Source organism: Micromonospora sp. NPDC047740 (assembly GCF_043204735.1).
Lineage (GTDB): Bacteria > Actinomycetota > Actinomycetes > Mycobacteriales > Micromonosporaceae > Micromonospora.
In genome coordinates this window covers 227,079-284,749 of the sequence record NZ_JBIDCT010000011.1, presented here as the reverse complement: position 1 = coordinate 284,749, position 57,671 = coordinate 227,079, and the positions used below count along the sequence as shown (strand labels likewise).

42 protein-coding genes and 2 pseudogenes (2 of these 44 cut by a window edge) are annotated in these 57,671 nt (G+C 72.2%); 31 read left to right on the top strand and 13 right to left on the bottom strand.

Going from position 1 to position 57,671, the window contains the following annotated elements:
* Nucleotides 1-305, bottom strand: a pseudogene (locus ACGF4F_RS22200) (DNA-processing protein DprA) (its annotated part extends 193 nt beyond the left edge of the window); the annotation flags it as partial.
* A pseudogene (locus tag ACGF4F_RS22195) lies at nt 303-653 on the bottom strand (YraN family protein); the annotation flags it as partial. The pseudogenes ACGF4F_RS22200 and ACGF4F_RS22195, both read right to left, overlap by 3 nt.
* Nucleotides 654-952: 299 nt before the next feature.
* Here ACGF4F_RS22195 and ACGF4F_RS22190 point away from each other — a divergent pair.
* The 8 genes from ACGF4F_RS22190 to ACGF4F_RS22155 all read left to right on the top strand — a co-directional run bounded on the left by ACGF4F_RS22190 (nt 953) and on the right by ACGF4F_RS22155 (nt 9,807).
* Nucleotides 953-1,948 carry a hypothetical protein gene (locus ACGF4F_RS22190; RefSeq protein ID WP_393079814.1) on the top strand — a complete coding sequence of 332 codons (996 nt, stop codon included), beginning with the start codon at nt 953-955 and terminating at the stop codon, nt 1,946-1,948.
* 345 nt (nt 1,949-2,293) lie between these two features.
* Nucleotides 2,294-3,121 (top strand): 30S ribosomal protein S2, encoded by an 828-nt coding sequence (gene rpsB / locus ACGF4F_RS22185; RefSeq protein ID WP_073832538.1) that lies wholly within the window; start codon nt 2,294-2,296, stop codon nt 3,119-3,121.
* A gap of 135 nt (nt 3,122-3,256) precedes the next feature.
* Nucleotides 3,257-4,084 carry a translation elongation factor Ts gene (gene tsf, locus ACGF4F_RS22180; protein WP_357433666.1) on the top strand — a complete coding sequence of 276 codons (828 nt, stop codon included), beginning with the start codon at nt 3,257-3,259 and terminating at the stop codon, nt 4,082-4,084.
* A 164-nt stretch (nt 4,085-4,248) separates the two neighbouring features.
* Nucleotides 4,249-5,016, top strand: a complete 768-nt coding sequence (gene pyrH, locus ACGF4F_RS22175; protein WP_073832711.1) for a UMP kinase — start codon at nt 4,249-4,251, stop codon at nt 5,014-5,016.
* A 78-nt stretch (nt 5,017-5,094) separates the two neighbouring features.
* A complete protein-coding gene (gene frr, locus ACGF4F_RS22170) occupies nt 5,095-5,652 on the top strand; it encodes a ribosome recycling factor (RefSeq protein WP_357433664.1) in 558 nt (185 codons plus the stop codon).
* Between the two features lie 261 nt (nt 5,653-5,913).
* Complete coding sequence (locus ACGF4F_RS22165; protein ID WP_393079848.1) at nt 5,914-7,368, top strand: phosphatidate cytidylyltransferase; 1,455 nt, start codon at nt 5,914-5,916, stop codon at nt 7,366-7,368.
* 104 nt (nt 7,369-7,472) lie between these two features.
* Nucleotides 7,473-8,621: a 23S rRNA (adenine(2503)-C(2))-methyltransferase RlmN gene (gene rlmN, locus ACGF4F_RS22160; RefSeq protein ID WP_357433662.1), complete on the top strand. Its 1,149-nt coding sequence runs from the start codon at nt 7,473-7,475 to the stop codon at nt 8,619-8,621.
* 31 nt (nt 8,622-8,652) lie between these two features.
* Nucleotides 8,653-9,807 (top strand): DivIVA domain-containing protein, encoded by a 1,155-nt coding sequence (locus ACGF4F_RS22155; protein ID WP_357433660.1) that lies wholly within the window; start codon nt 8,653-8,655, stop codon nt 9,805-9,807.
* 72 nt (nt 9,808-9,879) lie between these two features.
* Here the strand turns inward: ACGF4F_RS22155 and ACGF4F_RS22150 are convergent, their stop codons facing one another.
* Nucleotides 9,880-10,104: a DUF2631 domain-containing protein gene (locus ACGF4F_RS22150; protein ID WP_357433658.1), complete on the bottom strand. Its 225-nt coding sequence runs from the start codon at nt 10,102-10,104 to the stop codon at nt 9,880-9,882.
* An 89-nt stretch (nt 10,105-10,193) separates the two neighbouring features.
* Here ACGF4F_RS22150 and ACGF4F_RS22145 point away from each other — a divergent pair, with 89 nt between their 5' ends.
* Nucleotides 10,194-10,418 (top strand): hypothetical protein, encoded by a 225-nt coding sequence (locus ACGF4F_RS22145; protein WP_357433656.1) that lies wholly within the window; start codon nt 10,194-10,196, stop codon nt 10,416-10,418.
* Between the two features lie 22 nt (nt 10,419-10,440).
* Nucleotides 10,441-12,021, top strand: a complete 1,581-nt coding sequence (locus tag ACGF4F_RS22140; RefSeq protein WP_357433654.1) for a Rieske 2Fe-2S domain-containing protein — start codon at nt 10,441-10,443, stop codon at nt 12,019-12,021.
* A 50-nt stretch (nt 12,022-12,071) separates the two neighbouring features.
* Here ACGF4F_RS22140 and ACGF4F_RS22135 read toward each other — a convergent pair whose 3' ends face one another.
* Nucleotides 12,072-13,676: an NAD(P)/FAD-dependent oxidoreductase gene (locus ACGF4F_RS22135; RefSeq protein WP_357433652.1), complete on the bottom strand. Its 1,605-nt coding sequence runs from the start codon at nt 13,674-13,676 to the stop codon at nt 12,072-12,074.
* Nucleotides 13,677-13,767: 91 nt separating this feature from the next.
* A complete protein-coding gene (locus ACGF4F_RS22130; protein ID WP_357433650.1) occupies nt 13,768-14,505 on the bottom strand; it encodes a TetR/AcrR family transcriptional regulator in 738 nt (245 codons plus the stop codon).
* A gap of 94 nt (nt 14,506-14,599) precedes the next feature.
* Here ACGF4F_RS22130 and ACGF4F_RS22125 point away from each other — a divergent pair, with 94 nt between their 5' ends.
* Entirely contained in the window at nt 14,600-16,774 is a 2,175-nt protein-coding gene (locus ACGF4F_RS22125) for an MMPL family transporter (protein WP_357433648.1), read from the top strand.
* A 129-nt stretch (nt 16,775-16,903) separates the two neighbouring features.
* Nucleotides 16,904-17,449 (top strand): GNAT family N-acetyltransferase, encoded by a 546-nt coding sequence (locus ACGF4F_RS22120; RefSeq protein ID WP_357433646.1) that lies wholly within the window; start codon nt 16,904-16,906, stop codon nt 17,447-17,449.
* A gap of 95 nt (nt 17,450-17,544) precedes the next feature.
* On the opposite strand, the gene ACGF4F_RS22115 is transcribed toward ACGF4F_RS22120, so the two are convergent.
* Nucleotides 17,545-20,637 (bottom strand): hypothetical protein, encoded by a 3,093-nt coding sequence (locus tag ACGF4F_RS22115; protein WP_393079802.1) that lies wholly within the window; start codon nt 20,635-20,637, stop codon nt 17,545-17,547.
* Between the two features lie 132 nt (nt 20,638-20,769).
* Nucleotides 20,770-21,063 carry a hypothetical protein gene (locus ACGF4F_RS22110; RefSeq protein WP_357433642.1) on the bottom strand — a complete coding sequence of 98 codons (294 nt, stop codon included), beginning with the start codon at nt 21,061-21,063 and terminating at the stop codon, nt 20,770-20,772.
* A 19-nt stretch (nt 21,064-21,082) separates the two neighbouring features.
* Here ACGF4F_RS22110 and ACGF4F_RS22105 point away from each other — a divergent pair, with 19 nt between their 5' ends.
* From ACGF4F_RS22105 to ispG, 6 genes are all read left to right on the top strand, one after another.
* Nucleotides 21,083-28,882 carry a ricin-type beta-trefoil lectin domain protein gene (locus ACGF4F_RS22105; protein ID WP_393079798.1) on the top strand — a complete coding sequence of 2,600 codons (7,800 nt, stop codon included), beginning with the start codon at nt 21,083-21,085 and terminating at the stop codon, nt 28,880-28,882.
* A 22-nt stretch (nt 28,883-28,904) separates the two neighbouring features.
* Nucleotides 28,905-29,411 (top strand): Imm21 family immunity protein, encoded by a 507-nt coding sequence (locus ACGF4F_RS22100; RefSeq protein ID WP_393079795.1) that lies wholly within the window; start codon nt 28,905-28,907, stop codon nt 29,409-29,411.
* A gap of 219 nt (nt 29,412-29,630) precedes the next feature.
* Entirely contained in the window at nt 29,631-30,077 is a 447-nt protein-coding gene (locus ACGF4F_RS22095; protein WP_393079792.1) for a Uma2 family endonuclease, read from the top strand.
* Nucleotides 30,078-30,120: 43 nt separating this feature from the next.
* A complete protein-coding gene (gene dxr, locus ACGF4F_RS22090) occupies nt 30,121-31,332 on the top strand; it encodes a 1-deoxy-D-xylulose-5-phosphate reductoisomerase (RefSeq protein ID WP_393079789.1) in 1,212 nt (403 codons plus the stop codon).
* On the top strand, nt 31,332-32,579 hold the full coding sequence (locus ACGF4F_RS22085; RefSeq protein WP_357433632.1) for a site-2 protease family protein: 1,248 nt from the start codon (nt 31,332-31,334) through the stop codon (nt 32,577-32,579). The genes dxr and ACGF4F_RS22085 overlap by 1 nt, the downstream gene beginning before the upstream one ends.
* A 9-nt stretch (nt 32,580-32,588) precedes the next feature.
* The gene (gene ispG / locus ACGF4F_RS22080) at nt 32,589-33,761 is read left to right on the top strand and encodes a flavodoxin-dependent (E)-4-hydroxy-3-methylbut-2-enyl-diphosphate synthase (RefSeq protein WP_393079785.1); all 1,173 of its coding nucleotides are present in this window, start codon (nt 32,589-32,591) and stop codon (nt 33,759-33,761) included.
* A 73-nt stretch (nt 33,762-33,834) separates the two neighbouring features.
* Here ispG and ACGF4F_RS22075 read toward each other — a convergent pair whose 3' ends face one another.
* Nucleotides 33,835-34,521 carry a winged helix-turn-helix transcriptional regulator gene (locus ACGF4F_RS22075; RefSeq protein WP_393079782.1) on the bottom strand — a complete coding sequence of 229 codons (687 nt, stop codon included), beginning with the start codon at nt 34,519-34,521 and terminating at the stop codon, nt 33,835-33,837.
* Nucleotides 34,522-34,650: 129 nt separating this feature from the next.
* Between ACGF4F_RS22075 and ACGF4F_RS22070 the strand changes: the two genes are divergently transcribed.
* A complete protein-coding gene (locus tag ACGF4F_RS22070; RefSeq protein ID WP_393079779.1) occupies nt 34,651-35,472 on the top strand; it encodes a class I SAM-dependent methyltransferase in 822 nt (273 codons plus the stop codon).
* Nucleotides 35,473-35,536: 64 nt separating this feature from the next.
* On the opposite strand, the gene ACGF4F_RS22065 is transcribed toward ACGF4F_RS22070, so the two are convergent.
* Entirely contained in the window at nt 35,537-36,121 is a 585-nt protein-coding gene (locus tag ACGF4F_RS22065; protein ID WP_073832556.1) for a PadR family transcriptional regulator, read from the bottom strand.
* A 121-nt stretch (nt 36,122-36,242) separates the two neighbouring features.
* On the opposite strand from ACGF4F_RS22065, the gene ACGF4F_RS22060 reads away from it, so the two are divergent.
* From ACGF4F_RS22060 to ACGF4F_RS22035, 6 genes are all read left to right on the top strand, one after another.
* Nucleotides 36,243-37,469 carry an MFS transporter gene (locus ACGF4F_RS22060; protein ID WP_393079774.1) on the top strand — a complete coding sequence of 409 codons (1,227 nt, stop codon included), beginning with the start codon at nt 36,243-36,245 and terminating at the stop codon, nt 37,467-37,469.
* A 279-nt stretch (nt 37,470-37,748) separates the two neighbouring features.
* Complete coding sequence (locus ACGF4F_RS22055) at nt 37,749-38,588, top strand: GNAT family N-acetyltransferase (RefSeq protein ID WP_357433623.1); 840 nt, start codon at nt 37,749-37,751, stop codon at nt 38,586-38,588.
* A gap of 152 nt (nt 38,589-38,740) precedes the next feature.
* Nucleotides 38,741-39,466, top strand: a complete 726-nt coding sequence (locus tag ACGF4F_RS22050) for an ATP-binding cassette domain-containing protein (protein ID WP_393079770.1) — start codon at nt 38,741-38,743, stop codon at nt 39,464-39,466.
* Nucleotides 39,467-39,622: 156 nt separating this feature from the next.
* The gene (locus tag ACGF4F_RS22045) at nt 39,623-41,773 is read left to right on the top strand and encodes a YhgE/Pip family protein (protein ID WP_393079767.1); all 2,151 of its coding nucleotides are present in this window, start codon (nt 39,623-39,625) and stop codon (nt 41,771-41,773) included.
* A gap of 89 nt (nt 41,774-41,862) precedes the next feature.
* Complete coding sequence (locus tag ACGF4F_RS22040; protein ID WP_393079764.1) at nt 41,863-42,456, top strand: TetR/AcrR family transcriptional regulator; 594 nt, start codon at nt 41,863-41,865, stop codon at nt 42,454-42,456.
* A gap of 86 nt (nt 42,457-42,542) precedes the next feature.
* Nucleotides 42,543-46,079, top strand: a complete 3,537-nt coding sequence (locus tag ACGF4F_RS22035) for an ATP-binding cassette domain-containing protein (RefSeq protein WP_393079761.1) — start codon at nt 42,543-42,545, stop codon at nt 46,077-46,079.
* A 127-nt stretch (nt 46,080-46,206) separates the two neighbouring features.
* Here ACGF4F_RS22035 and ACGF4F_RS22030 read toward each other — a convergent pair whose 3' ends face one another.
* From ACGF4F_RS22030 to ACGF4F_RS22015, 4 genes are all read right to left on the bottom strand, one after another.
* On the bottom strand, nt 46,207-47,274 hold the full coding sequence (locus ACGF4F_RS22030; RefSeq protein WP_393079758.1) for an NADH:flavin oxidoreductase/NADH oxidase: 1,068 nt from the start codon (nt 47,272-47,274) through the stop codon (nt 46,207-46,209).
* Nucleotides 47,275-47,335: 61 nt separating this feature from the next.
* Nucleotides 47,336-48,628 carry a dicarboxylate/amino acid:cation symporter gene (locus ACGF4F_RS22025; protein WP_393079845.1) on the bottom strand — a complete coding sequence of 431 codons (1,293 nt, stop codon included), beginning with the start codon at nt 48,626-48,628 and terminating at the stop codon, nt 47,336-47,338.
* 230 nt (nt 48,629-48,858) lie between these two features.
* A complete protein-coding gene (locus tag ACGF4F_RS22020; RefSeq protein ID WP_393079755.1) occupies nt 48,859-49,479 on the bottom strand; it encodes a DUF998 domain-containing protein in 621 nt (206 codons plus the stop codon).
* Nucleotides 49,472-50,437 carry a glutathione S-transferase family protein gene (locus ACGF4F_RS22015; protein ID WP_393079752.1) on the bottom strand — a complete coding sequence of 322 codons (966 nt, stop codon included), beginning with the start codon at nt 50,435-50,437 and terminating at the stop codon, nt 49,472-49,474. The genes ACGF4F_RS22020 and ACGF4F_RS22015 overlap by 8 nt, the downstream gene beginning before the upstream one ends.
* A 105-nt stretch (nt 50,438-50,542) precedes the next feature.
* Here ACGF4F_RS22015 and pcaF point away from each other — a divergent pair, with 105 nt between their 5' ends.
* The 6 genes from pcaF to ACGF4F_RS21985 all read left to right on the top strand — a co-directional run.
* On the top strand, nt 50,543-51,748 hold the full coding sequence (pcaF, locus tag ACGF4F_RS22010; RefSeq protein WP_387274444.1) for a 3-oxoadipyl-CoA thiolase: 1,206 nt from the start codon (nt 50,543-50,545) through the stop codon (nt 51,746-51,748).
* Nucleotides 51,749-51,964: 216 nt separating this feature from the next.
* On the top strand, nt 51,965-52,783 hold the full coding sequence (locus ACGF4F_RS22005; RefSeq protein WP_393079748.1) for an SAM-dependent methyltransferase: 819 nt from the start codon (nt 51,965-51,967) through the stop codon (nt 52,781-52,783).
* 6 nt (nt 52,784-52,789) lie between these two features.
* A complete protein-coding gene (locus ACGF4F_RS22000; RefSeq protein WP_393079745.1) occupies nt 52,790-54,949 on the top strand; it encodes a putative bifunctional diguanylate cyclase/phosphodiesterase in 2,160 nt (719 codons plus the stop codon).
* Between the two features lie 46 nt (nt 54,950-54,995).
* The gene (locus ACGF4F_RS21995; RefSeq protein ID WP_393079742.1) at nt 54,996-55,496 is read left to right on the top strand and encodes a DUF456 domain-containing protein; all 501 of its coding nucleotides are present in this window, start codon (nt 54,996-54,998) and stop codon (nt 55,494-55,496) included.
* Between the two features lie 382 nt (nt 55,497-55,878).
* The gene (locus tag ACGF4F_RS21990) at nt 55,879-57,456 is read left to right on the top strand and encodes an amino acid permease (RefSeq protein WP_393079739.1); all 1,578 of its coding nucleotides are present in this window, start codon (nt 55,879-55,881) and stop codon (nt 57,454-57,456) included.
* A 62-nt stretch (nt 57,457-57,518) separates the two neighbouring features.
* Nucleotides 57,519-57,671, top strand: the 5' portion of a protein-coding gene (locus ACGF4F_RS21985) for a FadR/GntR family transcriptional regulator (RefSeq protein WP_393079736.1). The gene runs 651 nt beyond the window's last position; 153 of the gene's 804 nt are visible here — the first part of the coding sequence; its start codon is at nt 57,519-57,521; its stop codon lies beyond the right edge, outside the window.

Sequence of the window (57,671 nt, the reverse complement as noted above, 5' to 3'; positions counted from 1 at the left end):
TGCGCGCCCACGGACATCGCCGAGGTGACCGGGCCCGGCACCACCATTCCCGGTCGACCGACCCCGATCGCACGGTTGAGAGTCTGGGTGGCGCCCCTGCGCGCCGCAGCCTCCACCAGCACCGTCCCCAGCGTGCCGGCCGCGATCACCCGGTTGCGGATGAGGAACCGGGGCCGCAGCGGGTCCGTGCCCGGCATCCACTCGCTGACCAGCAGGCCGGTCTCCGCGATCCGGTCGAAGAGCGCCGCGTTGCCCATCGGGTACGGGCGGTCCACCCCGCAGGCCAGCAGGGCGACGGTCCGGCCCTTCAGGTGCTCGACCCGGGCCGGGCCGGCGGCGGGAAGCCGGACTTCGAGGACGTCGAAGCGGACCTCCTCGGCGCTGGTGCCGGTCTCGGCCAGCCACCGGGCGGCCAGGCCGCGCAGCCGGCGCGCCTTCGCCGGCACCACCGCCTCGGCCGGGCTGCCGAAGTCGTCGCTCCGGCGGGTCTTCACCTCGCAGAACGCGAGCACCTCGCCCTCCCAGGCGATGACGTCGATCTCCCCGTCGGGGCACCGCCAGTTCCGGGCGACCGGGCGCAGCCCCGCCGCGATCAGGTGCCGGACCGCGTACCGCTCGCCGTACGCGCCGACGGCCTGGTTCCGCTTCGTCATGCCGCCCACGGTGCGCCCACCTCGGGTCGGGAGGCGGGTCCCGGCCGGCCCCCTGTGGACGGGGCGCCCTGTGGACGGGCGGACGATCATGCCCGTGCTGTGCTAGCGACCTCACCAGCAGGCCACCGCCAGGCCGCCGGGGAATGGCCGTGGACGGATCAGTCGGCACGATCCACGACATTTCGGAGCAGTCGCCGATCACTCACCGTGTGCCCCGTTATGAGGCGGTATTAACCGCGCTGACCTGCGGCAATGTCGGGCTGAAGGGCGGTTGGCGGGCGGGATGGCGGTCGCATACCGTGCCGGTCGTGGACGGACGACGGAGCTTTCCTGAAGATCAGCAGGGGCCGCGCTGGAGCGATCCCGGGTACGCCGACCCGGACTGGCGGGCGGCTGGTGAGGCGCGCTACCGCGACGACGACTTCCGGGCCCCCGAGCAGCGTGCCGGCGGCGAGGGCCGGTACGCCGACCCGGCCCGGTTCGGTGCGGCCGAACCGCTGGACGACGACACCGAGAGCTACCGGCGGTCGCGCCGGCTGGACGACTCCGGGGAGATCTCCGGCGAGTTGCCGGGCGGTCGCAGCGGCCGACGGGCGGCCCGCGAGGTCGGCGATCCGCTCGGCGGCGCGTCGCGGGAGAGCGCCGGCGATCCGTTCGGCGGGGTCTCGCGGGAGAGCGGCGGCGAGCCGTTCGGCGGGGTCTCGCGGGAGAGCGGCGGCGAGCCGTTCGGCGGCGACCCACGGCCCGGCCCGCTGGCCGGCTACCCGGTCGTCGAGCCGGCCCGTCCGGCCGAGCCGGCGCACGTGGGCCCGGCCCCGATCACCGTCGGGGACCGGCCGGCGCACGGCGCGCCCACGCCGCTGATCGTGGGGGAGCGGCCCGCCGTGCCGGCGCCGGAGGTGGTGACCACTCCGATGCCGCACCCGCTGGAGATGCCGACCGGGCCGATGCCCTCGGTGGCGCCCCGGCTGGACGGGCCACCACCCGGCGACGGGGTCTACCGGACCCGCCGGCCGGCGCTCGCGGTGCTGCTGGCGCTGCTGGTGCTCGCGCTGGAGGTCCCGGCGCTGCGGGTGCTCCTCCGGGGCGTGGTGGGTGACCCGATCTCCACCTCGCACGTCGTGGTCGGCACGTTCCTGGTGGTCGGGCTGCCGATCTTCGGTGCCGGTCTGTACGGGTTGCGGACCGGCGGCCTGGCGCTGGCCGACGGCAGCCGGGGCTGGCTGCGGCCGCCGACGGCGTATCTGACCGTCGGGCTGGTGCTCTTCGTCGCCGCGGCGCTCGCCGCCCGCTGACCTCCGCTGCCGTACCCCAGGACCCGGGCATTTCCGGACGGTGGGTGCCTGACGGCAGTCGGCGGCCCACACACTCCCGGAACGTGCGTGGATCATGGATCACCCACCGGGTTCCGCACCCGTGTCCCGCACCCCGGGACCGGTGCACAGGGGGAGGGCGTACACTGGTCGACTGGCGACCGCCTCGCGCGGTCGACCTCGCGTGCCCTCTCCACGGACAGCTTCGTGGGGCGCCGGCCTCCCTGGTCCCGATCTTGGTCGGGCCCGTCACGGCCGACGACCGGGCGCCAGGACGCCCGGCCGCCGGCCGGGCGAGACAACCAGGGATCGCAAGGAGTACCCACCATGGCCGTCGTGACCATGCGCCAGCTGCTGGAGAGCGGTGTCCACTTCGGGCACCAGACCCGGCGGTGGAACCCGAAGATGAAGCGCTTCATCTTCACCGAGCGCAACGGCATCTACATCATCGACCTGCGCCAGACCCTCGACTACATCGAGAAGGCGTACGACTTCGTGCGCAACACCGTCGCCGGTGGCGGCAGCATCCTCTTCGTCGGCACCAAGAAGCAGGCCCAGGAGGCCATCGCCGAGCAGGCGACCCGGGTGGGCCAGCCGTACGTGAACCACCGCTGGCTCGGCGGCATGCTGACCAACTTCCAGACGGTGTACAAGCGGCTCCAGCGGATGAAGGAGCTGGAGGCCCTGGGTGACCTGAGCGGCACTGCCGCCGGTTACACCAAGAAGGAGACCCTGCAGCTCTCCCGCGAGAAGGACAAGCTGACCAAGACCCTCGGTGGTCTGCGGGACATGCAGAAGCTCCCGGCCGCGGTCTGGGTGGTCGACACCAAGAAGGAGCACATCGCCGTCGACGAGGCCCGCAAGCTGGGCATCCCGGTGATCGCCGTGCTCGACACCAACTGCGACCCGGACGAGGTCGACTTCCCGATCCCGGGCAACGACGACGCCATCCGCTCGGCCGAGCTGCTGACCAAGGTCGTCGCCGCCGCCGTCGCCGACGGCCTGATCGCCCGCTCCGGCCGGGGCCGCGGCACCGACGAGAAGCCCGAGCCGGGCCAGGTCGGCGCCGACGAGCCGCTGGCCGAGTGGGAGCGCGAGCTGCTCGAGGAGCCGAAGAAGGGCGACGAGCAGCCGGCGACCGCCGCCGCGGAGTGATCGCGCCGTCGCGTCCCCACCGTCCGATTTCCCGGCCGGTGGGGCGCGGCGGGTACGCCGGGCACATCCGGCCCGGATCCGGGTAACCGGGACCCAGACCATCCCACCGCAGTCTCAAGACCCGAAGAGAGAGTCATGTCCAACTTCACCGCCGCGGACGTCAAGAAGCTCCGCGACCTCACCGGCGCCGGCATGATGGACTGCAAGAAGGCGCTGACCGAGGCGGAGGGCGACTTCGACAAGGCCGTCGAGATCCTGCGCGTCAAGGGCGCCAAGGACGTCGGCAAGCGGGCCGGCCGCACGGCCGCCAACGGCCTCATCGCCCACGCCGGCCAGGCGCTGCTCGAGCTCAACTGCGAGACCGACTTCGTCGCCAAGAACGACGCCTTCATCGCGCTGGCCCAGCAGCTGGTCGAGCACGGTGTCGCCAGCGGCGTCTCCACCGCCGAGGAGCTGCTCGCCAGCACCCTCGACGGCAAGAGCGTCGCCGACCTGGTCCAGGAGCAGTCCGCCAAGATCGGCGAGAAGCTGGTGCTCAACCGCTTCGCCAAGCTCGACGGCACCACCGCGGTCTACCTGCACCGCAAGAGCCAGGACCTGCCGCCGGCCGTGGGTGTGCTGGTGCAGTACGCCGGCAAGACCGACGAGGCCGCCGACGCGGACGCCCGCGGCGTGGCCATGCAGATCGCCGCCATGCGGCCGAGGTACCTGACCCGGGACGAGGTCCCGGCCGACGTCGTCGAGTCCGAGCGGCGGATCGCCGAGCAGACCGCCCGCGAGGAGAACAAGCCCGAGGCGGCGCTGCCGAAGATCGTCGAGGGTCGGGTCAACGCCTTCTTCAAGGACTTCGTCCTGCTGGAGCAGGCGTCGGTCGCCGACAACAAGAAGACGGTGAAGCAGCTGCTGGCCGAGGCCGGCATCGAGGTGACCCGCTTCGTCCGGTTCGAGGTCGGCCAGGCCTGAGCCGCCGCATCGGGCGTATGACGCGCCCGTGCGCAGGGAAACGTCGACGAGGAGGCCGCTGGTGTACGTGACAGGCACCGCGGCCTCCTCGTCGCATAGGGTCGGCAGCGGCAGGTACGCGGGACGCGGCGCACGTGCGGTGCGCGACGGAAGGGGCGGTGCGGATGACGCAGGTTGTGAGTGACCGGAGCCTGGCGGCGGATGATCCGACCGCCCCACCGCCGGGCCGGGCCCGCCGGGTGGTGCTGAAGCTCTCCGGCGAGGTCTTCGGCGGCGGCGCGATCGGTGTCGACCCGGACGTCGTGCAGGGCATCGCCCGGCAGATCGCCACCGTGGTCCGCCGCGGCGTGCAGGTCTCCGTGGTGGTCGGCGGCGGCAACTTCTTCCGCGGTGCGGAGCTGCAGAAGCGTGGCATGGACCGGGCCCGGGCGGACTACATGGGCATGCTCGGCACGGTGATGAACTGCCTGGCCCTCCAGGACTTCCTGGAGAAGGAGGGCATCGAGACCCGGGTGCAGACCGCGATCACCATGGCCCAGGTCGCCGAGCCGTACATCCCGCTGCGGGCGATCCGGCATCTGGAGAAGGGCCGTGTGGTCATCTTCGGCGCCGGCGCCGGCATGCCGTACTTCTCCACCGACACCGTCGCCGCCCAGCGGGCGTTGGAGATTCGCGCCGACGTGGTGCTGATGAGCAAGAACGGCGTGGACGCGGTCTACACCGCGGACCCCCGGATCGACCCGACGGCGAGCAAGCTCGACTCGATCACCTTCTCGGAGGTGCTGCGCCGCAACCTGCGGGTGGCCGACGCCGCGGCGTTCAGCCTCTGCATGGAGAACGGCCTGCCGATGCTGGTCTTCGGCGCCGAGGGCGACGACACCATCGTCCGTGCCGTCAGCGGCGAGAAGATCGGCACCCTGATCACCGCCTGAACGGCCCCGAGCCGGCAGCGGCCCTCCGAACCACAGCAGCACAGCCACGACGAGCAACAGAAGGAGGCGAGGAGACCGGTGATCGACGACACCCTCCTCGAGGCCGAGGAGAAGATGGAGCGTGCCATCGAGCACGCCAAGGAAGAGTTCGGCGGCATCCGCACCGGTCGCGCCAACGCCGCGATGTTCTCCCGGATCGTCATCGACTACTACGGCAGCCCCACCCCGCTGCCGCAGATGGCGTCCATCGCGGTCCCCGAGCCGCGCATGGTGATCATCAAGCCGTACGACAACTCGCAGCTGGGCGCCATGGAGAAGGCGATCCGCGACTCCGACCTCGGCGTGAACCCGAACAACGAGGGCAACCAGCTGCGCATCGTGCTCCCGCAGATGACCGAGGAGCGGCGGCGCGAGATGATCAAGGTGGCCCGGCACAAGGGCGAAGAGGCCAAGGTCGCCGTCCGCAACATCCGCCGCAAGGCCAAGGAGGAGCTGGACCGCCTGGTCAAGGACGGCGAGGTCGGCGAGGACGAGGGCCGGCGCGCCGAGAAGGAGCTGGACGACCTGACCCAGCGTTTCGTCGCCACCGTCGACGAGTTGGTCAAGCACAAGGAGAACGAGCTGCTCGAGGTCTGAGCGGCCCGAGCACCTGCCACGGCACCGGTGTGCCGCCACCCCTACCGGATGGCGGGCCCGGTGCCGTCGCCGTGGTGGGACCATCGTCCGCCGTGCCGGCTCCCTGGGTGCAGTAGGCTCGGCACGATTCCCACCACCGCTGGGTGAACAGCGGGGATCGGCCGGCCGTCGGGCCGGTCAACCGGAACAGTCGCGCGTGTAGGGGATGGTTTTGATCTTGCGTCATGTGGTGGCTCCCGTACCGCTTCCGCTCGGTACGTGATGTCCCACCCCGACCCCTACAGCGCCGCCGAGCCGCGCGGCTGGGACCGGCCGGCCGCGCTGCCGTGGCCGGAGGCCGACGTCGAGCCGGGGCCGTGGCGACGGCCCGGCGCCCCCGAGGCGTACGCGGAGCCGCACGGGCGGCCCCGCCCCGCCGCCGACCCGTACGCCCGTCCGGGCGACGGGTACGACGCGCCCGGCCGCCGGCCGTACGACGAGCGCCCGGGCCCGGACCGCGACGAGCGCGGCTATCGGGACGATCAGCGCTGGCGCGACGGCCAGGAGTGGCGCGACGGGGGCCGGGGCTACCGCGAGCCCGGCCCGGAGGATCCCCGGTACCGGGACGCGGGCCCGCGCAGCCATGGCGAGGGCGATCCCGGCGACGGTGACCCGCGCGACCGGGGCCCCGGCGGCCCCCGGGGTGGACGCCCCGGCGTGCCCTACGACGAGTACCCCACTGCCCAGATCGCCCCGGTACACGACGACGACTCGACCGCCCAGTTCGCCCCGGTACGCGACGAACCGGCTGCCCACCTCGCCGGCCGGGACGAGCCGGAGCCGGAGTCGTCGGCCGGTCGGCGCCCGCGCGGCCGCCGGCGGGCCAGCGCGGACCGGCCTCCGACGGCCCAGCCGTCGTCGGGCCGGGCCGGCCGTAACCTGCCGGCCGCGATCGCCGTCGGGTTGGCTCTCGGCGCGGCGATCGTGGTGCCGCTCTTCTTCTACCTGCCGGCGTTCCTCGCCGTGATCGCCGCGGCGATCGGGATCGGCATCTGGGAGATGGCCCGGGCGGTGCGCCGCAGCGGGGCCCACCCGCCGCTGGTGCCGTTGATCGCCGGCGGCGTGATCACCGTCGGGCTGGCCTGGTTCGCCGGCCCGGACGCGCTGAGTCTCGGCCTGCTGGTCACCGTGCTCGGCACGATGATCTGGCGGTTGGGCGACGGCCCTGGCAACTATCAGCGGGACCTGACCGCGGCCACCCTGATCGCGGTGTACGTGCCGTTCCTCGGCGGCTTCGCCGCGATGCTGGCGGCCGCCCCCGGTGACGGCCACCTGCGGGTGCTGGTCACCCTGGTCGCCGTGGTGCTCTCCGACACCGGCGGGTACGCCGCCGGGGTCGCCTTCGGCAAGCACCCGATGGCCCCGACGATCAGCCCGAAGAAGTCCTGGGAGGGCTTCGGCGGCTCGGTGACCGCGGCTGCGGCGGGCAGCGCCCTGCTGCTCTGGCTGCTCCTCGACGTGGCGCCCTGGTGGGGCGCGCTGTTCGGGGTGGCGATCTCCGGCGCGGCGGTCCTCGGTGACCTCGCCGAGTCGATGATCAAGCGGGATCTCGGGGTCAAGGACATGAGCAACCTGCTCCCCGGGCACGGCGGCCTGATGGACCGGCTCGACTCGATCCTGTTCGCGGTGCCGACGGCCTACCTGCTGCTGGCGATCTTCGTACCGGTGGTGGGCTGAGGGATGAATCACGTGGGTGGGTGCGCATCCGCCAGCCGGTCGGGGTCGATTCGGCCCCTACGGACGGGTGCGCCCCGCTCCGGGCGTGTCAGACTGGACGCGCCATGACGAGTCTCCCCCTGATCTCCGTAGACCCCGACGCCCGCGGCCGCCGACCGGCGATGCCGCCCCGCCACCTCGCCGACCTGGACCTGCCGGGCCGGCAGGCGCTCGTCGCCGAGCTGGGGGAGCCGAAGTTCCGCGCCAAGCAGGTCTCGAACCACTACTTCGGCCGCCTGGTCCGCGACCCCGCGCAGATGACCGACCTGCCGGCGGCCACCCGGGAGCGGCTGGCCACCACGCTGCTGCCCACGCTGCTCACCCCGGTCCGCGAGCTGGCCTGCGACGACGGCGCGACGCGCAAGGCGCTCTGGCGGCTGCACGACGGTTCGCTGGTGGAGAGCGTGCTGATGGGCTACCCGGACCGGGTCACCGTCTGCATCTCCAGCCAGGCCGGCTGCGGCATGGCCTGCCCGTTCTGCGCCACCGGCCAGGCCGGGCTGACCCGAAACCTCTCCACCGCTGAGATCGTCGACCAGGCGGTCTACCTCGCCGGGGTGGCGGCCTCGGGGGCGGTGGCCGGCTCGCCACCGCGCCTGTCGCACGTTGTCTTCATGGGCATGGGCGAGCCGCTGGCCAACTACTCCCGGGTGGTGGCGGCGATCCGCCGGCTGGTGGCGCCGGCCCCGGAGGGGCTCGGCCTGTCCCAGCGGCACATCACCGTCTCCACGGTCGGGCTGGTCCCGGCCATCCGCCGACTGGCCAGCGAAGACCTCGCGGTGACTCTTGCGTTGTCGCTGCACGCCCCCGATGATGAGCTGCGCGACGAACTCGTCCCGGTCAACCAGCGCTGGAAGGTGTCCGAGGTGCTGGACGCGGCGTGGGAATACGCAGCTACGACAGGGCGTCGCGTGTCGATCGAGTACGCGATGATCAAGGACGTGAACGACCAGCCGTGGAGAGCCGATCTGCTCGGACGGCTACTGGCCGGCAAGCTGGCCCACGTGAACCTCATCCCACTCAACCCGACTCCGGGCAGCCGCTGGGACGCCAGCCCGAAGCCGGTCGAGCGGGAGTTCGTCCGGCGGTTGCGCGAAGCCGGGGTGTCGACCACGGTGCGGGACACCCGGGGGCGCGAGATCGACGGTGCGTGTGGGCAGCTCGCCGCCGCCGAGGACAGGGACACCGACCCACCGCGCAAGGCAACGGTGTGACCGGGCGTAGCGAACGAGACCAGGAGACATAGTGGCGAGTCAGGGTCAGCGTTTCCGGCGTAAGGCGCTCCGCCGGGGATACAAGGTTGACGAGGTGGACGCCTTCCTGGACCGGGTGGAGGCGACGCTCGCCGGTCAGCCGGTCGGCGCGCCCGTGGCCTCCCAGGAGGTCCACGACGTCGTCTTCCGGGTCCGGTTCAACGGCTACGACGAGTGGCAGGTCGACCTGCACCTCGACCGGGTGGAGCGGCAGCTGGCCGAGCTGGAGGAACGCGGCGGCGTTCCGGGCGGGCGCGGCGGCGACCCCCGGATGAGCGACCGGCTGGGCCCGCCGATGCGCGACGACCGGGGCCTGTCCCCGGCGCCGCAGCCGCCGCCCCGGCCGATGCCCGCGCAGCCCGGCCCGCCCGACCGCTACGGCAGCCGCTACGACGAGCCGGCCGGCGCCAGCCGCTACGACGACCCCACCGGCGCTGGCCGCTATGACGATCCCATCGGCGGCGGTCGCTACGACGAGCCCACCGGCGCCTTCGCCGGTGGCTACGACGGCCCGCGCGGGTACGACGCGCCGCGTGGCCCGGCCGGCCCGGGACCGATGGGTCCCAACGCCCCGATGGGGCACGGCGGCCCACCCTCCCGCGGCCTGCCCCCGGGCCCCGGCGGTTACGGCCCGGACGAGCGGTTCGACGGTTTCGAGGCCGGCCGGCGCGGTCGCCCCGACATGACCGCCGAGATCCGGATGCCCGACCGGGACCCGCGTGACCCGCGTGGCCGTGGCCCGGCCGGCCCGCCGCACCTGCCTCAGCAGGGCTTCGGGGGTGGCCCGGGCATGTCCGGCCCGCCGATGGCCGGTCCGCCCGTTGCGGGGCCGCCGATGGCCGGTCCGCCTGTCCCGGGGCCGCCGATGGTCGGCCCGCCGATGGCTGGCCCGCCCGGCAGCGATCTCTACCGGGTGGATCAGATCCGGCGCAGCTTCCAGGTCCGCCGCTTCGGCAGCGGCTACGACCCGGATCAGGTCGACCGGTTCTTCGACAGCCTGCTCGGCGGCATGCAGGGCCGCAACCCGATGCCGGTGAACCCGAACGACCTGGACACCCTGCGCTTCGGGCTGGTGCCGGGCGGCTACTTCGAGGCCGAGGTCGACGCCGCCCTCAAGGACGTGCAGGACATCCTGCTCGGCCGCTGATCCGCAGACGACGAGGGCCCGCCCCGGTTGGGGGCGGGCCCTCGGGCGTACCGGTCGAGCGCGAGCGCCGGATCAGGACCGCAGGCCGTTGCGGCGCAGCACCGCGTCGCCGAGCACGATGGCCAGCAGCAGCGCGGCGATCCCGAGCAGCCAGATGTCCTCGACCTTGCCCTCGTGGTTGCCGCAGAGCGCCATGATCACCAACACCACCGCCGACAGCACCGCCGCGATCCGTCCGGACTTGCGGTGTCCGGGCTTGTGCTGATCTGGCGCGGTTACCGGCTCGCTTCCTGCCACTGTCGGTCCTTCCCTCGCGATCGGATCTCCGGTTAGTCTGGCACGCCCCGTGTCGCGCCCGGCGCAGGGTCCGGCCTGATGGGGGACGCGTGACCCGCGAGGACGATCGGGAGCTGCTCAAGGCGGCGTACGAGGCGTGGGACCTGGAGGACTGGGCGGTCGCCGGCGGAGCCGGCGCGCCGGAGCTGGACGGGATCGGTGCGGGGCTGAGCCGCCCGGGCCGTTGGACCTGCCCGCACCAGGGCGGAAGGGCACTACCGGCGTCGCGGGTCGGGGACCACACTGCCTCCGGTAGCGTCGAGACGTACGCCTGATTGCCTTTTGAGGGGGACTACGGTGCGAGTGACCGGTACGGGACATGCCAGCATGCGGATCGACACGGCCGCGGGCAGCATCCTGTGCGACCCGTGGGTCAATCCCGCCTATTTCGCCTCCTGGTTCCCTTTCCCTGACAATTCGCAGCTCGACTGGGAGTCCCTCGGCCAGGTCGACTACCTCTACGTGTCGCACCTGCACCGGGACCACTTCGACGCGAAGCACCTGCGCGACCACATCTCGAAGGACGCCACTGTCCTGCTGCCCGAGTTCCCCACCTCCGAGATGGAGGACGAGCTGCGGGAACTGGGCTTCACCAAGTTCCTCAAGGCGCCGAACGAGCAGGTCGTCGAGCTGCCCGGCGGCCTGAAGATCATGATCCAGGCGCTCACCAGCCCGACCGACGGCCCGATCGGTGACTCCTCGCTCTGGGTCGAGTACGACGGTGTCCGGCTGCTCAACCAGAACGACGCCCGCCCGGCCGACCTGAGCGTCTTCGCCGAGCTGGGCCACGTGCACGCCCATCTGCTGCAGTTCTCCGGCGCGATCTGGTACCCGATGGTCTACGAGCTGCCGCAGGCGGCGAAGACCGCGTTCGGCAAGCAGAAGCGGGATCGGCAGTTCGACCGCACCTGGCGCTACATCGACGACCTGAAGGCCGACCACGTCTTCCCGATCGCCGGCCCGCCCTGCTTCCTCGACGACACGCTGTGGCAGTTCAACGACATCTTCGGCGACGAGGGCAACATCTTCCCCGACCAGTCGGTCTTCCTGGAGGAGTACGCCAAGGTCGGCGGCACCAACGGCATCGTGCTGCTGCCGGGCAGCGTCGCGGAGATCACCACCGAGGGGGCGAGCACCACCCACCCGGTGCCGGTGGCCGAGTTCTTCGCCAACAAGGTGGCCCACCTGGAGGAGATGCGGGAGCGCAAGCGCCCGATCATCGAGGCCGAGAAGCAGTCCTGGCGGCACCCGGAGCTCGACGTGCTCGGCGAGATGAAGCGCCGGATCGAGCCGCTGCTGGACGAGTCGATCTACCTGGCCAAGGGCGTCGGCGGGCCGGTCCGCTTCGACCTGGTCGGCTACGACGGAGAAAGTGTCGAGTCGATCGTGGTGGACTTCCCGGGCAAGGAGGTCCGGCCGTACGCGGACGAGAAGGTCCGTTACCGGTTCCGTACCGAGCGGGCGCTGATCGAGCACCTGCTGCACATCGGCGAGGTGGACTGGGTCAACTCGCTCTTCCTGTCCTGCCGCTTCTCGGCGGCCCGGATCGGCCAGTACAACGAGTTCGTCTACGCGTTCTTCAAGTGCCTGTCCGAGGAGCGCCTCCAGTACGCGGAGGGCTGGTACGACGAGCACGAGCGGGCCGTCGACGCGGAGGACATCACGCTGGACGGCTGGGTGGTCCAGCGGCGCTGCCCGCACCTCAAGGCCGACCTGAGCCGGTTCGGCGTCGTCGACGGCGACCAGCTCACCTGCCAGCTGCACGGCTGGCGGTTCGACATGGCCAGCGGCCGCTGCCTGACCAGCGTCGGCCACAAGATCCGCGCGCACCGCGCCGACGCCGACACCCCGGCCCCGGCCGGCGAGGCGATCAGCTGACCACCGCCCGGCGTTGAGCAGGGGCCTTCCGTGGAAGGCCCCTGCTCGCCTCAGCGGCCGAGGTCGGCGAGGATGCGCTGGGCGGCGTTGTGGCCGGCCGCGCCGATCACGCTGCCGGCCGGGTGGCAGCCGGCGCTGCCCGCGTACACCCCGTCGACGCCGGTGGCGTACGGCATCCGGTCGGTGAACGAGACGGTGTTGTCGACGTGGTGGATGTGGCCGCCGGTGATGCCGAAGTGCGCCTCGATGCCGGGCGGGGGCAGCGGCACCGCATCGGCGATCAGGTCGCCGGTGCCGGAGGCGTACCGCTCGCAGATCGCCACCAGCTTGTCGACGTAGCCGGGCAGCGCCTCGTCCCAGGTGGTGCCGGAAAGCTCGTACGGGACCGACTGCACGAACAGCGCCGAGGAGTGGTGCCCGGCGTCGTCGGCCAGCGACGGGTCGACCGTGGTGTGCAGGTACCACTCGATGGTCGGCTCCTCCGGCAGCCGCCCGGCCTGCACGTCCGCCCACATGGCGCGCAGCGCGGCCATCGGCGACTCGCCGCCCTGCCCGACCAGCGACGACGAGCCGGGCAGCAGGTGGATGGTGGAGCCGAACGGGCTGGGCGCGTCCGCCGGCAGGCAGGAGAACCGGGGCAGGCCGCGCAGCGCCAGGTTGAGCTTGAGCGTGGTGCCGGGACGGCGGACCGCCGCCATTCGCTCGGCCAGCGGCGCCGGGAGCGCGCCGTCGGGCAGCAGCTCCATCAACCGGTACGGGTCACAGGCCCCGAGCACCACCGAGGCGGCCACCTCCCGCCCGTCGGCGAGCACCACACCGGACGCCGCGCCGCCGGCCAGGGTGATCCCGGTGACCGGCGTACCGGTCAGGATGCGAGCGCCGGCGACGCGGGCGGCCTCGGCGAAGGTCCGGGAGACCGTGCCCATGCCGCCCTGGGCGATCATCCAGGTGCCGCCCGAGCCGGGCAGCCGGCACATGTTGTGCACCAGGAAGTTGTGCCCGGTGCCAGGGTCGTCCGGCCCGGCGTTGAGGCCGGAGAGGCCGTCGGTGACCGCGTACATGCTGACCAGCAGCTCGGAGCGGAAGTCGAAGCGGGCCAGGTAGTCGGCGACCGAGCCGCGGACCAGGTCCGCGAAGACCTGCCGGAGCGCCGGGCGGACGTACCGCTCGGCGGTCTCCGCCACCGGCAGCGGCTCGGCCAGCCAGGCCGGCGCCAGGTCCTCGCGGAGCTGGGCCAGCTCGGCCTGGAGCGCGTCGTCGGCGGCCGCGTCGGCGGGGGAGAACATCTCCGCGAGCTGCTGCCGGCTCGCCGCGGCGTCGCTGCCGAAGAGCAGGTACGGCGCGCCGAGCCCGCCCGGGGTGGGCAGGAAGTAGTGCGGGTCGCGGCGCAGCACCGGGATGCTCACGTCGAGCGTGGCGAGCAGCTCCGGCGGCATCAACCCGAGCAGGTAGGAGCCGGTGGAGTGGCGCAGGCCGGGCACCTTCGGGAACGGGCTCTCGGTCCGGGTCGCCCCGCCGATCACCTCGGCCGCCTCCAGCACCAGCACGTCGAGGCCGGCGCGGGCCAGCAGGATCGCCGAGACCAGACCGTTGTGCCCGGAGCCGACCACGACGACGTCGGCGCGGGACGGCAGCTCACCCAGTTGCTCGCTCATGCGGCCACCTCGCTTCGCTCGGCGATCGCCTGAGGCTCCATTGCACTGTGCCGGATGATTCGCTCGCTGCGCTCGCTCATGTCCGGGCAGCCTAGTGGCGCGCGCCTCCCTCGGGGAGGGTGTCGCCGGGTTCGGCTGGGCGGAACTGGAGGAGCTGGCTGATCAGCTCGGTCTCGAAGAGCGCCTCCGGCTCGTCGACCGCCCAGCCGAGGTGGCCGAAGACCTCCATGGCGACCAGGCCGTAGAGGCGGGTCCAGGCGGAGAGGAAGGCGTACGCGATCTCGATCGGCAGCGGGCCGTGGCTGGTCGCCAGCGGGGCGAGGTGCCCACCGAGCCGTTCCTGGAGCAGCTCCGCCGGTGGGGTCGGCAGCCGGCTGCCGCGGGTGAGTTCGACGAACGGGGTGAGGAAGACCGCCCCGAGGCGCGCCCCAGGGTGGTCGGGGTTGTCGCACTGGTCGGCGAACTCGATCACCCCGGGGACCGGGTTGCCGAAGATCAGGGTGAACTCGGCGGGATGGCCGACGGCCCACCGTCGCAGCGCCCGGCACATCTCAAGGAGCTGGCCGGCCGGGTCCGGGCCGGACGCGTCCCGGGCCGCCTCGACCTCCTGGCGCAGCTCGTCGTAGAGGTCGCCGGCGAGCCCGGCGACCAGCGCCTCCAGGCTGGGGAAGTACCGGTAGATCGCCGGGGCGGTCATGCCCATGTCCCGGGCGATCGCCCGCAGCGAGACCGCCTCGATCCCGCCGGTCACCAGCAGCCGCCGGGCCCCGTCCTTGATCTCGGACAGGGTCGCCGTACGCAGGCGTTCCCGCCGGGTGGGTGCGGTCATCTGTCGACCCCCTTGACCGAAGCGAACGCCGTTGACATAGTAAACGCCGTTCACTCAAATGATTCATGCTTACCGGATACGACCTTAACGGTCGGTGAGGGGGAAGGCGATGTTCGCCTGGTGGGGGCGAGTGGTGGTACGCGCCCGGTGGGCGGTGCTGGCCGCCGCCGTGGCACTCGTGGTGCTCGGGTCCACCTGGGGCGCCGGGGTCTTCGGCGAGCTGACCGGGGGTGGGTTCGAGGACCCGGCCAGCGAGACCAGCCGCACCGCCGCGCGGATCACCAGCGAACTGGGCCGGCAGGGCGCCGACGTGGTCGTGCTCTGGTCCAGCGACACCGCCACGGTCGACCAGCCGGCGTTCCGCGATCCGGTCACCGCCACGGTGGCCGGGCTGCGCGGGCGGTCCGCGGTGGCCAGCGTGACCACCTGGTACGACAGCCCGGCCCCGGCGCTGGTCGCCACCGACCGGCGGGCCACCTACGCCCTCGTCCGCCTCACCGGCGCGGACGACGACGCGCGGGCCGCGCAGTTCGAGGCGCTGCGCCCCGCGCTGGACGCCCCCGGGCTGCGCACCGAGGTCGGCGGCGCGGTCGCCTTCCAGCACTACGCCAACACGCAGACCACCGAGGACATCACCCGCGCCGAGACGCTGTCCCTGCCGGTGCTGCTGGTGCTCCTCGTGCTGATCTTCGGCGGACTGGTCGCCGCCACCACTCCGCTGCTCATCGGCGGGCTCGCCATCCTGGGCGCCTTCGTCGCGGTACGCCTGGTGAACCTGTTCACCGACGTGTCGATCTTCGCGATCAACATCATCACGTTGATCGGCCTCGGCATGGCCGTCGACTACGCCCTCTTCGTGGTCAGCCGGTTCCGCGAGGAACTCGCCGCCGGGCACGACACCGGCGAGGCGATCCGCCGCACCATGGCCACCGCCGGCCGGACCGTGCTGGTCTCCGGGCTGACCGTCGCCCTGGCCCTGGCCAGCCTGCTGATCTTCCCGCAGGCCTTCCTCCGCTCGATGGGGCTCGGTGGCGTGGCCGCCGTCCTGGTCGCCATGCTGGCCGCGTTGACCGTGCTGCCGGCCCTGCTCGCGGTGCTCGGCCACCGGATCGACGCGGTGCGCGTACCCCTGCCGAGGTGGCGCGGGGCGCGGCGGGCCGGGCCGGCGGAGGCCGGCGCGGGCGGCGCCTGGGCCCGGATCGCGCGGAGCGTGATGCGCCGCCCGGTGCGTTACCTGGTCGGGGTCGCGCTGGTGCTCGTCGTGCTGGCCACGCCGTTCCTGCGGATCACCTTCGGCGGCTTCGACGAGCGGGTGCTGCCGGCGGACGCCGCGCCCCGGGTGGTCTCCGAACGGATCGCCGCCGAGTTCCCCGGCGGCCAGGTCGCCCCGATCGACCTGCTGGTCTCCGGGGCGCCGGCCGAGGTGGGGCGCGGCTTCGCCGACCGGATCGCGGCGGTGCCGGGGGTGACCGGGGTGCAGGTCGCCGCCCAGCGTGGGGAGAGCACGCTGCTCTCGGTGAGTTACCCCGGCGAACCGACCGGCGACACCGCGCAGCGGGTGGTCCGCGACCTGCGCGACCTGCCCGGCCCGGCCGGGGCCGAGGTGCTGGTCGGTGGGCGGCCCGGCGCCGACCGGGACCTGCTGGACAGCCTCGGTGACCGGCTGCCCTGGATGGCACTGCTGATGGCCGCCGCCACGCTGGTGCTGCTCTTCCTCGCCTTCGGCTCGGTGGTGCTGCCGGTCAAGGCGGTGCTGATGAACCTGCTCTCGATCGGCGCGTCGTTCGGCGTGGTGGTCTGGATCTTCCAGGACGGCCACCTGGCCGGCCTGCTCGGCTTCACCCCGACCGGCTTCATCGAGCCGAGCAACCCGATCCTCATGCTCGCGGTGCTCTTCGGGCTGGCCACCGACTACGAGGTGTTCCTACTGTCCCGGGTCCGGGAGGAGTGGGACCGCACCGGCGACAACACCGCCGCGGTGGCCGGCGGCCTCCAGCGCACCGGGCGGATCATCACCGCCGCCGCGCTGCTGCTGATCATCGTGGTGGCCGGCTTCACCACCGGCGGCATGTCATACATCAAGCTCATCGGGGTCGGCATGATCGTCGCGATCGTGGTCGACGCGACCCTGGTCCGGGCCCTGCTGGTGCCGGCGACCATGCGCCTGCTCGGCCGCTGGAACTGGTGGGCCCCCGGCCCGCTGGCCCGCGTCCACCGCCGCTACGGCATCCGCGAGTCCGAGCCGGCCCCTCCCGTCCCAGTCCCCTGACCCGCGCGCGTCCGACCGGCCCTCTCGTTGATCAAGAAGTTTGCGTCGGTGAATGCTTCTCACGCGACGCAAACTTCTTGGTCAACTCGCGAGGGCCTGGCGGGGGTGGGGGACGGGCTACGATGCCTCGTGATGATCGCCTCGACCGAGCGGCTGGTGGTCCGCGACTGGACCGACGCGCCCGACGACCTGGCCCGGATCTACGACATCTACTCGCGGGACGAGGTGATGCGCTGGCTGGGCGGGGGCAAGGGGCGGATGACCGACCCGGCCGAGGCGGCGGAGCGGGTACGCGCCTGGCGGGACCGGTACGACCCGTACGCCGGCCGGTGGGGCCTCTGGGCGATCGAGCCGCGCGACGCGGGCCGGGCGGCCGGCAGCGTCCTTTTGAAGCCGCTGCCCGGGCGGGACGGGGTCACGCCGACCGACGACATCGAGGTCGGCTGGCACCTGCACCCCGACTCGCAGGGCCACGGCTACGCCACCGAGGCGGCCCGGGCCGTGCTGGACCGCGAGTTCGCCACCGGCACCCGGCAGGTCTACGCGGTGGTGATGGCGGGCAACGAGCCGTCGATGGCGGTGGCCCGGCGGCTCGGCATGACCTACCTCGGCATCCGCACCGACTGGTACGGCGGCGTCGACCTGGAGACCTTCGTGCTGTCCCGGCCGGCCTGACCAGCTTCCTGGCGCAGGCCGCCCGGCGGCACGGCGTCATCGACGTGACAGCGGGCCTGAGCAGGTGACTGCTCAGGCCCGCTGTCGTACGGGGCTCAGCCGAAGGTTTTGACGCTGCTCCAGTCACTTGCCAGCACGATCTTCACTGGGCCGTTGGTGTTGGTGGTGGACGGGTAGTAGACCCGCACCTGCCCGTCCGACCCGAAGCGGGCCCAGAGGTCGGGCACCCGGTCTCCGTTGACGTCCGGGATGCCGATGACGGCGGTGATGTTGGTGTCCGTCCAGGAGTTCCCGTAGTTGACGTCCCCGCTGCGGGAGTTGGCGCCCAGCTTGATCGAATTCAGATCCACGCTGCCCGCGACCGAGCCCGGCTTGCCGTGCCGGATGTACATGTAGCCGTTGTCCAGGTCACGCCAGAGCAGATCCGGTGTGCCGTCCAGGTCGATGTCCGCCACGTTGACGATCTCCCGGCGGGCCCAGGAAACGCCCTCCATCAGGGTCGCCTCCTGGAAGCTGGCACCGGTGTAGCCGCTCAGCGTCCAGAACGCGGTCCCGGCCCGGAGGACCAGGTCGGGGTGCTTGTCGCCGGTGATGTCACCGACCGCCTTGATCTGGGTCCAGGTGGCCGGGTCGGGCGCGTTGGCCGGCAGCAGGATCCGCAGCCGCTTGTCCACGTTGAAGCTGCCGTAGCCGTCGCCGGGGTAGAGCCAGAACTTGCCGTCCGGGGTGCGGGCGAACAGGTCGGTCGAGCCGTCACCCGGGTACGCGTCGGCGTACTTCGTGATCAGGGCGGCCTTGCCGGTGGCCGAGTCGAACCAGTGACCAGGTGGGTCGAGCTTGCTGTCGTTGGTGTACGAGCCAATGAGCCACGCGTTCAACTCGCCGCCCTCGTCGCCGGCGTAGTTTCGGAGCTTGCCCGACGAGTTCACGAGGAGCAGGTCGGGGATCCCGTCGCCGCCCGTGTCGCCCGGCCCGTCGGCCGCATCGCGGGGCGGCACGTAGAAGCTGTAGTCGGTACGGTCGCTCTGGTTGCCGACCGCGTCGTAGGCGTACACCTGCAGCACGGTGGGACCGGCGTGCCGTGGCTTCAGGTCGGGCACGGTGGCGGTGCCGTTGGAGGCAAGGACCTCCTTCCAGCCGACGCCCTCAATGGAGTAGGTGAACTTGGCCGCGCTGGCGGCGGTGAACGTGACGGCACCGGTCTGGCCGAACTTCACGGTCGCCCAGGTGGCCCCGTCGGGGGTGGCCTCCTTGAACACCGCGCTGGTGACTTCCGGGGCCGGAGGTTTGGTGGCGTCGATGGTGATCTGGCAGGGCTGGGCCCCGGGGTAGTACGCGGACACCTCTCCCGACGTGTCCTCGGCGCGTACGTCCCATGAGTAGGTGACTTTGTCCACCAGGCTGGTGGAGGGGATCAACAGGCTGGCCTCGCCGTTGCTGTTGGGCGTGACCAGGGTGCCGGCGGGCACCGTCCCGCCGGTCTGCCAGAAGCGGAAGCGCAGGCTCTTCAGGTTGCCGTCGGGATCGGTGGCCTTCGCGTACAGGCTGATGTTTGCCTTGGCAACCGCACGACCCGCACCTGGGCCGGGCACACAGTCGCCGCCGGGCGTCGTCTTGCCGTTCGTCGGCACGTTGGGCTTCCGGTTGTAGGTGACGGAGAGCGAGGCGGACTTGGCACTGAACTTGCGCCAGGTCAGCGTGTCGGACTCGCTCGTGGCGCGCATGCCGAGCGTGAGTGTCGACCAGCCGCTGTTGAAGCCCTGTTGGGCCGCGTTCGTCACGTCGAAGCTCACGTAGTCGTCGGCGCAGCTGCTGCCGTAGCCGTGGGCGAAGGACAGTTTCTGCTGCAGCGTCGTCCAGCTCGGCTGCGCGTTCCAGGTGGTGCTGGAGGAGATCGCGCCGGTGAGCCAGAGCTGCATCTCCCGGGCCGTGCAGTTCCAGGAGTGGTTGTTCAGGACCTTGAAGGTGGCCGAGCTGGCCTTCGCGCCCTTCAGGCTGCTGCTGTAGCCCATCCGCCAGAAGGAGCGGGTCCGCAGCGGCGTCGTCTGCTCGTAGCCGACCCGGGCGTCCGTGGTTCCCGTGTTGAAGTTGGTGCCGTTCCAGGTGTTGGTGGTGGGGTGCTGCGAGTAGACCGTCGCCCAGGCCGACTGGCCGCTGTTGAGGGTCGGGTCGAGGAAGACGGGGAAGAGCACGTCTTGGTCGGTGAAGAGCCCGGTCGCGGCGGCGTCCAGGTGCAGCCGGACGTCGCCGGTGCCGTCCCGGTCGAGGCGGGTGGGGATCGGTGCCCGCTTGGCGCCGGGCTCGGCGCCGCTGAGGCCGGAGAGCTTCAGCACGTCGGCGGTGGTGTCCACCGCGGTACGGGGGGTGGCGCCGGGGCCGGCCTCCGGGTCCCGACCGGCGGAGTCCCAGGCGAACGGGGTGGGGATCGAGCTGATCTCCTTGCCGCTGGCCTTCTCCAGGGCCCGCACGCCGCCGGTGTCGGGGTCGTGGCGGAAGACCAGGGTCTTCGAACGCAGCCCGTAGCTGACGGAGCTGACGGCCTTGGCGGCCTCGCGGTTCTTGACGATCAGCAGTTGGGCGAAGCCGCCCGTGTCGCGGGCGACGACGAGCAGGTCGACCCCGGAGCGCACCTCGGGGTAGAGGGCGCGTGCACCGTCGAGCACCGGCTCCGGCAGCTTGCCGGGCCAGGTGTATGCGACGGTGTGGCCCTCCACGTCCAGCTCGGCCAACACTGTTCCGGCCGCGTCCGCCGGTGCGGCCGCGCCGCCGGTGGAGAAGCGCACCGGGGTGGGGGCGTTGACCGGCCGGATGTCGAGGCCGCCGGGGCTCTTCCCGGTACGGGCCAGGGTGTTGTCGAGGTCCACCCACTGCCCGGTGGTGTTCTTCGCCCGCTGCGGCGTGGCGTGGAACTCGCTGCGCAGCTGGCCGTCGGGAAGCGCCCAGGTCCGTGAGTTGGCCGTGGTGGCCGTGTCGACGAGCACCTCCTTGCCGGTGAGACGCGCGTCCACTATGGCGGTCACCTCGTCGCGAGGTGCCGGGGGTGCCGCTTCGGCGCGGATGCCCACGTCGTCGGGCCCGGGCCACCAGGGCGCTAGGGCGACGACAAGGGGGGCCAGCACGAGGCCCAGGGTGAGGGTCAGCCTGGTGCGCGTGCGCACGAAGGGTCTGAGCAGGCGAGGCGCGGTCACGGCGGGTCGCACTCCCGTGGGGCCAGACGGATAGGGAAGGAATGCACAAACGGCCCCGGTCGGCGGGGCCGAAGGGGCAGATTGCGGCCACACGATCGCACATCGCCGCCGAATCCGATGCATCCGTCGATGTTATGAATCCGTTATCTCCGTTTCAGTGATCGCCCTGACGCGCACCGTAATCGGATCTTGTGTCTGGGTTTGGTGGGTCCAAACGGGAGTGGATGTGCGGATCTGCACCTCTGGTGCCGACTCTTGCGATCCGAGGCTCTCTTGGCGCAAAGATGGCGTGACGCGGATCACATCGACCTCCTTGATTTCACTCTTTGTGATGTTGAGCAACTGACTCTCCTGCCGGACAGTGCTCACGCACGCGTCGGTCCGGCGCGTGCTTTCGCGGTTTGCCGCGCCCTTCTTTGTCTTCACGCTGGGTGGGAGTCGACGCGTGCGAGGTATCGGTTTGCTGTCCCGGCCGTGGCGCCGGGGGACCCCGACGAGGCCAGGTCAGCCCCGATGGGGTCGGGCTCGTGCGGCGATGGTGTTGGCGCTGTCCACGACCTTGGTCGCGACGATGCTGCCCGCCGAGGCGTGGGCGGTGCCCGGTGCCGGTATGGCGCGCGAGGAGATGAACGTCGACCTGCCGGACATCCCGCAGACCGAGCGGGCCGATGAGGACGACCAGGCCGAGAAGAACCTGGTCACCGCGCCCGAGGTGCCGGTGGAGCCGTACGCGCCGGTCGCCGTCACCCCCTGGGCGCAGGACTCCGGTGTGGTGGATCTGACCGGTGTGGAGCCGGGCGCGACGGTGCCGGTGGATGATCTGCCAGTCGCGCTGGGTGTGCCGTCCGGTGGTGACCCGGCCGCGTTGGCCGGCGCCTGGACCGTGGACCTGGCGGCGCCGGAGGCGTCGCAGGACGCGAGCGTGTCGGGTCTGATCATGAAGATCACGCCGCCGGCGACCGCAGACCCGGCGGCCGAGGTCGCGCTCGCGGTGGACTACACGCCGTTCGCGGACCTGTACGGCCCGCAGGCGGCCGACCGGTTCGGTGCGGTACTGCTGCCGGCCTGTGTGTACGACTCTCCGGACGCCGGCGACTGCGCCCCGGACACCGGCACGTTGTCGGCTCAGCGGCTGTCCAGCGAGGTGGAGTTGGTGCCCGGGGCTGCGGCGCCCGCTCGCCTGACGGCCGACGGCGACGAGTCGGTGCGTCGGGTCATGACCAGCAACATCCCGGTGGGCGAGCTGCTCGGCGAGCAGCCGGCGAGTCGCGGTGCGTCGGTCGCCGAGTCGACCGGGTCGAACGTGGTCGGCGTGCTGGACACGGGCGCTTCGGCGGCCGGCGACTATACGGCGACTCCGTTGCTGTCGTCGGGCTCCTGGGCCGCTGGTGCCTCGTCCGGTGCGTTCACCTACTCGTACCAGGTGCAGGTGCCGGAAACCGCCGGTGGGCTGATGCCAAAGGTGGCGCTGTCCTACTCGTCACAGACGGTGGATGGACGGACCTCGGCGACAAACAACCAGGCGTCGTGGATCGGTGACGGATGGGACTACAGCGCCGGGGCGATCACCCGCAGTTACGCCAGTTGCCGGGAGGACTCGAAGAAGGCCGGGGCGAACAACAAGGACCACAAGACCAGCGACCTGTGCTGGGGGTCCAAGAACGCCACCCTGTCGCTGGCCGGCATGACCACCGAGTTGGTCTGGGACGCGGGCAAGAACGCCTGGTTCACCGCCAACGGCGACGGCTCCAAGGTCGAGTTGCGCAAGGACACCGGCCTGGCCAACGGCGACAACGACGGCGAGTACTGGGTCGTCACGACCCGTGACGGCACCAGGTACCACTTCGGCCTCAACCGCCTGCCGGGCTGGACCGCGGGTAAGGCGGAGACCAACTCCGTGCTCACCGTGCCGGTCTACGGCAACCACCTGAGCGACGGCGAACCGGCGGAAACCTGCTACAAGGCGGGCGGGGTCGACGCGTGGAAGGCGTCCGCCTGCACCCAGGCCTGGCGGTGGTCTCTCGACTACATCGAGGACGTCCACGGCAACGCCATGAGCCTGTGGTGGGCGAAGGAGACGAACTACTACGCCCAGAACTTCAACTTCAAGGCTCCGGTCGTGTACGACCGGGGCGGCTACCTGACCCGCATCGACTACGGGCAGCGCCGGGACACCATCTTTTCGGCCGAAGCCCCGGCCCGGGTGCGGTTCATCGTGGCCGAACGGTGCTTTGACGAGGGCACCCTCACCTGCAGCGACGCCAACTTCGCGGACAAGAACCCCAGCAAGTACCGGATCTGGTACGACACGCCGGCGGACCTGCGCTGCTCCGCGGGTGTGAAGTGCTGGAACGCGTCGCCGTCCTTCTTCACCCGTAAGCGCCTGGACATGATCAGCACGTCGGCGCAGCGGCGGACGGACACCACCGCCCGCCAGGTGGTCGACGAGTACCAGCTCAAGCAGTCCTTCCCGATCCTCAAGACCGGCCCGAACACCGCGCTGTGGCTGGAGTCGATCACCCGTACCGGGTACGGCCGTAACGGCACCACCGACGCGAGCATCAAGCTCAACGCGGTGCGGTTCGAGTCCAACGCCGAGGACATGCCGAACCGCGTCAAGAAGGACAACCGCCCCGGCTTCTCCCGGCTCCGCATCGCCCGGGTCATCAACGAGTACGGCGGCGAGACCGTCGTCACCTACAAGCAGCCCGCCGGTGACTGTGCGACCGGCACCGGCCTGCCCGGCAAGAGCGACACGGCGGCGCTGAAGGCCAACAATCGGCTCTGCTACCCGTCCTTCTGGCACCCGGACCCTGCCGTCGAGGACATCGACTGGTTCCACAAGTACGTGGTGGACAGCGTTGAGGAACTGCCCAACGTGGACAGCGCCTACAGCACCACCACCATCACCCGGTACGACTACGCCAACCCCGGCTGGAAGCTCGCCGAGCAGGAGTTCACCAAGAAGTCCACCCGCACCTACTCCCAGTTCGCCGGGTTCGAGCAGACCACGGTCCTCACCGGCGCTGACGAACCGGCGATCGGCAGCAAGCGGACGAAGTCCGTCACCCGCTACTTCCGCGGCATGGGCGACACCGTGTCGATGCGGGACATCACCGGCGCCGAGATCGCCAAGGACCTGGAGCCCTTCGCCGGTCGGGTCGCCGAGGAACTGACGTACAGCAGCGCCGGCGACGCCGACACCAACTGGTTGACCCGCAGCGTCACGTACCCCGCCGCCCAGCTGCTGGCCTCCCGTACGCGGGACGACGGGCTGAGCCCGTTGGAGGCGTGGCGGGTCACCGAGCCGCGGCAGGTGTCGTACACCAAGTCGTCGGGCACCGGCGACGACACCCGCACCGAGCGGGTGGTCGAGACGAAGACGACCTTCGAGACGACGCACGGCCTGCCCACGTACATCGAGTCCCTCGGTGACACGGGCAAGACGGGTGACGAGTCCTGCACGTTCGTGGAGTACCTGCACCAGACCGACAAGAACGTCATCGGCCTGACCAAGCAAACGCGGACCAGCCCGACCACCTGCGCCGCGGCCACCTTCGACGACCTGAAGACGCTGAGTAGCGCCGGCCAGGTCGCCTACGACGGCCAGGCGTACGGCATCGCGCTCGGCAGCACGACCCGCGGGCTCGCCACCCAGACCTGGTCGCTGAAGGGCGACGGTTCGGGCTTCCAGTCCAACGGGACCAGCAGCTTCGACGCCATCGGCCGCGTCTTGTCGAAGACCGACCCCGACGGTAAGACCTCCAGGATCACCTACAGCCCGTCCACCGGTCAGGCCTTCACGGTCACCGAGGAGAACTCGCTCGGGCACAAGCAGGTCCAGGAACTCGATCCGGGCCGAGCCGTCACGGTCAAGACCACAGACCTCAACGGCCGGGTCAGCGAGGCGAAGTACGACCCGCTGGGCCGCCTCGTCGAGGCCTGGGGACCGGGTCGCACCCCGTCGCCCGCGTCCGTCCCGGACTTCAAGGCCGAGTACGCCACTCCGGTCGGCAAGCCGCCGTACATCACGACGTTCAGCCGTGGCCACGATGACAAGATCCAGACCTCGGTCACCCTCTACGACGGTCTCGGCCGCGAGCGGCAGTCGCAGGAGGAGGCGACCGGCGGCGGCCGGCTGATCACCGACACGCTGTACAACAGCTCCGGTGAGGTGTGGCAGACCAACAACGCCTACTACGCCGCCGGCGGGCCGGTCGGCACCCTCTTCACGCCGCTCGCCGGCACCGCGATCCCGAACGCGACGCGCTACACCTACGACGGCCTCGGCCGGGTCACCCAGGAACTGCCGGTCTTCAAGGACGTGGCCGCGCCGGAGCGGGCCACCAGCTACACCTACGGTGCCGACCACTCGACGGTCATCAACCCGTCGGGTGCGACCTCCTACCGGCTGTTCACCGACGCGCTGGGCCGGACCACCCGGGTGGACACGTTCACCAACGCCAGCCGCACCACGTTCACCTCCATGCGGTACGAGTACGACGCGCGCGGCCAACTGGCGAAGGTCACCCACTCGGCCGACCCCGACCCGACCCACTCGTGGACCTGGAGCTACGACCAGCGCGGCCGGCTGGTGGAGACCAGCGACCCGGACGCCGGCACCAGCCGGTTCACCTATGACCACCGGGACCGGCAGCTCACCGCCACCAACGCCCGCAACATCACCGTCTGGAACGGCTACGACGAGCTGTCCCGACCGACCCAGCAGCGCCTCGGTGACAACAACGGCGCACTGCTGGCCGAGTTCACCTACGACACCGCCTCCGGTGGCAAGGGCCTGCCGGCGACCGCAACCCGCTACACCGACGGCCTGCCGTACAAGCAGTCGATCGGCGGCTACACCACCGACTACCAGCCGACGTCCACGACGCTCACCCTGCCGCAGGCGATCGCCGACACGTGGGGCCTGAAGACCTCGTACACCTACGACTACACGTACACCGACACCGGCCTGACCGAGTCGGCGACATTGCCGGGGATCGGGAATCTGCCCTCGGAAAAGGTCCTCGTCCGCTACACCAAGGACGGCCTGCCGCTGTCGGTGTCCGGCAAGGACTGGTACGGGTCGGAGACGGTCTACTCGCCGTACGGCCAGGTGCTCCGGTCCACCCTGGGTGCGCAGCCGTACCGGGTCTGGACGACGGCGACGTACGACGACGCCAGCGGTGCCCTCACCGACCAGCAGGTCTTCCGCGAGCAGACGACCGACAAGGGCGTCGTCGGTGGCAACCTGGTCTCGCACCGCTCCTACTGGTACGACGACGCGGGCAACGTTCTCGCCATCCGCGAGCGCGCGACCGGCATCGAGGAGCGGCAGTGCTTCCAGTACTCGCTCGGCCGGCTGAAGACCGCGTGGACGGCCAAGGACCAGGCGCTGTGCAACCCGGGCCCGGTCAAGACCGACGGCACCCTCAACGTGGCGGCCGGCACCGACGGCTCCGGCTACTGGCAGGAGTACGAGTACGACCTGCTCGGCAACCGCACCAAGCTGGTGGAGAAGGACCTCACCGGTAACGCGGCCAAGGACGCCACCACCACCTACGCCTACGGCAAGGCCGACGGCAGCCAGCCGCGCACCCTCACCAAGGTGACGAAGAACTACGTAACCCCGGCGGGCGCACAGGTCACCGCCGAGGCGGAACGGCTCTACGAGCTGACCGGCGAGACCAAGTCCGTCAAGTCCATCGAGAACGGCGACGAGCAGACGCTGTCCTGGACGTACGACGGCCAGGTGGAGCGGATCGCCGGCCAGGGCGCCAAGGGCAGGACCGCGTACGTCGGCCTCGCGAACAAGTGCCTGGACCTGAGCAAGGGCCTGGCGACGCCTGGTCAGCCGCTCCAGCTGTACCCGTGCAACGACTCACCCGCTCAGAAGTGGACCTTCGCCCCCGTCCCGAGCCAGGGCAACGCCAACCTGGGCACGCTCTCCGTGTATGACAACTGGTGTGTCCAGCCCGCGGCTAACGCCGCTGGATCAGTACTAGGGATTCAGAGGTGTGACGGTTCCGATGGCCAGCGGCTGGAACGCACCTCGGTGGGGCAACTCAAGCACACCGCCTCCGGTCTGTGCGTCTCCGTCAAGGATGCCGCCACGGCCGACGGTTCCGCCATCGTTCTGGCAACCTGTGATAGCGCCGCTGTCGCCCAGCAGTGGGAGGCGCAGGACGAGACACGCCACATCTACGGGCCTGGCGGAAACCGCCTCCTGACGATCCAGGGGAGGCAGGCCACGTTGAATCTGGGCGAGGCTCAGGTCAGCGTCCAGAAGGGCGGGGTGCATGTCAGCACCCACCGCTCGTATGCCGCCCCCGGCGGCACTGTGGTGCGGTACGCCAACCACGCCGTTGCCGGCTCCGCGCTGGTGGCCCTCGCCGGTGACCACCAGGGCACTCCGTACGCGGAGGTCGGCCTGTCGGGGGCCATGCCCGTCCGGGTCCGAAAGCAGGACCCGTTCGGCAACCAGCGCGCCGCCGCGCCTATCGGTGTGAATATTCAGACCAACCAAGGGTTCCTCGGTGCGGTCCGCGACGATGCCTCTGGTTACACCCCGCTGGGTGCGCGCATGTACGACCCGGCGGTCGGCCGGTTCCTCTCAGCGGACCCGGTGCTGGACGTGACGGACCCGGAGCAGAGCAACGGGTACGCGTACGCGCACAACAACCCGGTGACGCTCTCGGACGCGAGCGGACTTTCGGTGGCGCTGACGGCCAGCGAGATGGCGGCGGCGCTGGCGGGCGCGGGCCTGTCGGCCGCGCAGGTGGCCCAGGCGCAGTCGAACATGAACCGGTCGCTCATGTCGGTGATCCTCGAGTCGGCCTGGTACATGCTGAAGGATTTCATCGGCATCAACGACGCCATCAACTGCTTCGGCGGTGACATGTGGGCGTGCGGCAGCCTCATCATCGGGGCGATCCCGTGGGGCAAGATCGGCAAGATCCCGGCCGTGATCCGGGCCATCGATCGGACGATCGCCGCGATCCAGGCGTGGAAGGCGGCCAAGCGCGCGGCCGAGGCGGTGCTGGCGGCCGCCCGGGCGGCCGAGCAGGCGGCGGTGAACGCCAAGAAGTTGGCCATCGAGCGGGCGAAGAAGGCCGCCCAGGCGGCGCAGAAGAAGGCCGCCGACAAGGTCAACGCGACCAGCAACAAGGCCGTCAACAGTACGAAGAAGACGGGCAACCCGGTCCAGAAACAGGCTCAGGCCAAGTCCAACCCGAAGGGCTCCTCCGCTGGCTCCGGCGGTGCTGGCGGCAAGGGCGCCGGCGGTGGCGGCAAGGGCAATTCGAAGCCGGGCGGTTCGACGGGTAGCACCAACCGCAGCAACGGCGGCTCCAGCGGTGGCGGCGGCGCCGGCAAGGCGGACGCCGGCGAATCCTGCAACAGTTTCGTGCCGGGCACCAACGTCCTCATGGCCGATGGCTCCACCAAGCCGATCGAGGAAGTGAAGCCGGGCGACAAGGTCATGGTCACCGATCCGGAGACGGGGCAGACCGAGATCGAGACGGTCTCCGCGACGATCAAGGGTGATGGTGTCAAGCACCTGGTGAAGGTCACCATCGACACCGATGGCGAGAAGGGCTCGGTCACCGCCGAGGTCACCGCGACCGACGGGCACCCCTTCTGGGTCCCAGAACTGGGTGAGTGGATCGACGCCACCGACCTCCGGTCCGGCCAGTGGCTGCAGACCAGCGCCGGGACGCTCGTGCAGATCACGGCGATCGAGCGTTGGACCACCCCGCGCGCCACCGTCCACAACCTCACCGTCGCCAACGTCCACACCTACTATGTGCTCGCCGGGGATGCGCCAGTCCTCGTTCACAACGCGAACAGGCCGGCCGCATGCGAGTTGCTGTTCCCTGGCCCCAACGCCAAGAATGGTGTAAGCGTCGAAGAATTTGGGGAGGTAAGTGACGCGGAGGGGCTGGCGATCCAGGTGGAAGGAAACGCCAACGGCTGCCACTCCTGTGGTGCGAAAACCCCTCGCGCCTCGGGGTGGTGGACACCGGACCACCAGCCCATCACCAAGCTCGTGCCGGAAGGTACGCCGCAGTTGCTGTTCCCACACTGCGGCACCTGCATGGCGCGGCAAGGCAACCTCGCTATGAAGCTGCTTACCGGGGGTACTCCGTCCGGATTCCGTAAGAACCCTATGGGTCTTCTCGTGCCGACGCCCTTGAAGGATGCTGGCTGGGTGAAGACCACAAGTGGACTTCTGATACCAGGCTGATGGGTGGTGAAGGATGCGTTGGGTGCAGTCGTTTGGCGGGCCGCTGATTCTCATTCCGCGTGACTCGGTAGCCCTGTGGCACGGGTCGTACGGCCCTGATGGTGACGATGAAGTGGAGGAGGAGGAGACCGACTACTGGCGCATTTCTGAGCAGGTGCAGGATTTTGCTGAGTCGGTCGACGTCCATGGAATCGAGGCCCTGGTGCTGGCAAACGGACAATGTCCTACGACCTTCGTTCCCGCTGGTAGCCTATTCGTTCAAGAAATGAGCAGCGGCGCCAGTGGGCGTGCTGGAGATTCCGTACTGCAACTGCTTCCAGGAATCAAATGGAGTCATGTTACGGCCTGGAATTGTGCTGGTCCGAGCCTGTTGTTCGACTCGGCTCGGTTCGGTCCGTCGATCAAGGATTCCGACTGTCTCCCGATAGATCTACCGCCGGGTCGATATGCGGTCCGCTCGGCGTATCGGATGGCTCAGTCGATCGGGGAAGGTTCGCTCGCACTCACCAAGCTTGAGTTTCTGGAGTAAAAGCAGTTTCGGCGGCGCATATCGTCTGGCTGCCTGATGGCCAGCTTCTAGACGCAGCCGGAACGGCGGCGGCTCGCCTGCCTGTGCCGCTGGGCGATGACTGGCAGAACTCGCCCTGGCCGAGACGGAGGCTGACCTGCCGGCCCAGGCCGAAGGTCGCCGCCGCCATCGCGGCCAGGTCGTCGGGATCCAGTTCGTCCGGCACGCCGGCGGGCCAAGTTGTGGCTCTACCACGAGGTCAACATCGTCTCCGGCGATGATCTGTTCATCCCTGACATCGCGGTGCTGCGTTCCTCTGGTCGTGGCCAGGTGGCGATGGACATCGCCGAGGCGGTGCTGCTCGGTGAGATCGTGTCGCCGGGCAATCGGCGCAAGGATGTGATCGACCGCCCCCGCGAGTACGCCGTCGCCGGGGTTCCGTTCTTCCTCCGGGTCGACCTGCGTAACCGGGTTCCCGCGATGGCGCTCTACGAGCTGATCGACGGGGAGTACCGCCCGCTAGCCGCCGCTGCGGCCGGCAGCACCTTCTCAATGAGGCAGCCGTTCGAGTTCTCCGTCGATCCGGCCGACCTCCTTGATGAGGAGGCGCCGGTCGAGGACGACGACGAGTCCCTGGTCGAGGGCGGCGATGATTCCCCGGTCGAGGGACCGGGCGGCGGAAACTGAGGCTCCCAGCGGACGCTCAGCGGCGCTGGGGAAGAATGGGCGGGTGAGTTCTCTCCGCGAACTTGTCCTGCTCGGCTCGACCGGCTCGATCGGTACCCAAGCCATCGACATCGTCCGGCGTAACCCGGACCGGTTCCGGGTGGTGGCGCTCGGCGCCGGTGGCGGCAACGTGGACCTGCTCGCCGCGCAGGCCCTGGAGCTGGGCGTCGAGGTGGTCGGTGTGGCGAAGGCCTCCGCCGCCCAGGACCTGCAGCTCGCCTTCTATTCAGAGGCGAGCCGGCGTGGCTGGGCCACCGGCGACTTCAAGCTGCCCAAGATCGTGGCCGGGCCGGACGCGATGACCGAGCTGGCCGGGTGGCCGTGCGACGTGGTGCTCAACGGGGTGGTCGGCTCGCTCGGGCTGGCGCCGACCCTGGCCGCGCTGCGCGCCGGGCGTACCCTCGCGCTGGCCAACAAGGAGTCGCTGGTGGCCGGCGGCCCCCTGGTGAAGGCCGCGGTGCGGCGGCCGGGGCAGATCGTCCCGGTGGACTCGGAGCATTCGGCGCTGGCGCAGTGCCTGCGCGGCGGCACCCGGGCTGAGGTACGCCGGCTCGTGGTGACCGCCAGCGGCGGGCCGTTCCGGGGCCGGCGGCGGGACGAGCTCACCGAGGTCACGCCGGAGCAGGCCCTGGCCCACCCGACCTGGAACATGGGCCCGGTGGTCACCATCAACTCCGCCACCATGGTCAACAAGGCCCTTGAGGTGATCGAGGCGCACGAGCTGTTCGACGTGCCGTACGCCGACATCGAGGTGATGGTCCACCCCCAGTCGGTGATCCACTCGATGGTCGAGTTCACCGACGGCTCCACCCTCGCCCAGGCCAGCCCGCCGGACATGCGGCTGCCCATCGCGCTCGGCCTCGGCTGGCCCGACCGGGTGCCCGAGGCCGCCGCCGCGGTCGACTGGACCAGGGCGCACAGCTGGGAGTTCTTCCCGCTCGACGACGCCGCCTTCCCGGCGGTCGCCCTGGCGAAGGCGGCCGGGGAGGCCGGGCGCTGCCGCCCGGCGATCTACAACGCGGCGAACGAGGAGTGCGTGGCGGCGTTCGTCGCCGGGCGGCTGCCGTTCCTCGGCATCGTCGACACCCTCCAGCGTGTGCTGGAGGACGCTCCGGAATTCGGCGAACCGGGTACCGTCGAGGACGTGCTCGCCGCCGAGTCGTGGGCACGGGGGTACGCCCAGAAGATCATCTTCGGGTCGGTGGAAGGAGCTTGATGGCAAACCTGCTCGGGGTGGTGCTCTTCGCCGTGTTCATCCTCGTCTCGGTGAGCCTGCACGAGGCGGGGCACATGCTCACCGCCAAGGCGTTCGGGATGAAGGTCACCCGATACTTCGTGGGCTTCGGCCCGACGCTGTGGTCGTTCCGGCGGGGCGAGACCGAGTACGGCATCAAGGGCATCCCGCTCGGCGGCTTCTGCAAGATCGTCGGGATGACCCCGCAGGACGACGACGTCGAGCCGGCCGACCAGCCGCGCGCCATGTGGCGGTACCCGGTCTGGAAGCGGACGATCGTGATGTCCGCCGGCTCCATCACCCACTTCGCCCTGGCCCTGGGCGCGCTCTGGGTCATGGCCATCTCTGTCGGCCTGCCCAACCCCAAGGCACCGACGACCGAGGCGGGCTTCAAGGCCGAGCCGGCGGTCATCGCCCTGGCCCCGTGCGTGGTGGTGGAGAACGCCAACCGCGCCTGCCAGGCCGGCGACCCGGCCAGCCCGGCCGCGAAGGCCCAGCTCAAGGACGGCGACCGGATCACGGCGGTCAACGGCAAGCCGGTCTCCACCTGGGGCGACATGCTCGACGTGGTCCGCGCCACCAAGCCGGGCACGGCCACCGTCGACTACGTCCGAGACGGCCAGCCGGCCAGCGCCACGGTCGATCTCGCGGCCGTGCAGCGCCCGCCGCTGGGTGACCCGAAGGGTGCCGCCTCGTCGGTCGCCGCGCTCGGCGTCGGGCTCCGGCCCAGCACGCCGGCCCGGATCGAGTACGGTCCGGTCGCCGCGATCGGCGCCACCGCCGACTTCACCGGCACCATGGCCGTGCAGACCGCGCACGCCATGCAGCGGATCCCGCAGAAGGTGCCCGCCCTGTGGAACGCGATCACCGGCGGCGAGCGGGACATGGACACCCCGATCAGCGTGGTCGGCGCCAGCCGGCTCGGTGGCGAGTTCGTGGCGAACGACGCCTGGTACGGGTTCTTCATGCTCTTCGTCTCGCTGAACTTCTTCATCGGGGTGTTCAACCTGCTGCCGCTGCTCCCGCTGGACGGCGGGCACATCGCGATCGCCTGGTTCGAGCGGGTCCGGTCCTGGCTCTACGCACGCCTGCGCCGCCCGGACCCGGGTCGCGTCGACTACCTCAAGCTCATGCCCATCACGTACGCGGTGATCCTCATCGGTGGCGCGTTCACGCTGCTGACCGTCACCGCGGACGTCATCAACCCGATCACGCTCTTCTCAAGGTGAGTGCCTGAAGTGACCGCTGTCAGTCTCGGTATGCCGCCCGTACCGCCGCCGCCGCTCGCCCCGCGCCGGGCCAGCCGCCAGATCATGGTCGGCTCGGTGCCGGTCGGTGGGGGCGCGCCGGTCTCGGTGCAGTCGATGACCACCACCCTGACCGCCGACGTCAACGCGACGCTGCAGCAGATCGCCGAGCTCACCGCGTCCGGCTGCCAGATCGTCCGGGTCGCCGTGCCCTCGCAGGACGACGTGGAGGCGCTGCCGGCGATCGCGAAGAAGTCGCAGATCCCGGTGATCGCCGACATCCACTTCCAGCCGAAGTACGTGTTCGCCGCGATCGACGCGGGCTGCGCGGCGGTCCGGGTGAACCCGGGCAACATCCGGCAGTTCGACGACAAGGTCAAGGAGATCGCCAAGGCCGCCGGCGACGCGGGCGTGCCGATCCGGATCGGCGTGAACGCCGGCTCGCTGGACAAGCGGCTGCTGGCCAAGTACGGCAAGGCCACCGCCGAGGCGCTGGTCGAGTCGGCGCTCTGGGAGTGCTCGCTCTTTGAGGAGCACGGCTTCCGGGACATCAAGATCTCGGTCAAGCACAACGACCCGGTGGTGATGATCCGCGCGTACCGGCAGCTCGCCGAGAAGTGCGATTACCCGCTGCACCTGGGTGTCACCGAGGCCGGCCCGGCGTTCCAGGGCACCATCAAGTCGGCGGTCGCCTTCGGCGCGCTGCTGGCCGAGGGGATCGGCGACACCATCCGGGTCTCCCTCTCCGCCCCGCCGGTCGAGGAGATCAAGGTGGGCAACGCGATCCTGGAGTCGCTGGGCCTGCGCGAGCGGGGCCTGGAGATCGTCTCCTGCCCGTCCTGCGGCCGGGCCCAGGTGGACGTCTACAAGCTGGCCGAGGAGGTCACCGCCGGCCTGGAGGGGCTTCCGGTGCCGCTGCGCGTCGCCGTCATGGGCTGCGTGGTGAACGGCCCGGGCGAGGCCCGGGAGGCCGACCTCGGCGTCGCCTCCGGCAACGGCAAGGGCCAGATCTTCGTGAAGGGCCAGGTCATCAAGACCGTCCCCGAGGGGCAGATCGTGGAGACCCTGATCGAGGAGGCGCTCCGGCTCGCCGCCGAGATGGGCGCCGAGATCCCCGAGGAGCTCCGCGACCTGGTTCCCGGAGCCACCGTCACCGTGCACTGAGCGCGGATCCGACACGACGTGCGGCTGTCCCCGCCGGGGGCAGCCGCACGTGTCGTTTCCGGCCGGTCCGGGGTCAGGCCCGCACCGTCGGCCTGGGCACGGCGGCGAACTCGGAGAGGGTGAACCACCGGGGCAGGGCCCGGCGGAGCGCCTCCGGGCCGGCCACCTGCACCGCGCCGCCGCGCAGCGCCTCCGGCCAGCTCAGGTCGCCGAGCCAGACCTGCACCAGGCCACGCAGGCTCGCGCGCACCGTCACGGAGACCTCGTGGCCCGGGTCCACGTCGCAGACGTCAGCCTCCCCGGCGGTGATGACGAGCCACCAGTCCCGCAGGTCGGCCGGCACGTCGTGGAAGCGGAACTGGACGACCGTCCGCCCGTCCGGGACGGCGCCGTGGTCGACGTGGCGGTGCATGTCCCACAGCAGCAGCTTTGGGTCCAGGTCCGCGTCACCCAGCTCACCGATCCAGCGGACGCCCCACGCGCCGAGCGCCTCGAGCACCGGCCGCAGCTCCCGCCCCGCCTGGGTCGGGACGTACCGCACCTCGGGGCCCTCGACGTGCCGCTCCACGACGCCGGCCCGGACGAGCTGGTGCAGTCGCCGGGACAGCAGGCTGGGCGACATCCGGGGCAGGCCCCGGCGCAGCTCGTTGAACCGCTCGGACCCGCTCACCAGCTCCCGGATCACGAGCAGCGTCCACCGCTCGTCGAGTAGCTCCATGGCCTTGGCGACGGGGCAGAACTGGTGGTAGGAGGCCCCCATGGCCGGCACGCTACGCCGGTGCCGCCGGCCCGACCAGGAACCTGTCGGGACCGGTACACATCTCGTACTAGGCTGCCGGTTGCCCGCTGCCTACCGTCCGTAGTGAAGGACGAGGCAGAGGGAGCAGTGATGATCGAGTCGATGGAGCGGGATCGGGCCGTGAAGGCCGGGCACCGCCAGATGTGGGCGCTCGGCAGCTACGCCACCGTCGCCGCGGAGGTCATCCCGGAGCTGGGGGCGGCCCTGGTCCAGGCGGCCGGCGTCGGCCCCGGCGACCGGGTGCTGGACGTCGCCGCCGGGACCGGCAACGCGGCCATTCCGGCGGCCCTGGCCGGGGCCGACGTGGTCGCCAGTGACCTGACGCCGGAGCTGCTGGAGATCGGGCGGACGCTCGCCGCGGCGCGCGGCGCCGAGCTGACCTGGCAGCAGGCCGACGCCGAGGCGCTCCCGTACGCCGACGGCGAGTTCGACCGGGTTCTGTCCTGCGTCGGCGTGATGTTCACGCCCCGGCACCAGGCCAGCGCCGACGAACTGGTCCGGGTCTGTCGCCCGGGTGGCACGATCGGCCTGGTCAACTGGACGCCCGAGGGCTTCATCGGGCAGATGTTCGCCACCATGAAGCCGTACGCCCCACCGCCACCGCCGGGCGCGCAGCCCCCGCCGCTGTGGGGGAGCGAGGACCACGTCCGCGCGCTGCTCGGGGACCGGGTCACCGACGTCGTCACCCGCCGTCAGGCGGTCACGGTGGACCGGTTCGCCGGCCCGGAGGCGTTCCGGGACTTCTTCAAGGCCCACTACGGACCGACGATCGCGGTCTACCGGGCGATCGCCGGCGACCCCGACCGGGTCGCCGCACTGGATCAGGACCTGGCCGACCTGGCGCGGCGGCACTTCGAGGCCGGGGTGATGCGGTGGGAGTACCTGCTGGTCACTGCGCGCCGGCGCGGCTGACCGGACGCTGGCGCCGGCCGGGGTGGTCGGGTCCTGGCCACCCCGGCCGGCGCGCCGGCCGTGCTCACTCGGATTCGGCGAGGATGGCGTACAGCTTGCGGCGGGTCTCGTCGAGCACCTGCGCGGCGCGTTCCCGCTGGTCGTCGGTGCCGGTCATCATCACCTGGCGCAGCGCGTGCATCGCCTGCGCGCCGGCGTCGCGGATGTCGTGCCAGCTGTTGACGGTCGTCTCGGCGAACTCCGCCCAGGGCGGGGTCTGGGCCGCCGTGGCCGCCTCCTCCCGCCCCTGCTCGGTGAGGGCGAACCGCTTCCGGCCGCCGTCGGAGTCGGCGGCGGCGGTGATCACACCCTCGTCCTCGAGCAGCTGCAGGGTGGGGTAGATCGAACCGGGGCTGGGCCGCCAGGCGCCGCCGGTCCGGGAGTCGATCTCCTGGATCATCTCGTAGCCGTGCATCGGTCGCTCGGTGAGCAGGGCCAGCACGGCGCCGCGCACGTTGGGCCGGCGGCCCCGTCCGCGGCCGCGTCCGCCGCGGCCATGCCCGTGGCCGTGCGGTCCGGGCGGGAACGGCGGCCCTGGGGGTACGGGCGGGAAGCCGAAGCCGCGCATCCGCATCTCGTGCATGGCGTGCATCCGTCGGTGGAAACCCATCGGGCTCTCCTTCTGTCGTCGTATCACTGATGCGTCGACGATATATCGGCAATGCATCGCCGACAAGACGTTCTGATGGCGAAGTGCAAAACCGTACGTACGTCTTGTTAAGCTGCCCGACGTGCGCCTGCTTCCCGAACCGGGTCCGGCCCGGACGCTCGCCCTCTCCACGCTGGTCAACACCGTCGGCCGGGGCACCTGGCTGACCGCCAGCGCCCTCTTCCTGACCCGCTCGGTCGGGCTCACGGTGGCCCAGGTCGGCGTCGGCCTCACCATCACGGCGCTGGTGAGCCTGGTCGCCAGCACTCCGATGGGCTACCTGGCCGATCGGCTCGGCCCGCGCGGCCTCCAGATCGCTGCGCTGCTCGCCTCCGCCGGATTCACCGCGGCCCTGGTGGCCGTCCGCTCGTTCGCCGGCTTCCTGGTGGTCGGGGTGCTGATGGCGGTCGCCGACTCGGCCACCCGGGGTGCCCGGGGTGCGCTGATCGCCGGCGCGGTGCCCCCGGACCAGCGGGTGCGCACCCGGGCCTACCTGCGCGCGGTCACCAACGTCGGGATCTCGGTCGGCACGGTGCTGGCCGGCGTCGCCCTGGCCGCCGACACCCGGACCGCTTACGTGTCGCTGATCCTGCTCGACTGCGCCACCTACCTGGTGGCCGCCGCGGTGCTGCTCCGGCTGCCACCCGTGCCGCCGGTGCCGGCGCCGGCACACGGGCCACGGCTGATCGCCCTGCGGGACCGCCCGTTCCTCGCCTTCACCGTGCTCGACGGGCTGATGTCGATGCACTTCGGCCTGATCAACATCGCCCTGCCGCTGTGGATCGCCGGGCACACCACCGCCCCGCGCTGGCTCATCTCGGCATGCCTGCTGGTCAACACCGTGGTCGTGGTGCTCTTCCAGGTCCGCGCCTCGCGCGGTACCGAGGAGCTGGCCGGCGCCGGCCGGGCCGCCCGGCGCGCCGGTGCGGTCATCGCGGTCACCTGCGCGCTCTTCGCGGCCAGTGGCGGCGTACCCACCGCGGTCGCCGTGCCGCTGCTGCTCGGCGGGGCGTTGGTGCACGTGGTGGGCGAGTTGTGGCACGCCGCGGCCGGCTGGGGCATCTCGTTCGGCCTCGCCCCGGCGCACGCACAGGGCCAGTACCAGGGTGCGTACGGGATGGGCATGCAGCTCGGTTCGATGGTGGCGCCGGTGGTGGTGACCACCCTGGCCGTCGGCTGGGGCGTACCGGGCTGGCTGCTGCTCGGCGGCCTGTTCCTGCTGCTCGGCGCGCTGGTGCCACCGGTGGTGGCCTGGGCCGGGCGGACCCGGCCGGTCGAGCCGGCGGCCGCGCCGGTCCCGGTCGGGTGAGCCGGCGGCCGCGGCGGTCCGGGTTGGCCTGAGCCGGTCGCGGCGCGGCTGCCGCTGGGCTGAGCCGGTTGCCGCACCGCTGCCGCTGGGCTGAGCCGCCGCTCGGTTTTCCGCCCCTCGGTCGAACCGGCGGCCGGCTGCGCCGCAGGTCACCGGGGCGGCAGCTCGCCGGGGCCGCCGGCCGGCTGAGTCGCCGCTCGGCGATCCGGGGCCGGACATCCCGTCGCGGTCCGCAGGTCAGCCCGCGCGCGCCGGGGTGCATCTGGCAGGCTGGTATCCGTGCTGACGGTGCCGGTACGCCAACTGGGGGAGTCGGAGCGCCGCGCGGTCGAGCGGCTGCTGGACCTCGACCCCTATGCCGGCGCGCAGGTCGCCGAGCGGGTGGCGGCCCGCGGGCTGGCCTGGTGGCGGGCCGAGGGGCGGATCCTGGGCTACGGCTCCCGCCGCCACCTGGAGTCGATCTGCTGGCTGGGTGGCAACCTGACGCCGGTGCTCGCCACGGCGCCGGCGGTGGCGGCCTTCGCCGACCAGTTGAGCACCGAGGAGCGGCTCTGCTCCTCGATCGTCGGCCGCGCCGACGCGGTGCTCGGGCTCTGGGATCGCCTCTCCGCATACTGGGGGCCGGCTCGGGACGTACGCCCGAACCAGCCGCTGCTGGCCACGGACGCCCTGCCCGCCGTGGCGGCCGACCCGGAGGTGCGCCGGGTGCGCAGCGGTGAGGTCGATCGGCTCTTCCCGGCGGCCGTGGCGATGTACACCGAGGAGGTCGGCGTCTCGCCGCTGGCCGAGGACGGTGGGCGCGGCTACCGGCGGCGGGTGGCCGACCTGGTCCGCGCGGGCCGCGCCTACGCCCGGTTCGCGGACGGCAAGGTGATCTTCAAGGCCGAGTTGGCCGTGGTCACCAGGCGGACCGCCCAGGTGCAGGGGGTCTGGGTGGCGCCGGAGTGGCGGGGCCGGGGGATCGCCACGGCGGCCATGGCGGCGGTGGTGCGGGACGCGCTGATCCGGGTCGCCCCGACGGTCAGCCTCTACGTCAACGACTTCAACCTGCCCGCCCGGCGGGTCTACGAGCGCTGCGGCTTCCGCCCGGTGGGCACCCTCGCCACCGTCCTCTTCTGAGGGGTCCTCTCCACGCCTCGGCACAGCGGTCGCCTGCTGGCCTGCGGCATGGCCGGGATCACGCCGCCCCGAATTGCGTCGAACCGGACAGCTGGCGTTATGCTGGGCATGTTTTTGCACTGACCAGTCAGTTTAGATTTCAGGACGGGGCGATGAAGATCGTCGAGGCCGGCGGGCTCGGGCTGCGGACCCGCCGCGGCTGGGTGTACCGGGACGTGGACCTCACCGCCGAGGCGGGCGAGCTGCACGCGGTGACCGGGCCGCCGGGCAGCGGGCGTACCTCCCTGCTGCTCACCCTGGCCGGGCGCTTCCCGCACACCGACGGGGAACTGCGCCGCCGGGGGCCAGCGGCGCTCGGGCAGGTCGTCGGCGTGCACGAACCCGACCCGACGCTGACCGTGGCCGAGCACATCCAGGAGCGGCTGCTGCTGCTCGGGCCGGTGCCGCGCCGCCGCCGGCAACTCGTCCCGGTCGCCGCCGTGCGGGCCCGCCGGGCGTACCGCCGGGACGCCTTCGCCGCCGCGATCGCCGGCGCCGGCTTCACCGACGCTCCGCTCGACCCCGACCGGTACGGCCGGGACCTCACCCCCGTCGAGCGTCAGGTGCTCGGGCTGGTGCTGGCCAGCCTCAGCGGCCCGAGCCTGATCGTCGCCGACGACGTGGACGCCGGCTCCGACGCCCCCGAGCGGGAGTGGATCTGGGCCGCCCTGGCCCGCCTCGCCGACCGGGGGTACGCGGTGATCGCCAGCGGCCGGGCCGTCGAGCCGGGCGCCACCGCGATCGTGCACCGGATCGGCGACCCGTCCCTCCCCACCCCCGCCCCGGTCGCGCCGCGCGTCGCGGCCGACCGGGACCAGACCGCCGAGGTGAAGGCATGAGCGAGCGCAGCGAGCGAATCAGCAGGTTCAGTGTGGTGGTGCCTCATGGCGGCACGGAGCGGAGCGGAGTGCCGGCATGAGCGAGCGCAGCGAGCGAATCAGCAGGTTCAGTGTGGTGGTGCCTCATGGCGGCACGGAGCGGAGCGGAGTGCCGGCATGAGCGTCGTTCGACTCGCGCTCTTCGAGTTGCGCCGGATGACCCGGGGTCGGCTGCCGCGCGCCGCGCTCGCCGTCCTCACCGTCATCCCGCTGCTCTACGGCGCGCTCTACCTCTACGCCTTCTGGGACCCGTACGGGAACCTCGACCGGATCCCGGTCGCCCTGGTCAACGCCGACCGGCCGGCGAAGGCCGGCGACGGCAGCGAGGTGCACGCCGGGCGGGACCTCACCGACGAGCTGCTGGACCGGAAGGTCTTCGGCTGGACGGTGACCGACCAGGCCGACGCGACCGAGGGGCTGCGCGACGGGCGGTACCATCTGGTCTTCGCCATCCCCGCCGACTTCTCCGCCACCCTCGTCGCCAGTCCGGAACCGGACCAGCCGGCCCGCCGGGGCGAGCTGCAGGTGGTCAACGACGACGCCACCAACTACCTGTCCGGGCTGCTCGCCCGCTCCGCGTTCAGCGAGATCCGGGCCGCCGCCGCGGAGAGCACCGCGGCGTCGTACTTCGACCGGATGCTGATCGGCTTCACCGACGCCAAGGCCGAGACCGGCCGGGCCGCCGACGGGGCCGGCAAGCTCCACGACGGGCTCGGCGCCTCGCAGCAGGGGGCCGGACAGCTCGCCGACGGGCTGGGCACCGCCGAGGACGGCGCCGGGCAGCTCGCGGGCGGCCTCAACCAGTCCGTGCGGGGAGCGGAGCAGCTCGCCGGCGGCCTCGACCAGCTCTACGCCGGCGCGGCACAGATCGCCGACGGCACCAACCGCGCGGCCACTGAGACCCGCGCCGCCGCGGCCAAGGTGGACGCCGCCGCCGACCGGTACGAGCCGCTGCTGCGCCGGAACGCCGCCGACATCCAGCGGGCCGCCAGCCTGGTCGCCGAGGGCGCGCAGGCGCTCGCCGACGGCCTCGACGCGCTCCCGGCCCGGGCCGACGAGGTGGTGACCCAGGCCGAGCAGGTCCGCGACCGCCTCGACGCCGTGGTCAAGACGCACCCCGAGCTGGCCGACGACCCCGACCTCGGCGCCGCGCGGCGGGCCGCCGACAACGCCGTCACCGCGGCCCGCGCCATGACCTCCGCCCTCGATCGGACCGACCTCACGGCGTTGAAGAAGCAGATGACCGAGGTCGAGCAGACCGCTCGGGCGGTCGCCGCCGCGGCGCCGCACCTGGCCGACGACGTCGCCGCCGCCCGCGCCCAGGTCGACCAGCTCGCCAGCGGGCTCAACACCCTCGCCCAGGGCAGCGCCAAGCTCCGCGACGGGCTGGGTAGCGCCACGGACGGCGCCCATCAGCTCCGCGGCGGGCTCTACCGGCTCGCCACCGGTGCCCGGCAGCTCGACGGCGGCCTGGCCCAGCTCAGCAGCGGCAGCAACCGGCTCGCCGACGGGCTGACCAAGCTGGAGAGCGGCGCCGGTGACCTCGCCGACGGGCTCGCGGCCGGTGAGCGGAAGCTGCCCGGGTACCACGACGCGGACAGCCGCTCCGGCATCCTCGGCGACCCGGTCGGCCTGCTCCGCACCGCGCACCACCCCGCCGGCTCGTACGGGGTGGGCTTCGCGCCGTACTTCCTGGCCCTGGCGCTCTGGGTCGGCGCGATGATCACGTACATGCTGCTGCGGCCGGTCAACCGGCGGCACGTGATGTCCGGGGCGCCCGGCTGGCGGGTCGCCCTCGCCGGCTGGCTGCCCGCCGCGGCGATCGGTCTGGCCCAGTCCGCCGTGCTGTTCGCCGTGGTCACCCTGGTGCTCGGCCTCGACCCGCAGCACCGGATGGCGACGCTGGGCCTGCTCGCGCTGACCTCGCTGGCGTTCACCGCGATCATGCAGCTGCTCGGCGTGGCGCTCGGCCCGGCCGGCCGGCTCGCCGCGCTGGCCCTGCTGATGCTGCAGCTCACCTCCTCCGGCGGCACCTACCCGGTGCAGACCTCGCCCGGCTTCTTCCAGGCGATCCACCCCTGGCTGCCGATGACGTACGTGGTGGCCGGGCTGCGGCACACCATCAACGGCGGCCCGGGCGGGCCGGTGGTCACCGGGGCGCTGGTGCTGGTCGCGTTCGGGGCGGGCGCGCTGGCGCTCACCGTCGGCGCGGCGCGCCGGTCCCGCCGGCTCACCCCGGCCAAGCTGCACCCCGAACTGGTCATGTGAGGATGCTCATGGGCCGTACGGCGGTGGCGCCCGGCCCCGGCGCGGGTTGCTCCGGCGGCCCGCACCGGACGGGTCGACGGGGAGGGCGAGTGACGGACGGACGGTCGCGCCGACGGGAGGACACCCGCCAGCGCCTCTTCGTGGCGGCGGTGGAGCTCATCGCCGAGCAGGGCTTCTCCGCCACCACCGTGGACGACATCGCCGCCCGTGCCGGGGTGGCGAAGGGGACCGTCTACTACAACTTCGAGTCCAAGACGGTCCTCTTCGAGGAGTTGCTGCGGCACGGCATCGGCCTGCTCACCGCCGACTTCCGCGCCGCGGTCGCCGGGGTGCCGCCCCGCGAGGCGCTCGCCGCGCTGGTCCGCGCCGAGCTGGAGTACATCCGCCGCTACCGGGCCTTCGCCCAGCTCCTGCTCTCCGAGATGTGGCGTACCAACCGCGAGTGGCAGCAGACCCTGCGGCTGCTGCGCGGCGAGGCCATCGAGGTGATCGCGGAGACCGTACGGGCCGGCGTGGCCAGCGGTGACCTCCCCGCCGACCTGGACGTGCGTACGGCCAGCTCGGCGCTGTTCGGCGTGGGTCTGGTGGTGGCCGTGGACTGGCTGGTCTTCCAGCCGGACCGGCCGATCGAGGACGTGCAGGAGGCGCTGCTCGGCATCGTCCGCCGGGTCGCCCAGACGTGAACCGCACGTAAATGGTTTGAGTGGTCGCGACCGGGCCGGAAGGCTGGGGGTACCGCCCCCATCGACCCGAGTCCGGAGGACTGTCCATGCGCCTGCTCCGAGATCTCTGGGCCACCGCACCTCGCCGCATGGCCCTCGTGGGGTTCCTGACCGTCCTCGGCGCCGGCGGTCAGGCGGCCGCCTCCGCGCTGGCCGGCCCGGTCCTCGTGCAGCGGTCGTCCGGCTGGTTCGTGCTGCTGGCCGCCGCGCTGGTCGCCGCCGTCGTCAGCGACCTGGTGATCGGGCTGGTGATGGCCCGGGTCACCGCGGACTGGTCGGCCGACGTACGCCGCCGGCTCTGCCGGGTGGCCCTCGGGCAGGACCTGCCCACCCTGGAGACCACCCCGGTCGGCGAGCTGCTCGACCGCATCGACAACGACGTCTACCAGGTCGCCTCCGAGCTGCGGAACACCGGCGTACGGCTCGCCCAGGGGCTGGCGGTCTGCCTGCTGGCCACGGTGAGCGCGCTCTTCGTCTGGTGGCCCGCCGGGGTCGGCATGGTGGTGCTGACCGTGCTGCTCGGCGTGGTGCTGCGCCGGCCGACCGCCCGCATCGGCCCGGCCCGGATGGCCGAGGAAGAGGCCTGGTCCGATCTCGCCGCGGTGATGGAGGAGGCCGTCCACGGCCAGGACGACGTACGGACCAGCCTCGCCCAGCCGTACGTGCTGCGGCTGTACGCCCGGCGCGCCGCCGAGGTGCTGGCCCGCGGCAAGCGGGTGTTCCTCATGTCCGCGAAGGTCACCACCGTCGCCGGCGGGGGTATCCGGGCCGGCATCGCCGCCGTCGTCCTCGCCGGGGCGTGGGCGCTCACCACCGGCCGGGTGGACGGCACCCGACTCACTGCGATCTGGCTGCTCGCCCTCGCCTTCGGGGCCACCGTCGAGCACATCGCCCGCTGGGTGCCGCACCTGCAGTACGCGCTCGGCGCGTGGGCCCGCGTGCAGCTGCTCTCCGACGCCCGCCAGGAACCCGCCGGCGGCGTCGCCCCGGCCGAGGGCGACCTCACGGTGCGGGGGCTCACCTTCCGCTACCCCGCCACCTCGGACGCCGACCGTGGCCCGGCGCTGCGCGACGTGCGACTCACCTTCGCCCGTGGCCGGTCCTACGCCCTGGTGGGGCGGACCGGGTCGGGCAAGTCCACCCTCGCCAAGGTGCTCACCCGGGCGGTGGAGGTGCCGCGCGGCACCGTCTTCCTCGGCGACACCGACCTGGTGGACCTCGACGTGGAGCGGCTGCGGCAGTGGGTCGCCGTGGTGCCGCAGCGCACCGAGATCCTGGCCGGCACGCTCGCCGAGAACGTCGCCCTCTTCGACCCCGACCTGCTCGACGAAGCCCCCCGGGCGCTGGGCGAGCTGGGGCTGGGCGGCTGGGTCGCCGAGCTGCCCGACGGGGTGCACACCAGGCTCGGTGAGGGCGGGCAGGCGCTCTCCGCCGGGCAGGAGCAGCTCGTGGCGTTCGCCCGGATCCTGGTCCGGGACCCGCAGGTGGTGATCCTCGACGAGGCCACCGCCCGGCTCGACCCGGTCACCGAGAACCGGGTACGCCAGGCCACCGAGCGGCTGCTCGCCGGCCGGATCGGCATCGTCATCGCGCACCGGCTCTCCTCGGTGCGCCGCTGCGACGAGGTCGTGGTGATGGGTGACGGTGCGGTGCTGGAGGCCGGCCCGCTGCAGAAGTCGGAACGCTTCGCCGAACTGCTGGCACACAGCCATGCCGGCGCGTACGCCGCCGCGACCGCGGGGCGCGGTGGGGTGGACCTGCTGCCCGCGCCGGCCGGCGAGTGGGACGACGAGCCGGGGGCGACCGTCGCACCGGCGCCGGCCGAGCGACCGGGGGCAACCGTCGCGCCGGCACCGGCCGAGCGACCGGTGGCCGTACCGAAGACCGACCCGCCGCCGGCGCCACCCGCACCACCTGCGCGGACCATGCGGGAGATCCTGCGGTTGGGCCTGAACGATCCCCGCTACGGCCTGGCCTCGGTTGCCATGTTCGTCGTCATGCTGCTGCTCGGCCTCGACGGCTCGATCCTGCCCTGGCTGTGGGCGGACGTCGTCGACGACGGCGACCCGTGGCTGCCGGCGTTCGGCATCGCCGCCGCGCTGCTGCTGATCCTGCCCCTGCCGTTCCTCACCAACCTGCGGTTCCCGCAGTGGTGGGTCCGGCAGATGCTGCGTATCAGCGCGCGCCTGGTGCACGGGCAGACCGGACCGCGCCGGGTCAGCGGGCACACCCCGGCCGAGGTGGTGGCCCAGGGCGGCGACACCGACCGGGTGGTGCAGCTCGCCGACAACCTGATGGACCAGTTCATCGCCCTGGCGCTGCTGGTGAGCATGGTCGCGGTGACCGGCAGCGTGGTGCCCGGGCTGTTCTTCGTGGGCACGATGGTGGTCTCCGGCCTGGCCGCGACGCTTTTCGGCCCCCGGCTGGAACGCACCGCCCGGGGCACGGTGAAGGCGCGGGCGGCGTTCGCGACCGCCCTGGTGTCCTCGCTGTCGGCGGCCCGTACGGTGAAACTGGCCGGTGCCACCCGCCCGGTGCTGGACCACCTCGCCCGGCTGGACGTCGTCCGCAGCGACCGGCAGCGCCGGGAGATCGCCATGCAGGTGTGGGCGCGGTCCACTCCGTCGATGGCCAGTGGGCTGCTGCCGATCGGGGCGTGGGCGCTCTACCTGACCGGCGGCCTCTCCGCCGGCGGTGTGCTGGTGGCCGTCTCCACCCTCGGCGCGGCCCGCTGGTTCGCCTGGACCACCGCCGCGCTGGTGTCCCACTACCCGTCGGCCCGGGTGTGGACCCGACGGACCGTGGCGATGGCCGGGGTGGCCGCGTACTCGGCGACGGTGCCGGGCGTGGACATCGCGGCCGGCACCGCCCCGGCCCCGGTGCCTGCGGCCCGGCGGCCGCTGCGCCGGCTGGAGCTGGCCGGGTTCGGCGCGCTGCACACCGACGGCACCCTCGCCGTGCGCGACGTCGACCTCACCGTCGACCGGGGACAGTTGGTGCTGGTGGTCGGGCCGGTCGGATCCGGCAAGTCGTCGCTGCTGCGGGCCCTCGCCGGGATCGTCCACCACACCGGCGCGCTGCGCTGGAACGGCGAGCCGGTGACCGAGCCGGAGCTGTTCCTCCGCCCCAACCAGGTCGGCTACGTCGGCCAGCTGCCCCGGGTGCTCTCCGGCACCGTGGCCGACAACATCGCGCTCGGGCACCAGGTGGACGCCGCCGAGGCGGTGTCGACCGCCCAGCTCGACCACGACCTGGCCGCCGCCGGCGGTGGACTCGGGCTCCTCATTGGGCACAAGGGCACCCGGCTCTCCGGTGGGCAGCTCCAGCGGCTGGCGCTGGCCCGGGCGCTGGCGCCGCGTACCGAGCTGCTGGTCGCCGACGACGTGTCGTCCGCGCTGGACGTCACCACCGAGCTGGCGCTCTGGGCGGCACTGCGGGAGCACGGCGTGACCGTGGTCGGGTCGACCGCCAAACGGGCCGCGCTGGTCCGGGCGGACCACGTCGTGGTGCTGGTAGACGGGGCAGTGGTGGCGCAGGGGCCGTGGCGCGACCTGGAAACCAACTGGGCCCACCTGGCGGGCTGACCAGACCACCCCGGTTCGCCGACATCCGGTGATCATGAGGTTGGCGGGGGCGAAAGGGGCGAATCGTTCCGCCAACCTCATGATCGACCTGGCACCCGGCCCGGCTGGCCAGGGTGGTCGGGGTGGGTCAGAAGGCGCGGGTGTACTGGTTCGGCCAGTCGGGGGTGGCGCCGAGCTTGGCGGCGGCGCGGCGGGGCCAGTACGGGTCGCGCAGCAGCTCCCGGCCGAGCAGCACCAGGTCGGCCTCGCCGCCGGCGACGATCTGCTCAGCCTGCTCCGGCTCGACGATCAGGCCGACCGCGCCGGTGGGCACGCCCGCGTCGCGGCGGATCCGCGCGGCCAGCGGCACCTGGTAGCCGGGGCCGACCGGGATGCTCGCCCCGGCCGAGGCGCCCCCGGACGAGGCGTCCACCAGGTCCACCCCGGCGGCGGCCAGTTCGCCGGCGAGCACCACGCTGTCCTCGACGGTCCAGCCGCCGTCCACCCAGTCGGTGGCGGAGATCCGGGTGAGCACCGGCACCGCCGCACCGACGGTGGCGCGGACCGCCCGGGCCACCTCCAGGGTGAGCCGCATCCGGCCGGCCCGGTCGCCGCCGTACGCGTCGTCGCGCCGGTTGGTCAGCGGGGAGAGGAACTCGTGCAGCAGGTAGCCGTGCGCGGCGTGGATCTCCACGGCGCGGAAGCCGGCGTCCAGCGCCCGCCCGGCGGCGACGGCGAACGCCTCGACCACCCGGGCGATCCCGGCCTTGTCGAGCGCGGTCGGCCGCCGATAGTCGGGCAGGAACGGCTCGCTGCCGGGGCCGACGGGCGTCCAGCCGCCCTCGGCGTCCGGCACGCCACCCCGGTGCGCGGCCCACGGCCGGTACGTCGACGCCTTGAACCCGGCGTGCGCCAGCTGCACGGCCGGCACCGCCCCCTGCCCGGCGAGGAACGCGGTGATCGGCCGCCACGCGTCGACGTGCGCACCGGACCAGAGCCCGGTGTCCTGGGGGCTGATCCGCCCCTCGGGCACCACGGCGGTGGCCTCGGTGATGATCAGCCCGACCCCGCCGACGGCGCGGGAGCCGAGGTGGATCCGGTGCCAGTCGGTGGGCAGACCGTCCGGGCCGGCGCTGTACTGGCACATCGGCGCCATGGCGACCCGGTTGGGCAGGGTGACGCCGCGCAGGGCGAGCGGGGTGAACAGGGCACTCATGTCGGGATCCTCCAACGACACGGAGAGGGGCCCCGGGTGGGGCCCCTCTCGATCAGCGGTGTCAGGCGGGGACGGGGGCGAGCCGCTCCGCGGGGCGGTCGGCCTCGTCCGCGTCCACCAGGTCGCGCTTGCCGGCCGAGTCGTACGCCGCCCGGTCGAGGGTGCCCTCGCGGGCGGCCACGATGGTCGGCACGAGCGCCTGCCCGGCCACGTTGGTGGCGGTGCGGATCATGTCCAGGATCGGGTCGATCGCCAGCAGCAGGCCGGCACCGGCCAGCGGCAGGCCCAGCGTGCTCAGGGTCAGGGTGAGCATGACGATCGCGCCGGTGAGGCCGGCCGTGGCGGCCGAGCCGACCACCGAGACGAAGGCGATCAGCAGGTAGTCGGTGACGCCCAGGTGCACCCCGAAGACCTGGGCCACGAAGATCGCGGCCAGGGCCGGGTAGATGGCGGCGCAGCCGTCCATCTTCGTGGTGGCGCCGAACGGCACCGCGAAGGAGGCGTACTCCCGGGGGACACCGAGCCGCTCGACCGAGCGCTGGGTCACCGGCATGGTGCCCACCGAGGAGCGGGAGACGAAGGCCAGCTCGATGGCGGGCCAGGCGCCGGCGAAGAAGCGCAGCGGGTTGAGCCGGCCCGCGGCCACCAGCAGCAGCGGGTAGACCACGAAGAGCACGATCGCGCAGCCGACGTAGACGGCGGTGGTGAACTTGGCGAGCGGGGCCAGCAGGTCCCAGCCGTACGAGGCGACCGCGTTGCCGATCAGGCCGAGCGTGCCGAGCGGGGCGAGCCGGATGACCCACCAGAGCGCCTTCTGCACGATGGCCAGCAGCGACCGGTTGAGCGCCACGAACGGCTCGGCGGCCTCGCCGATCAGCATCGCGGCGGCGCCCACCACCAGGGCGAGGAAGACGATCTGGAGGACGTTGCCCTCCACGAAGGCGCCGATCGGGTTGGTCGGGACGATGCCGGTGAGGAAGTCGGTCCAGGAGCCGGTCCTCTTCGGGGCGGCGGCGCCGGCCAGGTCGAGCGTGACACCCTTGCCCGGGTCGGTGAGCAGGCCGATGCCGATGCCGAGGCTCACCGCGATCAGCGCGGTGATGCCGAACCAGAGCAGCGTCTTGAGCGCCAGCCGGGCCGCGTTGGCCACGCCGCGCAGGCTGACCACGCTGACCACGATGGCGGTGAAGACCAGCGGCGGCACGGCCAGCTTGAGGAGCTGGACGAAGAGGTGGCCGACCGTGTCGAGGGTGCTGGTCAGCCAGCTGACGTCATTGGTGCGGGCGACGAAGCCGAGCACCACGCCGAGCACGAGGCCGAGCAGGATTTGCAGGGAAAAGGGGAATTTGCGCAGGGCGGAAGCCATGAGGATGCGTCCAAGGTCTGAAGAGGGGGCGGTCAGGGCAGCGTCAGGAACGAGGCTGCGCCGGACAGACGCCGCTGGCCTGCCGTCGGAGGTCGACGTACAGGCGCTCGGTGAGGTGCCAGACGTTGGTCATCGCCTGCGCATGCTACTCCCAGCCAGTCCACAGGCGGAAGGATCGACCGCCGTGATGCTCCTTACTGGCAGAGTTCATCCGTTCGTCACGGTCGGCGGGACAGCCCCAGGGCGGTGGCCGTGGCCAGGCCCCAGGCGGCGGCCACCGCCAGCAGCAGCCGCTCCAACACCCCCACCAGTTCGCCGCGGCCCACCACCAGCATGGCCAGCGCGATCGCCCCCGAGAGCGGCAGAGCCAGCGCCGCGCCGGCTCCGGCGATCCGGCGCAGCGGCCGGCCCGCCGCCGGGGCGAGCACCAGCGCCAGCATCGCGAAGACCACCGCGGCCGTGGCCGCCACGCTGGCCCCGCCGTGCACCAGATCCGCCACGGTGGCGGCCTCGAACGGCGGCAGCGGGCAGCCGGCGCTGCACGTCACCGCGCCGGAGAGCACAGTGCAGGTCCCACCGGCGGCGAGCAGGACCGCCGCCGACCGCAGCGCCGGAGGCAGCGCCGCCGCGAGCAGCAGCAGCGCCGCCGCCAGGGCGAAGATCCCGATCCGGTACGCCCCGGCGTACCCGCTGTCGGTGACGCCGGCCTCGCTGACGTACCCGGTCAGGCCCGGACCGGGACCGGCGACGACGGCGACCGTCACGGCGACCGTGCCGGCCACGACGCAGCCGGCGGCGGCCGACGCGGCGGCGGCCCGGGCGGCGCCGGGATCAGCCACGCCCGTGCGGTGTGGTCCAGCCGTGCAGGTCCGGTCCGAGCGGCACGATCCGGGTCGGGTTGATCATGTCGTGGGTGGCGTAGTAGTGCCGCTTGATGTGGTCGAAGTCCACCGTCTCGCCGAAGCCCGGGGTCTGGAACAGGTCCCGGGCGTACGCCCAGAGCACCGGCATCTCGGTCAGCTTCTGCCGGTTGCACTTGAAGTGCCCGTGGTACGCCACGTCGAAGCGGACCAGCGTGGTGAACAGCCGCACGTCCGCCTCGGTGATCTGGTCGCCCATCAGGTAGCGGCGCCCGGACAGCCGCTCCGACAGCAGGTCGAGCCGGGCGAAGAGCGCCCTGTACGCCTCGTCGTACGCCTCCTGCGAGGTGGCGAAGCCGCACCGGTAGACGCCGTTGTTGACGTCCCGGTGGATCTCCGCCATCAGGGCGTCCAGCTCCGGGCGCAACTCGACCGGGTAGAGGTCCGGCGCGCCCGGCTTGTGGAACCGCCGCCACTCGGTGGACAAGTCCAGGGTGAGCTGCGGGTAGTCGTTGGTCACCACCCGGCCGGTCAGCGTGTCGATCAGCGCCGGCACGGTCACCCGGCCGGTGTAGTCCGGGTCGGTGGCCAGGTACGCGTCGGAGAGGAAGCTGATGCCCAGCACCGGGTCGAAGCCGTCCGGGTCGAGCGCGAACCGCCAGCCCCGCTCGTCCCGGATCGGGTCGACCGTGCCCAGCGAGATCACGTCCTCCAGCCCGAGCAGGTTGCGCACGATCCGGGCCCGGTGCGCCCACGGGCAGGCCCGGCACCAGATGAGCCGGTACCGGCCGGCCTCCAGCGGCCAGCGGCCCTGGTCGTCGGGGCCGCCGCCCTCGGGAGAGGTGGAGTGCGGGGTGACCCGACCGGTGAACCGGTTGGGCTGGCGGACGAACTCACCGCTGCGGGTGCTCTCTGCGCTGAACTGGGCGCGGGCCATGCCGTCAACCTATCCGTTCCGGGCGCGGATATCCTGGCGCCGGACGTCCCCGGGACCCGGCGGGCGCCCCCGCCAGCCCCTTCCACCCCCGAAGGACGCAGCACCATGACCGTGGCATACCTCGTGGCCGGAGTCCGCACCCCGATCGGCAGGTACGCCGGCGCCCTCGCCGGGGTACGCCCCGACGACCTGGCCGCGCACGTGATCCGCGAACTGGTCGCCCGGCACCCGGCCGTGGACTGGGCCCGCACCGACGACGTGCTCCTCGGCTGCGCCAACCAGGCCGGCGAGGACAACCGCAACGTGGCCCGGATGGCGGCGCTGCTCGGCGGGCTGCCCGAGGAGGTTCCAGGCAGCACGGTCAACCGGCTCTGCGGCTCCGGCCTGGACGCCCTCGCCACCGCGGCCCGCGCGATCGTCGCCGGGGAGGCCGACCTGGTGGTCGCCGGCGGGGTGGAGAGCATGAGCCGAGCGCCGTTCGTCATGCCGAAGGCGACCACCCCGTTCTCCCGCACCGCCGAGGTGTACGACACCACCATCGGCTGGCGGCTGGTCAACCCCCTAATGAAGCGGGGCTGGGGCATCGACTCGATGCCGGAGACGGCGGAGAACGTCGCCGCCGAGTACGGCGTCGACCGGGCGGCGCAGGACGAGTTCGCGTTCCGCTCCCAGCAGCGGGCCGCCAAGGCGCAGGCCGACGGCCGGCTGGCCGAGGAAATCGTGCCGGTGACCGTGCCGGCCGGCCGGCGCGAGACGAAGCTGGTCGAGGTCGACGAGCACCCCCGGGAGACCTCGCTGGAGAAGCTCGCCGCGCTGCCCACCCCGTTCCGCGAGGGCGGCACGGTGACCGCCGGCAACTCGTCCGGCGTCAACGACGGTGCGGTGGCCCTGCTGGTCGCCTCCGAGGCCGCCGTCTCCCGGTACGGCCTCACCCCGCTGGCCCGGGTGAGCGGCGCGGCGGCGGCCGGCGTACCACCCCGGATCATGGGCGTCGGCCCGGTGCCGGCCACCCGCAAGCTGCTGGACCGGCACGGCCTCGGCCTGGCCGACCTCGACGTGATCGAGCTGAACGAGGCGTTCGCCGCCCAGTCCGTGGCGGTGCTGCGCGAGCTGGGGCTGCCCGAGGACGCCGAGCACGTCAACCCGAACGGCGGCGCCATCGCCCTGGGCCACCCGCTGGGTGCCAGCGGTGCCCGGCTCGCGCTCACCGCCGCGCTGGAGCTGCGCCGCCGGGGCGGCCGGCGGGCCCTCGCCACCATGTGCATCGGCGTCGGGCAGGGTATCTCGCTGCTGCTGGAGTCGGCCGCCTGAGCCGTGGTCCGCCCGGCGCGCCCCCGCGGGCCGGGCGGTCGGCCCCGGCACCGGCGGTCGGCCGGTCCGGGCCGTCGATTGTGGATCTCCCGTACCTGGTGCTGGGCGCATAGAGTGGTCAGGACGACACGATCCCGCGGGTCGGCCGGTGTCCCTTCCGAGTGCCCGGGCGCCGGACGTTCCCGCACACGCGGAGACGACCTGGGGGGCCGAGCGATGCAGACGCCGGACGAACCACCCGCCGAGATCGACCTGACCCGGCCCAGCGCGGCCCGGGTCTACGACTACTTCCTCGGTGGCGCGCACAACTTCGAGATCGACCGGCAACTCGCCGAGCAGATCGCCGGCATGACCCCGCACCTGCCCGCCACCATGCGCGCGGGCCGGGAGTTCCTGCGCCGGGCGGTCCGGGTGCTGCTCGACGCCGGCATCGACCAGTTCCTCGACATCGGGTCGGGCATCCCCACCGTCGGCAACGTGCACGAGGTCGCCCAGGCGGCCAACCCCGAGGCCCGGATCGTCTACGTCGACATCGACCCGGTCGCCGTGGCACACAGCCAGGAACTCCTGGCCGGCAACGACCGGGCGGTCGCCGTCCGGGCCGACCTGCGCGACCCGAAGCGGATCCTGGACGAGGCCCGGTCCAGCAGGCTGATCGACTTCGACCGTCCGCTCGGCATCCTGCTCGCCGGGGTGGTCCACTTCATCCACGACGCCGACCGGCCCGCCGACATCCTGGCCACCCTGCGGGCCGCCGCCGCACCGGGCAGCTACCTGGTCATCTCCCACTCCACCTTCGAGGACCAGCCGCAGGAGATGCTCGACGCGCAGCGGTTGTCGGCGCGTACCGCCACCGAGATCACGCTCCGCTCGCGGGCCGAGGTCACCGACTTCTTCGGCGACTGGACCATCCTTGCGCCGGGCGTGGTGCACATGCCGCTGTGGCGGCCCGACTCGCCGTCCGACGTGGACGAGCACCCCGAGCGGTTCGGGGCGTTCGGCGGCGTCGCCCGGTACGACCGGCCCGTCGGCTGAGCCGACATGAGCGCCCCCGACGGGGACGACCTCAGCCGGCCGGGTGCCGCCGCGTACGCCGCCGAGTGGGCCCGGGCGGTGCGGCGGCTCGGGTTCGTGCCGATGAGCGCGGCCGAGACCGAGCGCCTGCTGCTGGCGCACGCCGTACGCCTGGGCCGGGCGCTGCGCGCCCCGACCTTCTCCGCCGAGGCGGGGGAGGAGGTGGGGCGGGCCTTGGTGGAGGCGCACCTCACCGAGCCGGGAGTGCTGGACTGGTCGGTCCGGGCCCTCGGTGACCGGTTCCTGCCCTCGGTGCTGCCGACCCGCGCCGAGCTGCCCGAGGCACGGGAGCGGGTCGCCGCGTTGCAGGGTGCGCTCGCCGCCGGCTTCGCTCGGGCGCTGCGCGACCGCACCTTCTACCAGCAGGAGCGGATCGCCCGCTCGGCCTGGCAGGCCCGGGACGCGGTGGAACAGGCTCTGCGGGACAGCGAGGCCCGGTTCCGCACGGTCTTCGTCGGCGCGGCCATCGGGATCGGCATCGCCGGGGTGGACGGGCGGATCATCGACGTCAACGAGTCGTTCGCGGACATGCTCGGCTACTCCGTCGCCGAGCTGCGCCAGATCAACGTGGCCGCGCTCTTCCACGCCGACGACGCGGCCGGCATGTGGGAGCTCTACCAGGAGCTGATCGAGGGGAAGCGGGACAGCGCCCGGGTGGAGAAGCGTTACCACCGCAAGGACGGCAGCGTGCTCTGGACCGACCTGGCCGTCTCCCTGATCCGGTACGACGACGGCCGCCCCCGGTTCACCGTCGCCATGATCGAGGACATCACCGAGCGGCACGAGCTCCAGCAGCGGCTGCGTTTCCAGGCGCTGCACGACCCGCTCACCGGCCTGCCCAACCGCACGCTCTTCTTCGAGCGGTTGGGTGAGGTCTTCGACCGGGCCGGCCCGGAGGAGCGGGTCGGGCTCTGCTTCCTCGACCTGGACGGCTTCAAGGCGATCAACGACAGCCTCGGCCACGACCTCGGTGACCGGCTGCTCAAGGTCATCGCCCGGCGGCTGTCCGACTGCGTGGCCGGCCGCGGCCACCTGGTGGCCCGGATGGGCGGCGACGAGTTCGTCATCCTGGTCGACTCCGGCGGCGGCCTCGACGACGCGGTGGAGGTGGCCGAACTGGCCCTGGCCGCGGTGTCCGCCCCGGTCCAGGTCGGGACCCAGCAGCTCGCCGTCTCGGCCAGCATCGGCATCGTCGAGTGCCCGGTCGAGGAGACCAGCGTCTCCGAGCTGATGAAGGCGGCCGACACCACCCTCTACTGGGCCAAGGCCGAGGGGCGGGGCCGCTGGGCGGTCTACGACCCGGAGCGCAGTGCCGCGGACATCGCCCGCTCGGCGCTGGCCGCGAGCCTGCCCGCCGCCCTGGACCGGGGCGAGTTCGTGCTGCACTACCAGCCCATCGTGTCGCTGCTCGACGGGTCCATGGTGGCGGTGGAGGCGCTGGTCCGCTGGCAGCACCCGGAGCTGGGGCTGATCGGCCCGGACCGGTTCATCGGGCTGGCCGAGGAGACCGGCCTGATCGTGCGCCTGGGCGCCTGGGTGCTGCGGCAGGCGTGCCGGGACGCGGAGGGCTGGCGGCGGGCGTACCCGGACGCGCGGCTGGTGGTCAGCGTCAACCTGGCCGCCCGGCAGGCCGACGATCCAGCGATCGTGGAGACCGTCGCCGAGGCCCTGCAGCACACCGGGCTCCCCGCCGAGCTGCTGCAGCTGGAGCTGACCGAGAGCGCCGTGATGGGCAGCGGCGGGGAGCCGCTGCGCGCCCTGCACCAGCTCGCCGACCTCGGCGTACGGCTGGCCATCGACGACTTCGGCACCGGGTACTCGAACCTGGCGTACCTGCGGCGGCTGCCGATCCACTGCCTGAAGCTGGCCGGCCCGTTCGTGGAGGGGATCCGGGCCGACGGGGCGGACGCCGCCGCCGACCACCGGGACGAGCGGATCGTCGACGCACTGGTCCGGCTGGCCCACGCGGTCGAGCTGTGGGTGACCGCCGAGGCGGTGGAGACGGAGGCGCAGGCGGAGCGGCTGCGGGCGCTGCGCTGTGACACCGGGCAGGGCCGCTGGTTCGGCGCCCCGGTCCCGGCCGAGCACATCCGCCGCCGGCTGGCCGGTGAGGAGGCGGCGGCGTGACCGGCTCGCCGCCGGTCGGGCCCACCGGCGGAGCGAGGGAGGCGGGGTGGACCTGACCGACACGCAGGCGTTGGTCTCGGTGCTGGCCGGCCTGGCGATCCTGGCCGGGCTGGCCGGGGTGGTGGTGCCCGGGCTGCCGGCGCTGCCGCTGTGCTGGGGCGGGGTGCTGGTGTGGGCGCTCTTCGGCGACGCCGGCCCGGGCCGCTGGGCGGTGCTCGCCGCCGCCACCGTGGTCGCCGTCGGCGGTGGGGTCGTCAAGTATCTCTGGCCGGGGCGGAACCTGAAGCGGACCGGGGTGCCCACGTCCTCGCTGCTGGCCGGGGGCCTGCTCGGGCTGGTCGGGTTCTTCGTCATCCCGGTGGTCGGCCTGCCGATCGGCTTCGTGGGCGGGGTCTGGGGCGCCGAGCGGCTGCGACTGGGCAGCAACCAGCTCGCCTGGCCTGCCACCGTGCAGGCGCTCAAGGCGGCCGGCCTGTCCATGCTGGTCGAGTTCCTGGCCGGCCTGGTCATAGCGGCGCTCTGGGTCGCCGGGCTGCTGTTCGCCTGATCGGCCGGGCCGGTCGACGTCGCGAGCCGGGCCATCACGGCCGGCAGACCGGGTGCGACGGCGCGGGCGTCCGGGGGTACGGCGAACCGCCGTACATCAGTGAGAGAGAGGTGGACGCCGCGCGCCGTCGCGGGCCGGGCGTTGCCGAGCGCCCGGCGTTGGGCCCGTCGCGATCGGGCCTGGTCACTGGCTCAAGGATGCCGCCGGCACCACCCGGGCGGCAACGCATTTCGCACGCCTCGGGCCGGGGGCATCGATTAATGGTCTGGTCCTGACGGAATTTTCGGTCGATCTCCATTGACCTGGTCGCGGGTGGAGGCCCATCATCCCGTCAGACGGTGACGCAGGTCACAGTCTTCACCCCCGTCCAAGGGAGACACCGATGAGCTCAACGATTGAGGACGGAGTACCCCCGCCTTCCCCGGTCTCGGACGAGGAACGGCTCGCGCAGCTGGGATACAAGCAGGAGCTGCGTCGAAAGCTGTCCGGCTTCTCCAATTTCGCGGTCTCGTTCTCCATCATCTCGATCCTGGCCGGCGCGATCACGTCGTACGGCATCGCGATGACGGCGGGCGGCCCGCTGGCGATCACCCTGGGCTGGCTCTTCGTCGGCGTCATGGTGATCTTCGTCGCGCTGGCCATGGCCGAGATCTGCTCGGTCTATCCCACCGCCGGGGCCCTCTACTGGTGGGCCGCCGCGCTCGCCAAGCGGAACAAGGCGGTGTGGGCATGGTTCGTCGGCTGGTTCAACTTCCTCGGCGAGGTGGCGGTGACCGCCGCGATCGACTTCGGTGCGGCCATCACCACCTCCGCCTTCCTGAGCCTCGCCTTCGACATGGAGGTGACCGCGGGACGCACCTTCCTGATCTTCCTGGTGATCATCATCGCGCACGGCCTGCTCAACACCTTCGGCGTCAACCTCGTGCGGCTGCTCTCGGACGTCAGCGCCTGGTGGCACCTCGCCGGCGTCGCGGTCATCGTGATCGCCCTCGCGTTCGTGCCGGACCAGCACAAGCCCATCTCCGAGGTCTTCCTGGAGGTGCGCAACGAGACCGGCTTCACCTTCGCCGGCGCGGCCGGCTACGCGGTGCTCATCGGCCTCCTGATGGCGCAGTACACCTACACCGGGTACGACGCCAGCGCCCACGTGGCGGAGGAGACCCACGACGCCGCCCGCTCCGCGCCCCGCGGCATCGTGATGTCGGTCGTGGTCTCGGTCCTCGCCGGCTTCGTGCTCCTGTTCGCCATCACCTGGTCCATCCAGGACTACGAGGCCGAGCGGACGACCGCGCTGGGCCTGCCCCCGGCGCAGATCTTCATCGACGCGGCGGGGCAGGACCTCGGCACGTTCCTGCTCTTCATCTGCGTGGTCGCCCAGTTCTTCTGCGGCATGGCATCGGTGACGGCGAACTCCCGGATGGCCTATGCGTTCAGCCGGGACGGGGCGTTGCCCGGTTCCGGGATCTGGAAGCGGGTCAACCAGCGCACGGGCACCCCGACCAACTCGATCTGGCTCTGCGTCGCCTGCTCCACCCTGCTCGTCCTGCCGTCGCTCTGGAACACCACCGCCTACCTGGCCGCCACGTCCATCGCGGTGATCGGCCTCTACATCGCGTACGTGGCCCCGGTCTTCCTGCGCCGGCGCACGGCGGACTTCCGGGTCGGCCCGTGGAACCTGGGTCGGTGGAGCGCGCCGGTCGGGTGGATCGCCATCGTCTGGGTCGCGGTCATCTGCGTCCTGTTCGTGCTGCCCACCAGCAGCCCCGTCACCGCCAGCACGTTCAACTACACGATCGTCGCGGTCGGCGTCGTGCTCGGCGGTGCCTGGCTCTGGTGGGTGCTCAGCGCCCGGCGCTGGTTCACCGGCCCTCGCCACAACGTGGCGGATCCGGGTATCCCCAGGCCGGCGACGGGCGCCGAGCCCGTCACCGAGCCGAGCACCGAGTCGGCCACCGAGTAGGTTGCCCGGGTGGCGGGTGCTCTTTGGGTGCCCGCCACCCGCGTGTAGGGGAAGGGGCGGCGATGCCGATCGATGCCGGGACTGCCGAGCCGGGGGGCGCCGCCGGGGGGCCGGGCGGTGCCGGGGCATCGACGCCGGAAGCCGTACCGGCCTTTCCGGTGTGGCGCCCGGTGCGCGGCGGCAACGCCTTCGAGATCACCGTCGCCCGGCTCGTC

Coding starts and splice junctions, on each gene's coding strand:
- ACGF4F_RS22130 (WP_357433650.1), bottom strand. CDS start 14,505: ATGACCGCACCCACCCGGCGGGAACGCCTGCGTACGGCGACCCTGTCC.
- ACGF4F_RS22075 (WP_393079782.1), bottom strand. CDS start 34,521: ATGGGGGCCTCCTACCACCAGTTCTGCCCCGTCGCCAAGGCCATGGAG.
- ACGF4F_RS22050 (WP_393079770.1), top strand. CDS start 38,741: ATGAAGATCGTCGAGGCCGGCGGGCTCGGGCTGCGGACCCGCCGCGGC.
- rlmN (WP_357433662.1), top strand. CDS start 7,473: ATGACGAGTCTCCCCCTGATCTCCGTAGACCCCGACGCCCGCGGCCGC.
- ACGF4F_RS22135 (WP_357433652.1), bottom strand. CDS start 13,676: ATGAGCGAGCAACTGGGTGAGCTGCCGTCCCGCGCCGACGTCGTCGTG.
- rpsB (WP_073832538.1), top strand. CDS start 2,294: ATGGCCGTCGTGACCATGCGCCAGCTGCTGGAGAGCGGTGTCCACTTC.
- ACGF4F_RS22015 (WP_393079752.1), bottom strand. CDS start 50,437: ATGGCCCGCGCCCAGTTCAGCGCAGAGAGCACCCGCAGCGGTGAGTTC.
- ACGF4F_RS22035 (WP_393079761.1), top strand. CDS start 42,543: ATGCGCCTGCTCCGAGATCTCTGGGCCACCGCACCTCGCCGCATGGCC.
- ACGF4F_RS22070 (WP_393079779.1), top strand. CDS start 34,651: ATGATCGAGTCGATGGAGCGGGATCGGGCCGTGAAGGCCGGGCACCGC.
- ACGF4F_RS22000 (WP_393079745.1), top strand. CDS start 52,790: ATGAGCGCCCCCGACGGGGACGACCTCAGCCGGCCGGGTGCCGCCGCG.
- ACGF4F_RS22085 (WP_357433632.1), top strand. CDS start 31,332: ATGGCAAACCTGCTCGGGGTGGTGCTCTTCGCCGTGTTCATCCTCGTC.
- tsf (WP_357433666.1), top strand. CDS start 3,257: ATGTCCAACTTCACCGCCGCGGACGTCAAGAAGCTCCGCGACCTCACC.
- ACGF4F_RS22005 (WP_393079748.1), top strand. CDS start 51,965: ATGCAGACGCCGGACGAACCACCCGCCGAGATCGACCTGACCCGGCCC.
- ACGF4F_RS22165 (WP_393079848.1), top strand. CDS start 5,914: ATGTCCCACCCCGACCCCTACAGCGCCGCCGAGCCGCGCGGCTGGGAC.
- pcaF (WP_387274444.1), top strand. CDS start 50,543: ATGACCGTGGCATACCTCGTGGCCGGAGTCCGCACCCCGATCGGCAGG.
- ACGF4F_RS21990 (WP_393079739.1), top strand. CDS start 55,879: ATGAGCTCAACGATTGAGGACGGAGTACCCCCGCCTTCCCCGGTCTCG.
- ACGF4F_RS22065 (WP_073832556.1), bottom strand. CDS start 36,121: ATGGGTTTCCACCGACGGATGCACGCCATGCACGAGATGCGGATGCGC.
- pyrH (WP_073832711.1), top strand. CDS start 4,249: ATGACGCAGGTTGTGAGTGACCGGAGCCTGGCGGCGGATGATCCGACC.
- ACGF4F_RS22045 (WP_393079767.1), top strand. CDS start 39,623: ATGAGCGTCGTTCGACTCGCGCTCTTCGAGTTGCGCCGGATGACCCGG.
- ACGF4F_RS22030 (WP_393079758.1), bottom strand. CDS start 47,274: ATGAGTGCCCTGTTCACCCCGCTCGCCCTGCGCGGCGTCACCCTGCCC.